Origin of the sequence: Ancylobacter vacuolatus, from assembly GCF_030813595.1 — a bacterium.
In the GTDB taxonomy this organism is placed as follows: domain Bacteria; phylum Pseudomonadota; class Alphaproteobacteria; order Rhizobiales; family Xanthobacteraceae; genus Ancylobacter; species Ancylobacter vacuolatus.
The window spans coordinates 1-57,025 of the sequence record NZ_JAUSUH010000010.1 but is presented as its reverse complement, the minus strand read 5'-3'; the positions used below and the strand labels follow the sequence as shown (position 1 = coordinate 57,025).

Sequence of the window (57,025 nt, the reverse complement as noted above, 5' to 3'; positions counted from 1 at the left end):
ACTGCTCCTTGTCCATCGGGCAGTTGATATAGTCGGCACCGGTGCCGCCGGGTCCCATCTTGTCGTAGCGGGACTGGAACCAGCACACGTCCATGTCTATGGAATCAAAGTGAATTATCGGCGCGATCGCGTCAAAGAAAGCCAGCGCCTGCTCGTCCGCGCGGGCGCGGATGGCTTCGGCCAGCGCCGGGGAGGTGAGGGGGCCGGTGGCGACGATGACGCTGTCCCACTCGTCCGGCGGCAGGCCGGCGACTTCGCCGCGCTCCACCGTAATCAGCGGATGGGCGGTGATGGCGGCGGTGACGGCTTCGGCAAAGCCTTCGCGATCCACCGCCAGCGCCCCGCCGGCGGGGATCTGGTGGCTGTCGGCGCAGGCCATGATGAGCGAGCCGAGGCGGCGCATCTCGGCATGCAGCACGCCGACGGCATTATTGGAAGAATCGTCTGATCTGAAGGAGTTAGAGCACACAAGCTCGGCCAGGCTGTCGGTCTTGTGGGCGTCGGTGGAGCGCGTCGGGCGCATCTCGTGCAGCACCACCGCACTACCGCGCCGGGCGAGCTGCCAGGCGGCTTCGCAGCCGGCGAGGCCGCCGCCGACAATGTGAACCGGGCGCTTTTCGGTGATGCTCATATCCTGCCGCTGCTCAACACATCCGTGCGCGGCTTAGCACGGAACGGGGGCAAAAAAGAACGGCCCCGGAAAATTCCGGGGCCGTACAATGAGTGCAGTGAGGTGGACGATCAGTGCAGTGAGGCGCGTTCGTCCAGCCTCAAGGCCGCATCACGCCGCAGCGGCGGCGCGACGGGCAACGCTGGTGATTTCGCCACGCGACACGTTGATGTCGGCGAGGGTACGGTCGTCGAGCTGGGAGAGCTCGATCAGAGTGCGGCGATACGCCTGGTAGCGGCGGATCTGCTTGGCAACGAGGCCCCAAAGCAGCATGTCAGTCTCCATCGGTTGTCGGTTAACCGGATCGCGGCCTCCGGGCATCCCCGGCAGCTGCACGTCCGTTAATCATTCCGATGCCTATATATTTGACACCCTGCTCATTTGGTAGGAAATATACCGCATCCCAGCCCTGCGGGCCGCGCATGACACGCTCACAATTCGTTCACGATCTGCAAGGCTGGCGAAAGCATGGCGTGAATCAGGCGCCCGCCAACGCCTGATCGAGATCGGCGATGATGTCGGCCACGTCCTCGATTCCCACCGAAAGCCGCACCACATCCGGGCCCGCACCGGCCAGAACCTTCTGCTCGTCGGCGAGCTGGCGATGGGTGGTGGAGGCGGGGTGGATGATGAGCGAGCGGGTGTCGCCGATATTGGCGAGGTGCGAGAACAGCTTCACCCCCGACACCAGCGCGACGCCGGCCTCGAAACCGCCCTTGAGCCCGAAGGTGAACACCGCGCCGGCGCCCTTCGGCGTGTATTGCTGGGCGAGGTTGTAATAGCGGTCGCCCGGCAGGCCGGGATAGCTGACCCAGGACACTTTGGGGTGGTCGGCGAGATGCTTGGCCACCGCCAGCGCGTTGTCGCAATGGCGCTGGATGCGCAGCGGCAGGGTCTCAATACCGGTGAGCAGCAGGAAGGCGTTGAACGGCGACAGCGCCGGGCCGAGATCGCGCAGGCCCAGCACGCGGGCGGCGATGGCGAAGGCGAAATTGCCGAAGGCCTCGCCAATGACGATGCCCTCATATTCCGGCCGCGGCTGCGACAGGAAGGGGTAGCGGCCCTCGCGCATCCAGCCGAACGAGCCGCCATCGACCAGCACACCGCCAATGGAATTGCCATGGCCGCCGAGAAACTTGGTGGCCGAATGGATGATGATGTCGGCGCCGTGCTCGAAGGGGCGGATGAGATAGGGGGTGGCCAGCGTGTTGTCGACGATCAGCGGCACGCCGGCGCGCTTGGCGATCTTTGATATGGCGGCGATATCGGTGACGATGCCGCCGGGATTGGCGATCGATTCGATGAAGATGGCCTTGGTGCGCGGCGAGATGGCGCGCTCGAAGGAGGCGACATCGTCCGAATCCGCCCACACCACGTTCCAGCCGAAGCTCTTGAAGGCGTGGTTGAACTGGTTGATCGACCCGCCATAGAGCTTGCGCGCGGCGATGAACTCGTCGCCGGGGGTCAGCAGGGTCTGGAAGGCGAGCAGCTGCGCGGCATGGCCGGAGGCCACGGCGAGGGCGGCGGTGCCGCCTTCCAGCGCCGCCACGCGCTCTTCCAGCACCGCATTGGTCGGGTTGCCGATGCGGGTATAGATATTGCCGAACGCCTTCAGCCCGAACAGCGAGGCGGCGTGGTCGACATCGTCGAACACGAAGGACGTGGTCTGGTAGATCGGCGTGGCGCGGGCCTTGGTGGTGGGGTCGGGCGCGGCGCCGGCATGGACGGCGAGGGTGGCGAAGCCCGGAGTGGGCGAGGCAGCGTCGGTCATTGGCGTTCTCCTGTCGACGGGCTGGCGATCCGCGCGAGGGCGCAGGACGCTGCGGCCGTCTTGGCCGGCAGTGTCGCGTCTTCGCTAAAAAACGCAACAGGATTGGAGAAAGAATTAAACAGCAGAGGCGACCTGTTGATATCGCCGGCCGCCACGTGTTTGCCGCCTCTCTTGGCCGGCACCGTCGCCGAAAACCGCCACGCCCTCAGGCCGGCCGGGCAAGGCGCAGGCGGGGGATCTCGATCGCCGGGCAGCGGTTCATGATCACCGCGATGCCGCCCGCCTCGGCGCGCGCCGCCGCCGCATCGTCGCGCACGCCGAGCTGGCCCCAGATGAGCTTCGGTCGCGGCGAGAGCGCCAGCGCTTCCCCAACCACGGACTCGAGATGCTCGGGGGCGCGGAACACGTCGACCATGTCGATCGGCTCGGGCACATCGGCGAGATGGGCGTAAGTCGGCAGGCCGGCAATGGCGCGCCCGGCCTGGCCGGGATTGATCGCGAACACCTTATAGCCGCGCTGGGCGAGATAGAGCGCGACGCCATGGCTGGGCCGCTCGGGCTTCGGGCTGGCGCCGACCACGGCGATGGTTCGCACGCCGGCGAGCCAGTCGGCGATGAAGGCGTCGTCATAGGAATCGTGATTCATCGCAGGACCTGAGAGCTGGAGGCGGGGCGCGTCCCGCCATATGGGACTGGGCGGCGAGCGAGGCGAGCTTTTTCGCAGGAGTGGTGCGTGGGTGCGCGCACGGCCCTTCGCGGGTGCCGGGAGCCCGAAATCAAGGGGTTAGCGCGGGGTATTAAAATACCTAAATTGCAACCCTTTGATTAGTAACGTGAATTCGGCGTATGACGACATTGACGTTGCGCGTGGGCTCGTCTAGAAACCCGCCACGAGAGAGGTGCGGGCATTCCGCGCCCTTGCATATGGATTTTCCCATGAAGACGTTTTCGGCAAAACCCGCCGATATTCAGAAGAAATGGGTCGTGATCGACGCGTCCGGCCTTGTGGTCGGCCGTCTCGCGACCATCATCGCCACCCGCCTCAAGGGCAAGCACAAGCCGATCTACACCCCGCATGTCGATTGCGGCGACAACATCGTCGTCATCAATGCCGACAAGGTGGTGCTGACCGGCCGCAAGCGCGACGACAAGGTCTATTACCACCACACCGGTTTCCCCGGCGGCATCAAGGAGCGGACGGCCAAGTTCATCCTCGAAGGTCGTTTCCCCGAGCGCATTGTCGAGAAGGCCGTTGAGCGCATGCTGGCCCGCGGCCCGCTCGGCCGCAAGCTGATGGGCAATCTGCGCGTCTACAAGGGTGCCACCCATCCGCATGAAGCCCAGCAGCCGGAGACGCTCGACGTCGCCGCGCTCAACCGCAAGAATGTGGGGAACTGATCATGGCTGAGCTCATCCAGTCGCTCGACGGGCTCGAAGCCCTCAAGTCCCAGGCACCCGAGGCCCCCAAGCATGTCCAGAAGCTGGACCGCCAGGGCCGCTCCTACGCCACCGGCAAGCGCAAGAACGCGGTCGCCCGCGTGTGGATCCGCCCCGGCACCGGCAAGATCCTGGTCAATGAGCGCGAGATCGAGGTGTATTTCGCCCGTCCCGTGCTGCGCCTCATCATCCAGCAGCCCTTCACCACGGCGGCCCGTACCGGCCAGTATGACGTGGTGTGCACCGTCTCCGGCGGCGGCCTTTCCGGCCAGGCCGGCGCGCTGCGTCACGGCATTTCGCGCGCGCTCACCTATTACGAGCCCGAGCTGCGCGGCCCGCTGAAGAAGGGCGGCTTCCTGACCCGCGATTCGCGCGTCGTCGAGCGTAAGAAGTACGGCAAGGCCAAGGCCCGCCGCAGCTTCCAGTTCTCGAAGCGCTGATCGGCGCCTCGCATTCCCTACGAAAGGGCGGGTCCTTGGACCCGCCCTTTTTGTTTGCCGGCATGGCACAGACATGCCGGCCGGCACAAAAAAGGGGCGCCTCGCGGCGCCCCTTTCCGTTGGTCGGCCGGCGTGCCGGTCAGACCGAATAGTACATCTCGAACTCGACCGGGTGCGGGGTCATCTCGTACCGCATCACCTCGACCATCTTCAGCTCGATATAGGCGTTGATGAAGTCGTCCTCGAACACGCCGCCCTTCTTGAGGAAGTCGCGGTCCTTGTCGAGCGAGGACAGCGCCTCACGCAGCGAGCCGCAGACGGTCGGGATCTTCTTCAGCTCCTTCGGCGGCAGATCGTACAGGTCCTTGTCCATGGCCGGACCGGGATCGATCTTGTTCAGAATGCCGTCGAGGCCGGCCATCAGCAGCGCGGCGAAGGCGAGGTAGGGGTTCGCGCCCGGGTCCGGGAAGCGGGTTTCGACGCGCTTGGCCTTGGGCGAGGTGGTGTAGGGGATGCGGCAGGAGGCCGAGCGGTTGCGCGCGGAATAGGCGAGCAGCACGGGCGCCTCATAGCCGGGAACCAGCCGCTTGTAGGAGTTGGTCAGCGGGTTGGTGAAGGCGTTCAGCGCCTTGGCGTGCTTGATGATGCCGCCGATGTACCACAGGCATTCCTGGCTGAGGTCGGCATATTTGTTGCCGGCGAACAGCGGCTTGCCGTCCTTCCAGATCGACTGGTGCACATGCATGCCCGAGCCGTTGTCGCCGAAGATCGGCTTCGGCATGAAGGTGGCCGTCTTGCCATAGACGTTGGCGACCTGGTGGATGCAGTACTTATAGATCTGCAGCTGGTCGGCCATCGTCACCAGCGTGTCGAACTTCAGCCCCAGCTCATGCTGGGCGGAGGCGACTTCGTGGTGGTGCTTCTCGACCTTGGCGCCCATGCGCGCCATGGCGGCAAGCATCTCGCCGCGCAGGTCCTGGCAGCTGTCGACCGGCGGGACCGGGAAATAGCCGCCCTTGGTGCGAACGCGGTGGCCGAGATTGCCGCCTTCATATTCGGTGCCGCCATTGGTGGGCAGTTCGACCGAATCAAGCTTGAAGCCGGTGTTGTAGGGATCGGCGGTGAAGCGCACATCGTCGAAGATGAAGAACTCGGCTTCCGGCCCGATATAGATGGTGTCGCCGATGCCGGTGGACTTCAGATAGGCCTCGGCCTTCTTGGAAATGCCGCGCGGGTCGCGGCCATAGGGCTCGCCCGTGGTCGGCTCCAGCACGTCGCAGACCACGACCATGGTGGTCTCGGCGAAGAACGGGTCGATGCTGACGGAATCGAGATCGGGCTGCAGGTGCATGTCCGATTCGTTGATGGCCTTCCAGCCCGCAATGGAGGAACCATCGAAAGCCTGACCTTCGGCGAAGAAATCTTCGTCGACCATCGAGATGTCGAAGGTCACATGCTGCCACTTGCCGCGGGGATCGGTGAAGCGCAGGTCGACGTATTTAACGTCGTTGTCCTTTATTAGCTTCAGTACATCCTTGGCCGTCGTCATATTGTTCGTACCTCTTCTGATACTGCCGATTTTTGAGGGGCAGCTGGTCCCAAGCGGATGGTCAACGACGATACGCGCCGCACCCTATCAGGATGCGGCGCGCTCATATGCGCGACCATACTACGCTGGCTCTCAGATGGCGTCGACGCCCGACTCACCGGTACGAATGCGAATGGCCTCTTCGATGTTGGAAACGAAGATCTTGCCATCGCCGATGCGGCCGGTCTGGGCGGCGCGGCGAATGGCGTCGATCGCGGTTTCCACCGTTTCGTCGGCTACCACGATCTCGATCTTCACCTTGGGCAGGAAATCGACGACGTATTCCGCGCCGCGATACAGTTCCGTATGCCCCTTCTGCCGGCCGAAGCCCTTGGCTTCCGTGACGGTGATGCCCTGCAGGCCGATTTCCTGCAGCGCCTCCTTCACCTCGTCGAGCTTGAAGGGCTTAATGATGGCCTCAATCTTCTTCATCTGACCTCGTCTCCCTGACTCGTCGATCCGCGACGCCCGGCCGAGTCGGGTCGCGAAGAAGCAGAACCCATGCCAAGCACCCCAGTGTCGCCGGAAACCGTTAATAGCGCATCATCGCACGGCGCCACGCGGCGGGCCAAACAGCTTCGTTTTCGGCGAACGATGAAGTTTTGGGCGTAATGATTAAGAACTGGGCGACTCCGGCCGATCCCGACGCCCGAGGGCTGCGCGAAACATGGGCATTTGCCGCCGTTTGCTGCGACGCTGGCGTGGCTCGCCTGACAAGGCCGGTTTCGGCTAAGCTCGGTGCTGCCCCGCCGCCCCTGCCGGACCGTTCAGGAACAAGGTTTCATGGAGCTTCTCACCCCCACCGAGATGGCGCGCGCCGACGCCTTCACCATCGCCGCCGGCGTGCCCGGTGCCCTGCTCATGGAAAGGGCGGGAGAGGCGGTCGCCCGCCTCGCGGCGCGGGTGACGCTGGCCGGCGGGTGGGTGCTGGTGCTGTGCGGGCCGGGCAATAATGGCGGCGACGGATTCGTCGCGGCGCGTCTTTTGGCCGCTTCCGGCTATCGGGTGCGCCTCGCGCTGCTCGGGGAGCGCGCCGCGCTGCGCGGCGATGCGGCGCTGATGGCGGCGCGATGGACCGGGCCGGTCGAACCGGCGGAGGGCGCGGCGCTAGAGCGGGTCGATCTCGTCATCGACGCGCTGTTCGGCGCCGGGCTGGCGCGCGATCTCGACGGCGCGGCGCGGGCGCTGGTGGAGCGGGTGAACGCGGCGGTGATGGCCTCCGGCTTGCCGGTGCTGGCGGTCGACCTGCCCTCCGGCATCGACGGCGCTACCGGGGCGGTGCGCGGGGCGGCGATAAAGGCGCGCTGGAGCGTCACCTTCTTCCGGCCCAAGCCCGGCCATGTGCTGTTGCCGGGCCGGCTGCACGCGGGCGAACGGACCGTGGCCGATATCGGCATCCTGCCCGAAGCGCTTGATGTGATCGCTCCCCGCGCTTTCGAGAATGTGCCTGACCTGTGGGCGGGGCAATTCCCGGTGCCGGCGGTGGAGGGGCATAAATATGCCCGTGGCCATCTCGTCGCCGTCTCCGGCCCGGCGCAGGCGACCGGGGCGACGCGGCTCGCCGCCCGCGCCGCGCTGCGGGCCGGGGCGGGGCTGGTGACGGTGGCCTGCCCGGTTGAGGCGCTGGCGATCCACGCGGCCAATCTCTCCGCCGTCATGGTGCGGCCGGTGGAGGATGCCGCCGGGCTGGCGCATCTGCTGGCCGATGCCCGGCTGACGACCGTGGTGCTCGGCCCCGGCCTCGGCGTCGGGCCGGGGGCACGCGAGCGGCTGGCGGCCTGTCGCGACCGGCGGCTGGTGATCGACGCCGATCTCCTCACCTCCTTCACCGGCGAGGCGGATGCGCTCGCCCGCGCTCTCGACGCCGCGCCGGCCGCGGTCGCCACCCCGCATGATGGCGAGTTCGCCCGGCTGTTCGAGGGCTGCCCGGACGTGCTGGAGGCGCCCTCGCGGCTGGAGCGGGCGCGCGCCGGGGCGGCCCGGCTCGGGGCGACGCTGCTGCTCAAGGGGCCGGATACGGTGGTGGCGAGCCCGGACGGGCGCGCCTCGATCGCCGCCAACGCGCCGCCTTATCTCGCAACCGCGGGGGCGGGCGATGTGCTGGCGGGAATCGTCGGCGGCCTGCTGGCGCAGGGCATGCCGCCCTTCGAGGCGGCCAGCGCTGGCGTGTGGCTGCATGGCGAGGCGGCGCGCGAGGCCGGGCCGGGCCTTGTCGCCGATGATCTGATCGAGGCGCTGCGCCCGGTCTATCGCCGGCTGTTCGGCTTTCTCGGGGCTGTGTAGCGGCGAGCGGGGGCGCGCATTTTGCGCTGGCGCAGCGTCATGACCGTGTTATAAGCCCGCACCCGGCTGGCGGTACCTTCTCGGGTGCGCGCACATGCGCCCATGCGCGTCCCTCGCGGACGATGTGGCGGGCGACAGGCGCAACCGCGGGCGTGGCGGAACTGGTAGACGCGCTGGATTTAGGTTCCAGTGGCGAGAGTCGTGGGGGTTCGAGTCCCTCCGCCCGCACCAGTGCCTGCCCTTGTCCGGTGCCGCCTTCCGACCCATTTGCACCGAGCGGGGCCAACGGCGTTCACGCGGCCACGCACACAGACATTCGAGAGCTCGCGCAAGCGGCAAACAAGACGAAGGCCGATTGAAAATGCAGGTCACCGAACTCCTCGCCGAAGGTCTCAAGCGCGAATATCGCGTGGTGCTGCCGGCCGCCGAACTTGACGCTAAGGCCAATGCGCGCCTCAGCGAGCTCAAGGACAAGGTCCGCCTCAACGGCTTCCGCCCCGGCAAGGTGCCGGTCGCCCATCTCAAGCGCATGTACGGCAAGTCAGTGCTGGCCGAGGTGATCGACCAGGCGGTGAACGAGGCCAACACCAAGATCATCGAGGATAACGGCTTCAAGCTCGCGATGCAGCCCAAGGTCGAGCTGCCGCAGGACGAGGCGGCGGTCAACGAGGTGATCGAGGGCAAGGCCGACCTGTCCTTCACCGTGAACCTCGAAGTGCTGCCGGCGATCACGCTCGGCGACTTCAAGAGCATCAGCCTCGACAAGCCGGTGCTGGCCGTGTCCGACGAGGAGGTCGAGGAGACCGTCAAGCGGATCGCCGACGCCAACCGCCCCTATGCCGCCAAGCCCGACGGCACCGCCGAGAATGGCGACCGCGTCACCCTGTCCTTCGTCGGCTCGATCGACGGCGAAGTGTTCGAGGGCGGTTCGGGCGAGGACGTGCCGCTGGTGCTCGGCTCCAACAGCTTCATCCCCGGCTTCGAGGAGCAGCTCGTCGGCATCAAGGAAGACGAGACCCGCACCGTCAACGTGACCTTCCCCGAGGCCTATCAGGCGGCGCATCTGGCCGGCAAGGCGGCCGCGTTCGAGGTGACGGCGAAGATGATCGAATCGCCGACCGAGATGGAAATGGGCGACGAGTTCGCCAAGACGCTCGGCATGGACAGCCTTGAGGCGCTCAAGGAGCAGGTGAAGACCCGCATCGCCCAGGAGCACAACGCGCAGAGCCGCAACAAGGCCAAGCGCCGCCTGCTCGATGCGCTGGACGGGCTGCACCAGTTCGACGTGCCCCCGACGCTGGCCCAGCAGGAATTCGACGGCATCTGGGGCTCGGTGACGTCCGAGATGGCCACCCAGAACAAGACCTTCGCCGACGAGGACACCACCGAGGAAGCCGCCCGCGCCGACTACCAGAAGATCGCCGAGCGCCGCGTGCGCCTTGGCCTGGTCCTTGCGGAAATCGGCGAGAAGAACAACATTCAGGTGACGGACGACGAAGTGACCCGCGCCGTCGTCGAGCGTGCCCGCCAGTTCCCCGGGCAGGAGCAGCAGGTGTGGGAGTTCTACCGCAAGAACGCCCAGGCGCTGGCCAGCCTGCGCGCGCCGATTTTCGAGGAGAAGGTCGTCGACTATCTGCTCGAACTCGCCACGGTCAATGAAGTCCCCGTCTCGCGCGAGGAACTCTACGCCGAGGACGAGGACACCAAGGCGGCCTGAGGCCGACGGAACTCGCGGAGTCGTGCACCACGTGCGGCTCCGCTGTCCGCCACTTCATCGCCGGCGGGCTGGTAGGGACGCGCTTTCCCTTTAGTGTAGGGTGGTTGGATTCGCGGGCGGCGCAGGCGCGCCGTACCGCCGAGGATCGAAATATGCGTGACCCGATTGATACCTTGAACAACTACCTGGTCCCGATGGTGGTCGAACAGACCAACCGGGGCGAGCGTTCCTACGACATTTATTCCCGGCTCCTGAAGGAGCGCATCATTTTCCTGACCGGCCCGGTCGAGGACGGCATGGCGACCCTCATGGTCGCCCAGCTGCTGTTCCTCGAGGCGGAGAATCCGAAGAAGGAAATCTCGATGTACATCAACTCCCCGGGCGGGGTGGTGACATCGGGGCTGGCGATCTACGACACCATGCAGTTCATCAAGCCGGCGGTGTCGACGCTGTGCATCGGCCAGGCGGCCTCGATGGGCTCGCTGCTGCTGACCGCCGGCGAGAAGGATATGCGCTTCGCCCTGCCCAATGCGCGAATCATGGTGCACCAGCCCTCGGGCGGCTTCCAGGGGCAGGTGACGGACATCATGCTGCACGCCAAGGAGATCATGAGCCTCAAGCAGCGGCTCAATGAGATCTACGTGAAGCACACGGGCCAGGACATCAAGGCGGTGGAGGACGCGCTGGAGCGCGACAACTTCATGACCGCCGAGGTCGCCAAGTCCTTTGGGCTTATCGACAAAGTGATCGACAAACGCCCGGAAGAGGCTCCGGCGAAGCCCTGACGGGCGTTTGCGCCGTGTTTCGGAGGCCGGTTTGGCTTCCTATATTGACAAGGAAGCCCGCGCCGAAATGAAGCGCGGGCTTGCATGCTTCGCGGTATCGCGCTTGCATGACTTCAGAATGAAGTGTCGCCCGGAGGTGTGACGGGGGTACGACGAGGCCAGCGCCCATCCGCGAAGTCGGGGATGGTTCGATTGCCCGCTTGATCGTGTCGCTGCTAGCGTGCTTGGCTGTGGCACTGAACAAGGACCCTTAAGTCGCTTCCTTTTGACGGCGTTTTCGAGCCGTCGCGTTTCTCCCCCCTTGGAGGCCCGCGGCGGCCGCGGGACTGGGGCGGTTCCGGGCGATGCCTGGACTGCCGAGCGGACGGAGAGACGCATGAGCAAGGTTGGCGGCGGCGACAGCAAGAATACTCTTTACTGCTCGTTCTGCGGCAAGAGCCAGCACGAGGTCCGCAAACTCATTGCGGGACCCACCGTGTTCATCTGCGATGAATGCGTCGAGCTGTGCATGGACATCATCCGCGAGGAGAACAAATCCTCGCTGGTGAAGTCGCGCGACGGCATCCCGACCCCGAAGGAAATCTGCAAGGTCCTGGACGATTATGTGATCGGCCAGTTCCATGCCAAGCGCGTCCTCTCGGTGGCGGTGCATAACCACTACAAGCGCCTGAACCACGCGACCAAGCACGCCGGCGACGTCGAGCTGGCCAAGTCCAACATCATGCTGATCGGGCCGACCGGCTCGGGCAAGACGCTGCTCGCGCAGACGCTCGCCCGCATCCTCGACGTGCCCTTCACCATGGCGGACGCGACCACGCTGACCGAGGCGGGCTATGTCGGCGAGGATGTCGAGAACATCATCCTCAAGCTGCTGCAGTCGGCCGACTACAATGTCGAGCGGGCGCAGCGCGGCATCGTCTATATCGACGAGATCGACAAGATCAGCCGCAAGTCCGACAACCCCTCGATCACCCGCGACGTCTCGGGCGAGGGCGTGCAGCAGGCGCTGCTGAAGATCATGGAAGGCACCGTCGCCTCCGTGCCGCCGCAGGGCGGGCGCAAGCATCCCCAGCAGGAATTCCTGCAGGTGGACACGACCAACATCCTGTTCATCTGCGGCGGCGCCTTCGCCGGCCTCGACAAGATCATCTCCTCGCGCGGCAAGGGCACCTCGATCGGCTTCGGCGCCGTCGTCTCCGCCCCCGAGGACCGCAAGCCGGGCGAGGTGTTCCGCGAGGTCGAGCCGGAAGACCTGCTGAAATACGGGCTGATCCCGGAATTCATCGGCCGTCTTCCCGTCATCGCCACGCTGGGCGATCTCGACGAGGCGGCGCTGAAGAAGATCCTCTCCGAGCCGAAGAACGCGCTGGTGAAGCAGTATCAGCGCCTGTTCGAGATGGAGAATGTCGAGCTGACCATCCATGAGGAAGCGCTGGGCGCCATCGCCCGCAAGGCGATCGAGCGCAAGACCGGCGCGCGCGGCCTGCGCTCGATCATGGAAGGCATCCTGCTCGACACGATGTTCGACCTGCCCGGCCTGGAAGGGGTGGAGGAGGTCGTCATCAGCAAAGAGGTCGTCGATCAGAATGCGCGTCCGCTCTACATCTATGCGGACCGCGCAGCCGGCGATGCGGGCGCGAGTGCCTGAGGAACCGGCGGTGGGCAGGGCCGGGCAGCCACGCCCGGCCAGCGACGCGGCCCGCTCCCTTGACGGGGGGCGGGGGCATCGCCATCTGAGCCTCAACCCCCGGTCCTCGACCGCATCGACGTGCCCAGCGCGCCTAACGCAGCCCCCGCACAGAGATCAACGTTCGCGTTCCGGCCGCATTGCGGCACGGTGCCGCCCGACGACGCCTGTCGTCGGGACACGTCGCCTGCCGCCAACAGAAAGGAAAGAGCCATGACGAGCCCCAAGCCTCGCACCGCGCTCACCCCGGGAGTCCCTCAGACCTTCCCGGTCCTGCCGCTGCGCGACATCGTCGTTTTCCCGCACATGATCGTGCCCCTGTTCGTCGGCCGTGAGAAATCCATCCGCGCCCTCGAAGAGGTGATGCGCAACGACACCTTCATCCTGCTGGCGACGCAGGAGAACGCCTCCGACGACGACCCGGAGACCTCCTCCATCTACAAGATCGGCACGCTCGCCTCGGTGCTGCAGCTGCTCAAGCTGCCGGACGGCACGGTGAAGGTGCTGGTCGAGGGCATTTCGCGCGCCAAGGTCCGGCACTACACCGACCGCACCGACCTCTATGAGGCCGAGGCGGAGGCGCTGGAGGAGGAGCTTGGCTCCAAGGTCGAGGCCGAAGCGCTTGGCCGCTCGGTGCTGGCCGAGTTCGACAGCTATGTGAAGCTGAACAAGAAGGTCTCGCCCGAAGTCGTCGGCGTCGTCACCCAGATCGAGGAGCACTCGAAGCTGGCCGACACGGTGGCCTCGCATCTCGCGGTGAAGATCCCCGAGAAGCAGGCGGTGCTGGAAATCCTCAAGGTCACCACCCGCCTTGAGAAGGTGCTCTCGCTGATGGAGAGCGAAATCTCGGTCCTTCAGGTCGAGAAGCGCATCCGCACGCGCGTCAAGCGCCAGATGGAGAAGACCCAGCGCGAGTACTATCTCAACGAGCAGATGAAGGCGATCCAGAAGGAGCTGGGCGACGGCGAGGACGGCCGCGACGAGCTGGCCGAGCTGGAAGAGCGCATCAAGACCGTCAAGCTCTCCAAGGAAGCGCGCGAGAAGGCCACGCACGAGCTGAAGAAGCTGCGGCAGATGTCGCCCATGTCGGCGGAAGCCACCGTGGTGCGCAACTATCTCGACTGGATGCTGTCGATCCCGTGGAGCAACCGCAGCAAGGTCAAGAAGGACCTGCCCTTCGCCCAGAACGTGCTCGATACCGACCATTTCGGCCTCGACAAGGTCAAGGACCGCATCGTCGAATATCTCGCCGTGCAGAGCCGGCAGAACAAGCTGACCGGCCCGATCCTGTGCCTGGTCGGCCCGCCCGGCGTCGGCAAGACCTCGCTCGCCAAGTCCATCGCCAAGGCGACGGGCCGCGAATATGTGCGCGTGGCCCTTGGCGGCGTGCGCGACGAGGCGGAGATCCGCGGGCATCGCCGGACCTATATCGGCTCCATGCCCGGCAAGATCATCCAGTCGATGCGCAAGGCCAAGAAGTCGAACCCGCTGTTCCTGCTGGACGAGATCGACAAGATGGGCGCCGATTTCCGCGGCGACCCGTCCTCGGCCCTGCTGGAGGTGCTGGACCCCGAGCAGAACCACACCTTTGCCGATCACTATCTGGAGGTCGACTATGACCTCTCCAGCGTGATGTTCGTCACCACGGCCAACACGCTGAACATCCCGCCGGCCCTCCTGGACCGGATGGAGGTGATCCGCATCGCCGGCTACACCGAGGACGAGAAGGTCGAGATCGCCCGCCGCCATCTCATTCCGCAGACGCTGACCAAGCATGGTCTGCAGCTGAAGGAATGGTCGATCGACGACGAGGCGCTGCTGATGCTGGTGCGCCGCTACACGCGGGAAGCCGGCGTGCGCAACCTTGAGCGCGAGATTTCCAATCTCGCCCGCAAGGCGGTGAAGGACCTGATGCTGACTAAGAAGAAGTCGGTCAAGATCACGGTCCAGCAGCTGGAGGACTATCTCGGCGCGCCGAAATACCGCTATGGCGAGGCCGAGGACGAGGACCAGGTCGGCGTGGTCACGGGCCTGGCCTGGACCGAGGTCGGCGGTGAGATCCTCACCATCGAAGGCGTGATGATGCCCGGCAAGGGCAAGATGACCGTCACCGGCAATCTGCGCGACGTGATGAAGGAATCGATTTCGGCGGCGGCCTCCTATGTCCGCTCGCGCGCCCTCGATTTCGGCATCGAGCCGCCGCTGTTCGACCGGCGCGACATCCATGTCCACGTTCCCGAAGGGGCGACCCCGAAGGACGGGCCGTCGGCCGGCGTCGCCATGGCGACCGTGCTGACCTCGGTGCTGACCGGCATCCCGATCCGCCGCGACATCGCCATGACCGGCGAGATCACGCTGCGCGGCCGGGTGCTGCCGATCGGTGGCCTCAAGGAGAAGCTGCTGGCGGCCCTGCGGGCCGGCATCAAGAAGGTTCTGATCCCCGAGGAGAATGCCAAGGACCTGGCGGAAATCCCCGACAATGTGAAGAACGCGCTGGAGATCGTGCCGGTGTCGCGGATGGACGAGGTGCTGCAGCACGCGCTCATCCGCCAGCCGGAGGCGATCGTCTGGGAAGAGAAGGTGCTGGCGCCGACCACCGAGGTCGAGCCGGTGATCGCCCGCGACGAAATCGGCGGCCTTGCCGCCCACTAGAGCACGTTCCGGTCTGATTGCATCGCAATCAGACCGGTAAAACGTTCTCTATCAATAATTGAGAGACTGATTCACCGATCAGGTTGGTTCAACCTGATCGGATCAGGCTCCAGCGGGCGTTTCAGGACACGAACAGGAACGGCGGTGCCCGCGCGGGCGCCGCCGTTTTTGCATGTCGGGGGCGTGGCCGCGCACCGCCCGCGGGCAGCTTTCCGGGCTGACAGGACGGGGCTTTTCGCGCGAAGAGAGGGCTCCGGCGCGGGGCGGGCGGGGCGGTTTCTCTCCGATCGGGCGCTTCCGCCCCTCCGGGCGGCGCTCCCGTCCGGAGGGGCGCCCGGCGCGGAGGAAGAAAGGGTCGCATCCGCCTAAATTGCGGGCGGGCCGCATTGTCACAAAATGCGGTATCAAAATACACCCAAACCCTCTGAAGTCGTGTATTTGTGCGGGTTTCTAGCCGGGGGCGCTTGCAATCGCCGCATTTTGGGGAAAGTGTGCCCGCCCGTCGTCGGTGCATGCGATCGACGATTCTTGTGCAATCAAGGGAAGGACCGGTCAAATGACCACGAAGAACGAACTCGTCGCCGCCGTGGCCGAGCAGGCCAAGCTGACGAAGGCCGCTGCTGCGGCCGCGGTCGACGCGACCTTCGACGCTATTGCCGCCTCGCTGAAGGCCGGCGAAGAAGTCAAGCTGATCGGCTTCGGCAGCTTCTCCGTCGTGACCCGCGCCGCGCGCGAGGGCCGCAACCCGCGCACCGGCAACCCGGTCAAGATCGAGGCCTCCAAGGCCCCGAAGTTCACGCCCGGCAAGGGCCTGAAGGAAACCGTCAACGGTTGATCCTGACGCTGGGGCCGCGCCCCCCGTGCCGGAAGGCGCGGGGTGCGGCGCGGTGCCATCAGGGCAGGTTCGCCGGTAGCGTTACCGGCGGACCGGCGCCCTGGCCAAGAGAAGCCATGCACGCCGGCGGGGGCGTCGCGTGGTTTCGCGGCGGCAGATGCGCCGCTGCTTCATATCCCCTCGCGCCCGCCGCCTCGGTGCTGTCGCCGCCGAAAACAGGCCGGCGCCCGCCCTGCGGCGCTGCGGCCCGCGCGGCATGAAGCCCTCCCCACACAGAACATCCTGCCTGCCGCCCGCGCTTGCCGCTGTCTGTCGGGACGCAAAACCCGGCGATGAACGCCATCCGCGCGGTGAGCGCGGCTGGTTCGGCCTCTCCTTTGCGCCGGATCGACCCAGAACACGCCCGGGAGCGCCAGGGGCCTTCCCGAGGAAGCTCCGCTGCCGACCGGCGCCGCACGGCGCCACGGGGCCGCTGAGGGCGCCTCGGCGGCCCTCTTGCGCGCACTGATGCTTGCCCGATCCTTCGTGCCGGCCCCGGTCGCCGGCCGTGGCGCCGCTCTCGTGCGGGCGGCCTATGTCAGCCCCGAGCCAGTGCCAGCGCGCAGCTCCGCCATGTCGATGAGCGCCCCGCGACGGCCGATCACCCGCGCGGCCACGCGATGGGCGAAGCGGGCGGCGTCGGCGGGCGCCGCGCCGTCGAGGCGCGCGGCGATGTAGCCGGCATTGAAGCTGTCGCCCGCGCCGGTGGTATCCAGCGGGTCCACGACGGCGACGGGCGCGATGGTCTCGATCCGCTCGCCCACCAGCAGGGTGCAGGGATCGGCGCCGTTCTTGACCACGATCTCCTCGGCACCACAGCCGGTCAGCCGGCGCGCGGTCGCTTCCGGCGAGGTGTCGCCGAACAGGTCAGCCTCGTCGGGGAAGGTCGGCAGGGCGAGGGTCGCGACGCGATAGCCCGCATCGAGCGCGGCGCGGGCGGCGGCGCGATCCGGCCACAGATTGAGCCGGATATTGGCGTCGAACGCGATCATCGCTCCCCGGGCGCGCGCTTCGGCCAGCTGGTCCAGCAGCGTCTGGCGATGCGGCGGGGAGAGAATCGCCAAAGTGATGCCGGAAAAATAGATGCTGTCCGCATCCGCGAGCGCCTGCTGCAGCACGTCCGCGTCGGCGGCGAGCCGCCGCGCCGCCGACGTGTCGCGCCAATAGGAGAAGGAGCGCTCGCCGTTCTGCAGGGCGATCATGTAGAGGCCGACCGGACGGTCGGGCTCGCGCCCGATATGGCCGGTGTCGATGCCCGCATCGGCGATGAAGCGCACCATTTCCCCCGACGAGGCGTCCGCGCCGACCCGCGTCACATAACGCACGCCGACCCGCGCCGGATCGGTGAGCCCGCGCACACCCCAGGCGGTGTTGAGCGTGTCGCCGGCGAAGCCGCGTCGATAGAGCCCCTCGGCAGTGAGGGACATCTCGATCATGCATTCGCCGATGCTGGCAAATATCCTGGTCACACTACGGCTCCGGCACATGAGGGGGTGGTCGCGCGGGCTTCCAGCGAGCGGATGAGCGTGGCGCACGCGGTGCGCAGATGCTTCCGGCAGCTGGCGTCGATGGCGCGCGGGTCGCGGCTGCGCAGCGCGGCGATATAGTCGAGATGCTCCACCAGCGCGGTGGCGCTGCGCGGCTTGGCGTCGTCACGGTTCCAGCGATAGGTGTGGTGAAACAAGGTCGCGACGACGGTGTAGAAGTCCAGCACGAAGCGGTTGCGCGTGGTCTCATGAATGATGCGGTGCAGGCGCTCGTCGAGCTGGGGAAACAGCGCATGGTCCCGGTCGAGATGGGCGAGGATGTCGCGGTGCTCCTGCTCGATCGCCGCCAATTCGCGCCAGGCGGGCGCGCTGTCGGGCAGTTCCAGCAAGCTGCGCGTGGCCCGCAGCTCGAACATTTCCCGCACCTCGTACATTTCCCGCACGAAGTCGCCGGTGACGCCGCCGAACAGCCAGGAGCTGTTCGGCCGGCGTTCCAGCAGGCCGAAATGCTGGAAGCGGGCGAGACATTCGCGGATGGTGGTGGTCGAGGTGCCGAACTGGCGCGCCAGCTCGGCCGCGTTCAGCAACTGGCCGGGACTGAGATCGCCCGTGAGGATCCATTCCATGAAGCGGCGCTCGAACGTCGCGCCCGCCGACAGGGTCTGCGCGTCGGGAAAGTGATCGGCCGGTGTCGGGGCGCGGGCGAGCCGGCGCTGCCCGTCCCGGCGCTCGGTGATGCCGCGCTCCTGCAGCGCCGCCAGTATCGCGCGGACCGTGGTGCGGCTGACCTCCAGCGCGTGGGCGAGGTCGCTCTCCGAGGGCAGGGCGGCGCCGGGTGACAGGGCACCGAGGCGCTGGAGGCAGCGATTATAGCCGCTCTTGAAGACGGCATTGCCTTTCATGATGCCCCGCCCCGCCTCTGCACCCCCGGGTGAGCGGGCGGCCTGTTCTTTCTGTATTAAAAACACATTGACAGCCTGTGTCCAGCGTGGACAGCTGTGGCCGCAATTCTTCCAGTAAGTTGTTCGCACAAGGGATTCAGACGGCGTGAGCGTTCGTATCATCCAGTTCGGCACCAGCCGGTTCCTGCAGGCCCATGCCGATCTCTTCGTGCATGAGGCGCGCGAGGCGGGGCAGGATATCGGGCCGATCGCCATCGTGCAGGCCTCCGGCTCGGGCGACCGTGCCGGCCGGGTCGCGGCGTTCGGCCGGCCGGAAGGCTTTCCCGTGCGCCTTCGCGGCATCGTCGACGGCACGCCGTGCGAGCGCGAGGTGCAGGTGCGCTCGGTCGACCGGGGCCTGTCGGCGGTGGCCGACTGGGCGGCGATCAAGGCGCTGTTCGCGGGCGAGGCCCGGCTGGTGATCTCCAATATGGGCGATTCCGGCTATCGGGTGGCGCCGGAGGAGGCAACGCCCGCGCTGCTCGCCGGCGGGGTGCCGGCCTCCTTTCCGGCCAAGCTCACCGCGCTGCTGCACCATCGCTGGAGCGCCGGCGGCGGCCCGCTGACCGTGCTGCCCTGCGAGCTGATCAACCGCAATGGCGAGGTGCTGGCGGCCGAGGTGGGCCGGCTCGCGACTGCAAGCGGGGCGCCGCCGGCCTTCGCCGGCTGGATCGACCGCTCGGTGATCTTCGCCAATACGCTGGTCGATCGCATCGTCTCCGAGCCGATCGAGCCGGTCGGGGCCGTTGCCGAGCCCTATGCGCTGTGGGCGATCGAGCGCCGGCCGGGGCTGGAACTGCCCTTCACCCACCCCAGCGTGGTGCTGACCGACAACCTCGAACCGTTCGAGCGGCTGAAGCTGCATATTCTCAATCTCGGCCACACCGTGCTGGCCGAGATCTGGGCGGAGGAGGGGCGCCCGGCCGGCGAGACCGTGCGGGAAATCCTCGCCGATGCCGCCGTCTCCGCCCGGCTCGCGACGCTCTATGCCGGGGAGGTGGTGCCGGGTTTTTGCGCGCGCGGCATGGCGGATGAAGCCCGCGCCTATGTCGGCGTCACGCTCGACCGCTTCCGCAACCCGTTCCTCGACCACCGCATCGCCGACATCGCGCAGAACCATGGCGTGAAGATCGAGCGCCGCATCGGCGCGTTTGTTCAGTGGATCGCCGGCCAGCCCGGCGCGCCGGCGACGCCTGTGCTCGCGGACATCCTCGCCCGCCACGCGGCCGGCTGAGGCACACACGGGCGCCGCCTGCGCGCCGCCCGTGTCCTATCGGCCCGCGCTCAGGCGGCCGGCCGGGTTTCCGCCGACACATAAGCGAAGGCGGAAAGCGTTTCCGGCTTCATTTCGATGGAGAATCCCGGCTGGCGGGGCGGCATGTAGGCGGCATTCTCGATCACGCACGGGTCGAGGAAATGCTCGTGCAGATGGTCGACATATTCGATCACCCGGCCGTCCTTGGTGCCGGAGACGGCGACATAGTCGATCATCGACAGATGCTGCACATATTCGCACAGGCCGACGCCGCCGGCATGCGGCCAGACCGGCAGGCCGTATTTCGCCGCCACCAGCAGCACCGCCAGCACCTCGTTCAGCCCGCCCATGCGGCAGGAATCGATCTGCACCACATCGATCGCGCCCTCGGCGATGAACTGCTTGAACATGATGCGGTTCTGGCACATCTCGCCGGTCGCCACCTTCACCGGCGCGATGGCCGCGCGGATCTTGCGGTGCCCGGCGATGTCGTCGGGGCTGGTCGGTTCCTCGATGAAGAAGGGCTTGGCGAAGGCGAGCGCGCGCACCCAGTCGATCGCCTGGCCGACCTCCCACACCTGGTTGGCGTCGATCATCAGATAGCGGTCCGGCCCGATCACCTCGCGGGCGATGGTGAGGCGGCGGATGTCGTCGTCGAGATCGCGCCCGACCTTCATCTTCACATGGTTGAAGCCGGCCTCGATCGCCTCCTGGCAGAGGCGCCGCAGCTTGGCGTCGTCATAGCCGAGCCAGCCGGCCGAGGTGGTGTAGCAGGCATAGCCCTCGCGCTCGAGGAGGGCGATGCGCTCGGCCTTGCCGGCCTCGGCCCGGCGCAGGATGGCGAGCGCGTCGTCGCGGTCGAGCACGTCGGTGAGGTAGCGGTAGTCGACGATGTCGGCGATCGCCTCGGGGGGGAGATCGGCGACGAGGCGCCAGACCGGCTTGCCGGCCTGCTTGGCGAGAAGGTCCCAGAAGGCGTTGACCACCGCGCCGGTGGCGAGGTGCATCGCGCCCTTTTCCGGGCCGATCCAGCGCAGCTGGCTGTCGCTGGTGAGGTGCCGCCAGAAGGCGCCGGGGGCGGCGCGCACCACGTCGAGATCCGTGCCGACCACGAGGTGGCGCATGGCGAGGATCGCCATGCAGCAGATGTCGTTGCCGCGCCCGATGGTGAAGGTGAGCCCGTGCCCCTTCAGCGCCGGCTCGTCGGTGTCGAGGATGACATAGGCGGCCGAATAGTCGGGATCGGGGTTCATCGCGTCCGATCCGTCGAGCGCGTGCGAGGTGGGAAAGCGCAGGTCGATGACCCGCATATCGGTGATCTTCACCATGGTAGGCCTCCCGGCGCGGAGCCGCGATCAGATGTCGGAAACGAAAATCTGCCTCTGCGTGCCCAGCCCCTCAATGCCGAGTTCGACGACGTCGCCGGCCTTGAGGTAGCGTGGCGGCTTGAAGCCGAGGCCGACGCCGGGCGGGGTTCCCGTTGAGATGATGTCGCCGGGGTGGAGGCTCATGAACTGGCTGAGATAGGAGACGAGATAGGCGGCGCCGAACACCATGGTCCGGGTCGAGCCGTTCTGCAGCGTCTCGCCATTCACCGTCAGCCACATGGCGAGGTTCTGCGGATCGGGAATCTCGTCCCGCGTCACCAGCCACGGGCCGATCGGGCCGAAGCCGTCGCAGGATTTGCCCTTGGTCCACTGGCCGGCGCGCTCCAGCTGAAATTCACGTTCCGACACGTCGTTGCAGATGCAGTAGCCGGCGACATAATCGAGCGCGTCGGCTTCGCTGACATATTTCGCCGTCCGGCCGATGATGATGGCCAGCTCCACCTCCCAGTCGGTCTTGCTGGCGCCGCGCGGGATCGGCACATCGTCATGCGGGCCTGAGATCGCCGAGGTCGCCTTCATGAACACCACCGGCTCGGGCGGCACCGCCATGCCGGATTCGGCGGCATGGTCGGAGAAATTGAGGCCGATGCAGACGAACTTGCCGGTTCCGCTCACGCAGGGGCCGAGGCGGGTTCCCTCCGCGACCAGAGGCAGCGTCGCCGGGTCGAGCGCGGCGAGATCGGCCAGCACGGCGGGCGCCAGCGCGGCGCCGGCAATGTCCGCGAGATGGGCGGAGAGATCGCGGATGCGGCCCTGCGCGTCGATCAGGCCGGGCTTTTCCCGGCCGGCAAGGCCGTGGCGTACCAGTTTCATTCTGTCGTCCTCACATGCGGATCAGAGCGACCAGCCGCCATCAATGGCGAAGGCCTGGCCGGTGGTGTAGGTGGCGCCGGCCAGATGCACGGCGAGATCGGCGATTTCCTCCGGCGTGCCGATGCGCCCGATCGGCTGGCGGGCGATGAAGGCCGCGCGCGCCGCCTCATAGTCCCCCTGCGCCCGCAGCCGGTCCTGCAGCGAGGGGCTTTCCACCGTGCCGGGGCAGATGGCGTTGCAGCGTATGTTGTGGCCGACATAATCGGCCGCCACCGACTTGGTGAGCCCGATCACCGCCGCCTTGGTGACGCTGTAGGCGAAGCGGTTCGGCACGCCCTTCAGCGAGGACGCCACCGACGACATGTTGATGATGGCGCCGTCGCGCCGGGCGATCATGCCGGGCAGGACGGCACGGATGGTGCGCACCATCGACTTCACGTTGAGATCGAACGCGAAATCGAGATCGCCCTCCTTCATGTCGAGAATGCTGCCGGGATGCACCACACCGGCGCAGTTGAACAGCACGTCCACCGGGCCGATGCCGGCGATGAAATCGGCGACGGCGGCCTCATCAAGCACGTCCAGCCGGGCGGTGGTGAGAAGCGGTGAGGGCGGCAGTTCCGCCAGCAGCGCCGCGTTGATGTCGGTGGCAATGACCCGCGCGCCGGCGGCGAGAAAGCCGAGCGCGCTGGCGCGGCCGATGCCCTGCGCGCTCGCGGTGACGAGGACGGTCCTGCCCTCAAGAGTGGCCATGGCCAGTTTTCCTTTGCTGATGGTTCAGTCGAGGTGGAACACTTCTTCCATCGACGCCCACCATTCGCCCTCCTTGCGGGTGGCGAGCGGGCGCTGGCAGGGGATGGTCAGGCTCCACCATTCCTGATTCGTCGGATCCGCGGCGATCTTCGCCATGTCGGCGGCGAAATCGCTGCCGTGATATTCCCAGGTGCCGAACAGGATGTTCTCAGGCTCACGCAGGAAGATGGTGTAGTTGCGGATGTTGCTGGCGGTGAGCAGCGCCAGCACCTGCGGCCACACCGCCGCGTGCAGTTCCCTGTAGCGTTCCACACTATGCGGCTCGAGGCCGATCATCATTCCCATGCGTTGCATGCTGTCCTCCCGCTCACGCGCCCTCCCGCTCACGCCACTTCGATCAGTGCCTTGACCACGCCCGCGCTGGGTTCGGCGAGGGTGGCGAATTTTTCCGGCACCTCGGACAGGCGCAGGCGATGGGTGATGAGCGCGTCCGGCACCTCGCCGGCGCGGATCGCCGCCATCACCCGCTCGAAGTCGGCCACCGTCGCGTTGCGGCTGCCGAGCAGCGAGGTCTCGCGCTTGTGGAATTCCGGATCGGAGAAGGTGATGTCGCTGGCGACGATCGACACCAGCACATAGGTGCCGCCATGGCCGACGAAGCCGAAGCCGCGCTCGATCGCCTTGGGGCTGCCGGTGGCGTCGAACACCGCGTCGAAGAAGTCGCCATCGGTGAGCCGTGCGAGTTCCTCCGCATCGCCCGGCCCGAGCAGGACGGTCGCCGCGACGCCGAGATGGGCCCGGGCGAAGGCCAGCCGGTCCTCGCGCCCGTCGATGAGCGTGACCTTTGCCCCGGCGCTGCGGGCGAAGAGGGCGACGGCGGCGCCGATCGGCCCGGCGCCGGCGATCAGCACGCTGTCGCCCGGGCCGGTGCCCGCCCGCGCCACCGCATGGGCGCCGATGGCGAGGAATTCCACCATCGCCGCCTGGTCGAGGCTGAGACCTTCGGCCTTCAGCACGAAGGGTTCCGGCAGGCAGATGAACTCGGCCATGCCGCCGTCGCGGTGCACGCCGAGCACGCCGAGGTTGCGGCAGCAATTGGTCTTTCCCTTGCGGCAGGCGCTGCACTGGCCGCAGGAGATGTAGGGAATGACCGAGACGACATCGCCGGGCGCCAGCCGGCTGCCAATGGGCGCTTCCTCCACCGTCGCGGCCAGTTCATGCCCCATCACGCGGGGATAGGAGAGATAGGGCTGCTTGCCGGCGAAGATGTGCAGGTCGGTACCGCAGACGCCGATGCGGCGCAGCCGGAGAAGGACCTCGCCCTCGCCGCGCACCGGTTTCTCGCGTTCGATGGCCGACAGCTTGCCGGGCGCGTCGCAGATGATCGTCAGCATGGTCGTCTCTCAGTTCGCGGCGGCGAGAGTGTCGCCGTCCAGGCGGTAGAAGCGGGCCGCATTGGCGCCGAACACGGCGTCGTGGTGGTCGGCCGGCACGATGTCGCGGCACAGCGCGAGCCAGCCGGCATAGTCGCCGGCGAGGCGCAGCACCGGCCAGTCGCTGCCGAAGATCAGCCGCGCGGGGCCGAACAGGTCGAGCAGCGTCTCGCCATAGGGGCGCACCGCGGCCGGGCCGCGCCCGTCGGCCTCGGTGAGCAGGCCGGACAGCTTGCACCAGACATTGGGCAGAGCCGCGAGGGCGGCGAGATCGGCCCGCCAGCGCGAGATCCGCCCCTCGCCGATCAGCGGCTTGGCGCCATGGTCGATGACGATTCTGAGCTCGGGATGGCGCGCGGCGAAGGCGAAGAGCGGGCGCAGATGGCGCGGCAGCACCAGCGCGTCGAAGGCGAGATCATGCGCGACCATCGCGCCGACCGCCGGCGCCAGCGCCGGATCCGTGATCCAGTCGTCGGCGGCGATGTCCTGCAGCATGGCGCGCAGGCCCTTCAGCCGGGGATGGGCGGCGAGCCGGGCAATGGCGCCTTCCGCATCGGGCGCCTTCATGTCGGTCCAGCCCACCACCGCCCTGATGAAGGGATGGCGCGCCGCGAGGTCGAGCATATAGGCGGTGTCGGCCGTGCGCTCCATGGTCTGGACGAGGACCGTGCCCTCGATGCCGGCGGCGGCGAGCAGCGGCGCGAGATCCTCCGGGCCGAAGTCACGATAGATCGGCGCGAGATCGGGCGGGGGCCACTGGCCGCCCCGGTCGGCGATGCGCCAGAAATGCTGATGGGCGTCGATACGCATGACCGCTCCCCCCTCAGCCTGGCACCGGAGCGCTGTCGGCGATGAGGCCGCGCTCCTTCAGCCGGGTCCAGAAGGCGGAGGGCACCGCCGCCTCGAACCGCTCGACATTGTCGCGCACCTGCGCCGCGTTGCGGGCGCCGGAGACGACGGTGAGCGCGGCGGGGTGGGCGAGGGGAAAGTGCAGCGCGGCGGTCTGGAGATTCACTCCCTCCGCCGCGCAGGCCGCGCGCAGCGCCTCGACGCGGGCGACGATGTCGGCCGGGGCGTCGCCATAGTTGAACTTGGCGCTGCCGGCGAGAATGCCGGAATTGAACGGGCCGGCGACGACGATGCCGATGCCGCGCGCCGCGCAGGAATCCATGAAGGCGAGGCTCTGCTGCTCCAGCAGCGTGTAGCGGCCGGCCAGCATGCAGATGTCGAGATCGGCGACCTCGATCGCCGCCGCGATGACCTCGAACTCGTTGACGCCGAGGCCGAAGGCCTTGATCGCGCCCTGCTCGCGCAGCCGGGTCAGCGCGCGGAAGCCGCCGCCCTCGGTGAGCTGGCCCCAGTACTGCGCGTGGCGCGCGCCATGGGTGAAGCGGCCGATGTCGTGCACATAGAGAATGTCGGGCGAGAGAATCCCGAGGCGGGACTGGCTGGCCTCGAAGGAGCGCATTATGCCGTCATGGGTGTAGTCATAGACCGGGCGGAAGGGCAGGGGCTCGGCGAAGCCGTCCTCCTCCACGCCGACGCTCGGGTCCGGGGTCATCACCCGGCCGACCTTGGTGGAGACGGTGTAGTCCGCGCGCGGCCGTTCGGTCAGCATCGTGCCGAGGCGCAGTTCGGAGCGGGTGTAGCCATAGAAGGGGGCGGTGTCGAAGGTGCGGATGCCCGCGTCCCAGGCGGCCTCAAACGCGCCGGCGGCCTCGGCATAGGGGGTGACGCGGTAGAGGTTGCCCATCTGCGCGCAGCCAAGGCCCATCCCTGTCAGGGACACGCCGCTGCGGGCATGAATGCGCCGATCGCCGACCTTCATGATGATGCGGATCCGTTCTGGGGAAAGGCGGGACGCGGCACGGATCCGCGTCCCGTGAGGCGGGGAGGAAGGGCTCAGTAGAGGACGTTCTTGGCTTCCGGCTGGTCGATATTGGCCTTGGTCACCACCACAGCGCCGGTGTCGACGAACTTCTCGACCTTCTCCTTCTTGATCAGCTTGGAGACGGTCTGCACGCCGAGTTCGCCCATCTGGAACGAGCCCTGCACGATGATCGCGGCCAGCGTGCCATCCTTGACGAATTCCTGCAGGTCCTGATTGCCGTCGAAGCCGACGGCGACGATCTTGCCGGACTTGCCGGCCTGCTTGATGGCGCGGGCCATGCCGATCGCGGTCGGCTCATTGGCGCCGAAAATGCCCTTGAGGTCGGGATTGGCGGCGAGCACGTCGGTGGTCTGGTTCAGCGCCGTCGCCATCTGCGACTGCGAATAGAACGGGCCGACGATTTCCAGCTTGGAATGCGCCTTGATGTAGTCGGTGAAGCCACCCACGCGGCCGATCTCGGAACCGGCGCCGGCGACATAGGACATGACGGCGATCTTGCCCTCGGTGCCGACCTTGTCGATCAGCGCCTGCGCCGCCAGCTCGCCCGCCTTGCGGTTATCGGTGGCGAGGTAGGACTGGTAATATTGCTCGGCACCCTTCGCGAGCAGGGAGTCGATGATGACCACCGGAATGCGGGCTTCCCACGCCTTCTTGACGGCGGGGACCAGCGCGTCCGGATCGGACGGGGCGAGCACAATGCCGGCGACGCCGCGATTGACGGCGTTCTCCACCATGTTCACCTCGTCGGCGATGGCGGATTCCGAGGCCGGGCCCTGGAAGGTCAGCGTGTTGCCGCCGCCCGCCTGCTTGAGCGCGGCGTCGGCGCCCTTCTGCACATTCTGCCAGAAGGTGGAGTTGACGGTCTTGACGATGACGGCGATTTCGCCGGCCTGCGCGGTGGACTGGGCGGCGACGCCGCCGAACAGAACCGCAGAGGCGAGCAGGGCTGTGACGATTTTCTTCATGGTTTCCTCCTGGTAGATGGCGCCGCCTCGCGGTCGCCGGCTTATTTTCGATTGCGCAGCTGGTCGATCCACACCGTGAGCAGGATCACCAGGCCGATGATGATCTGCTGGGTGAAGGCGGAGACGCCGTTCATGTTCAGCCCGTTGCGCAGGATGCCGATCACGAACGAGCCGATGAAGGTGCCGGAAATGGTGCCCACGCCGCCGATCAGCGACGTGCCGCCGATGACGGCGCTGGCGATGGCGTCGAGCTCGTACATCACGCCCTCATTGGGCTGGGCGGTGACGAGGCGGGACATCAGCACGCAGCCGGTGAGGCCGGCGAGCGCGCCGGAGAGCACATAGGTGAAGCGGGTGACGCCGGCGACATCGACGCCCGACAGGCGCGCGGCCTCGCTGTTGGAGCCCACCGCATAGATGTGCCGGCCGAGCACCGAGCGGTTGAGCATCAGCGAGACGGCGACGGCGATCACCGCCATCAGGATCACCGGGTAGGGGATGCCGGGGAAGACCACGGTGGGAAAGCCGTCATCGGCAATGGTGACGACGCGGAACAACGCGCCATTGCCGAGCACGCCGAAGGATTCGCCCAGCCCCGAGATCGCCCGGGCCCCGGTGATCTGCAGCGCCACGCCGCGCGCGATCAGCATCATGCCGAGCGTGGCGATGAAGGGCGGCAGCCGCAGGCGGGTGACGAGTATGCCGTTGACGAGGCCACAGAAGGCGCCGGTGAGGATGCCGAACATCATCGCGAAGGGCACCGGCATGCCGAGTTCCTTCACCGCCAGTGCGGCGATGACGCCCGAGAGCGCCAGCACCGAGCCGACCGAGAGATCGATGCCGCCGGTGATGATGACGCAGGTCGCGCCGATGCCGAGCAGGGCGATGGAGGTCACCTGCAGGGCGATGGTCATGCCGTTATTGACGGTGAAGAAGGCGCCGCTGCTCAGCGAAAACACCACGATCAGCACGAGAAGGCTGCCCAGCGCGGCGAATTTCTGGACGATGTCCTTCTGCCGGTCGGTCAGGCCGCCACGGGCGGGCGCGGGTGGGGTGGTCACGGTCATCGTCATTCCCTGCTCCGTCAGCCGCGGCCGGCCGGTCGTCCGTAACCGGACGCGAAGTGCATGATTTCCTCCTGGGAGGTGGCGGCGGTTTCCAGCACGCCGGCGATGCGGCCGTGGTGGAACACGGCGACCCGGTCGGTCATTCCCAGTATTTCCGGCAACTCGGAGCTGATGAGGATGACCCCGATCCCCTTCGCCGCCAGTTCGTCCATGATCTGGTAGATCGCGAACTTGGCGCCGACATCGATGCCGCGCGTCGGCTCGTCGAAGATCAGCACTCGCGACTGGCGGAACAGCCATTTGCCGATGATGATCTTCTGCTGGTTGCCGCCCGACAGCAGGCGCACCGGCTGGTCGGGGGAGGGGGTCTTGATGCTGAGCAGGTCGATATATTCCTTCGCGACCTCTGCATGCCGGGTGAAGTCGATCACGCCGAAGCGGTTCGACACCGCCTCCATGTTCGCCAGCGTCATGTTGGCGTCGACCGGCATCTTGACGGCGAGGCCCTGCGCCTTGCGGTCCTCGGAGAGATAGGCGAGGCCGGCTTTGATGGCGTCGCGCGGCGAGCGGATGTCGAGCACCCGCCCTTCCAGCGAGACCGTGCCGGCGTCGAGCGTGTCGGCGCCGAAGATGGCGCGCGCCACCTCGGTGCGTCCCGCCCCCATCAGCCCGGCAAAGCCGAGGATTTCACCGCGATAGAGATCGAAGTCGATGTCCTGGAACACGCGGTGGCGGGTCAGGCCACGCGCCGAGAGGATGACGTCGGTGGTCGGGCGGGCGCGGCGCTCGGGGAATTTCTCCTCCAGCGAGCGGCCGACCATGCGGGCGACGATGGCGTCGACGCTGGTGGCGGCGAAATCGTCGGTGGCGATGTAGCGCCCGTCGCGCAGCACGGTGACGCGGTCGACGATCTCCGCCATCTCGTCGAGACGGTGCGAGATGTAGACGATGCCGACGCCCGAGGCCCGCAGATCGTGGATGACCTTGAACAGCAGGCGCGTCTCCTGCTCGGTGAGCGAGGAGGTGGGCTCGTCCATGATGAGCACCTGCGCGTCGAGCGACAGCGCCTTGGCGATTTCCACCATCTGGCATTGCGCGACCGAGAGTTCGCGCACCAGCCGGTCGGGATCGATGGCCACGCCGAGCCGGTCGAGGCAGGCCTTGGCGTTCGCCCGTAGCGCCTTGCGGTCGACGAAGAAGCCGCGCCGGGGCTCGCGGGCAAGATAGATGTTCTCTGCCACCGAGAGGTGGGGGATGAGGTTGAGTTCCTGGTGGATGATGGCGATGCCGACCGCTTCCGCTTCCAGCGGCGAGGCGAAGCTGCAGGGCTGGCCCTTGTAGACGAGGCGTCCCGAGGTCGGGGCGTAGACGCCGCTGATGATCTTCATCAGGGTCGACTTGCCGGCGCCGTTCTCGCCGCAGACCGCATGCACCTCGCCGCGCCGCAGATTGAAGTGGACCCCCTGCAGCGCCTTAACGCCCGGGAATTCCTTGCAGATATTCTCCAGCGACAGCAGCGTCTCGCCCGCCGCCCGTATGGGCGGCGCGTCGATCCGACCGTCGGCGATCACGCCGCTCGGCATGGCATTCCTCCCGGCCGCCTGAGGCGACATGCGTCCGCTGTGCGGATCTCATTGTCCGTTGGTTGCTACCTGTCTTTATGGTGCCATTCCGTTCAAAGTGGTCAAGCCAATTTTTCAGATTGAAGCGTCAAATCGTACAACCTGAAGAAATATCGCTATTTTCCAATAAGATGAATGCCCTTGGCCGAAAGGCGTATCCGGGATATGGTAAGGCCAAATCAAGAGTGTGACGGATGAACATCAATCGGACCTCGGAGCGGCGGCTTTACCAGCAGGTCGCCGATCAGATTCGCGGCTTGATCCAGAAAGGCCATTTCGAGGTGGGCAGCCGCCTGCCGGCGGAGCGTGACCTGGCGCAGCAGCTGGGCGTGTCGCGCCCCTCCCTGCGCGAGGCGCTGATCGCGCTCGAAATCGACGGCACGGTCGAGATCCGCATGGGGTCCGGCATCTATGTCGCCGCCGCCGTCGAGCGGCGCACGCTCTCGCAGGCGGCGACGGGCGAGAGCGCGGTGGAGCTGATGGAAGCGCGGGCGACGGTGGAGGCGGCGGTGATTGGCCTGGCCGGCGCGCGCTTCACGCCGGCGACGCTGCGGGGGCTGCGGATGACGCTGGAGGCGATGCGGGCCGATATCGAGGAGGGGCGCAAGCCGCTGGGGCATGACCGGCAGTTCCACCTCGCCATCGCCGCGCAGTCCGGCAACAGCGTGATCGTCCGGCTGGTGGGCGAGCTGTTTGACGAACGCCACAGCCCGATCTCGTCGCAGTTCCGCGCGCGCTTCGACACGCCGGCCACCTGGCGCCATGCGCTGGCCGAGCATGAGGCCATTCTCGCGGCGCTGGAGGCGCGCGACGTGCCGCTCGCCCAGATGCGGATGCATGCCCATCTCGAAGAATCGAAGCGCCGCTGGATCGAGAGCGAGCCGCGCTGAGGCGCGCGGGCCTCCGGTCGGCAAGAAGCAGATTGACAGCGCCCGCCTTGCGCTGTCGTTTATACATAAAAGACATTCGCCGTCGGCCCGCCTTCGCCCAGGCGTGGCGTGCGCCGGGCGGCGGGCTTGAGGTTCGGACCCGATGACCACACCGCGCACGCTGCGTCTCAACGCCACCGACAACATCCTTGTCGCCCTCGACAGCCTGCCCACCGGCACGGCCCTCGCCGAGGGGGTCGTGGCGACGCGCCATGTGCCGAAGGGGCACAAGATCGCCACCCGCCCGATTGCCGCCGGCGAGGCGATCCGCAAATTCGGCCAGGTGATCGGCTTCGCCGCCAGCGACATCGCCCCCGGCGACTGGGTGCATGAACACAATGTGCGGCTGCAGGATTTCGAGCGCGACTATGCCTTCGCCTCCGAGGCGACGCCGCAGGAAGGGCTGCGGCCCGGCGAGGCGCCCGCCAGCTTCGAGGGCTTCCGCCGCGCCGACGGGCGGGTCGGCACCCGCAACTATATCGGCATCCTCTCCTCGGTGAACTGCTCGGCGACGGTGGCCGATTTCATCGCCGAGGCGGTGACGCGCTCCGGCATGCTCGACGACTACCCCAATGTCGACGGCGTGGTCGCCTTCACCCATGGCACGGGCTGCGGCATGGGCGCCAAGGGCGAGGAGTTCGACATTCTCGCCCGCACCCAATGGGGCTATGCGAGCCATCCCAATTTCGCCGCCGTGCTGCTGATCGGCCTCGGCTGCGAGGTGTTCCAGATCCCGCGCCTCAAGCGGGAATACGGCCTGGTCGAAGGCCCGCATTTCCAGAGCCTGACGATCCAGGACATCGGCGGCACCCGCAAGTCGATCGAGGCCGGGGTAGAGAAGATCCGCGCCATGCTGCCCGCCGCCAACGCCGTCTCCCGCGAGAGCGTGCCGGCGAGCGAACTCGTGCTGGCGCTGCAGTGCGGAGGCTCGGACGGCTATTCCGGCCTCACCGCCAACCCGGCGCTGGGGGCGGCGGTGGACCTGCTCGTCCGCCAGGGCGGCACGGCCATCCTGTCGGAAACGCCGGAGATTTTCGGCGCCGAGCACCTGCTCACCCGCCGCGCCGAGAGCGAGGCGGTGGGGCGCCGGATCGTCGATCTCATCGAGTGGTGGACCGACTATGCCGCCCGTTCGGGGGGCGAGCTCAACAATAATCCCTCGCCGGGCAACAAGGCGGGCGGACTGACCACCATATTGGAGAAGTCGCTCGGCGCGGTCGCCAAGGGCGGCACCTCGACGCTGCGCGGGGTCTATCGCTACGCCGAGCGCATCGACCGCCGCGGCTTCGTCTACATGGACACGCCCGGTTATGATCCCGTCGCCGCCACCGGGCAGGTGGCGGGCGGGGCGAACATGCTGTGCTTCACCACCGGGCGCGGCTCGGCCTATGGCTGCAAGCCGACGCCCTCGATCAAGCTCGCCACCAATTCCGAGCTGTTCGCCCGGATGGAAGAGGACATGGACCTGAATTGCGGCGATGTGCTCGACGGCGTGAGCATCGAGGAGAAGGGCCGGGAGATTTTCCAGCTGGTGCTCGACATCGCCTCCGGCCGGCGCTCCAAGTCGGAGTTGCTGGGCTATGGCCGCAACGAGTTCGTGCCCTGGCAGATCGGCGCGGTGATGTGACCGCCGCGAACCGGATGCGGCCGCGCGCGGTGTCGCCGGGGCGGGTGGCGGCGTTCCCCGATCCTTACCGGCCGGGATATTCGATCACAGAGGTTTACGCTGCCGCCGAGCCGCTTTATATGGCGGCACGTCGCGAGGCTCTGGAAAAGCGGGCCGGCGTCCTTTGCCGGACACCGCCTGATGACACAGACGCGGCACGGTTGTCGGCCTGAACAGGTCGGGCGGTTAGCTCAGTTGGTAGAGCATCTCGTTTACACCGAGAGGGTCGGCGGTTCGAGCCCGTCACCGCCCACCATCATCCGAAGGCCGGCCCTGCGCGGCGCCGGCGGTACGCCTGATCTTCGTGCGAAAGATCCGAACAGCTTCGCGCAAGGCCGCCATTCCATGGTGCGCCGTCATGTCTCCGAAGCGACCACGCATGGGCGGGTTCTCACCGGGGCATGTTGGCCAGTCCGTGGAGCACCCATGTCATTCAAGAATATGCCGCTAATCGGCAAAATCTCTGCCCTGCTGCTGCTGCTTGCCGTGTTCTCGGCCGGCGGTATCCTTCTCGCTGGCATGAAAATGCAGGAGATCAGCTCGGAATACCGCGCCGCCCTGCTGGGACCGGCCAAGGCGACCGTCCTGATGGCGCGGGCGAACCGCTTCGTCGTCAATTTCAACCAGGGTGTCTACGAGTCGCTGTCGTCGCTGGACGATGAGTCGAACCAGGCCGCCATCAAGGTGCAGAAGGACGCCGTGGCGGGCTTTCACGACCGCATGGCGGAGGTCGTCACGGCCGACCCCGAAATCGCTGACCAGGTGAAGCAGCTGGTGGGGAATTTCGATAACTTCGTCGGCGCGCAGTGCGGCGATATCGTCGCCCGTGCCAATGCCTCGACCTCGGCCGCGGAAAACACCAAGACGGTGGCGGAGTGGAATGCGCGCTGCATGCCGCTCTCCAATGCGGTGGTTACTGAAATTTCGAAAGAGGTGAACACCCGCACCGCCGACATCGCCGCGCTTGCCGACACGCTGCGTGACGCCGCCGATTCCACCGTGACGATGGTCTATGGCCTGATGGCTGGCGGCCTTGTGCTGGTGTTCCTCCTCGCCTTCCTGGCGACCCGCTACGGCATCGTGGCGCCGCTGGAGCGTCTGCGGGCGGTCTTCGACAACCTCGCCCAGGGCGTGCTCGCCGTCACGGTGGACGGCACCGAGCGCAAGGACGAGATCGGCGGCATGGCCCGTTCGGCCGACGTGCTGCGCGCCGCGCTTGTCGAAGCCGAGAAGGCTCGCGAGGAGGCCCGGCTGTCGGAGATTCGCGGTGCCGAGCGGGTGACCGCCCAGCGCCATGCCATCGCCGATGAGTTCGAATCGAAGATGGGCGCTCTCTCCAATGCGCTGGCCAACTCTTCCGGCGAAGTCTCCGAGGCGGCGCGCAATCTTGCCGCCAGCGCCGAGGAAACCTCCCGGCAGGCGGCGGCGGTGGGCAGTGCCGCCTCCAATGCCTCGGGCAGCGTGCAGACCGTGGCGGCCGCGACGGAGGAGATGACGTCCTCGATCCGCGAGATCGGCATTCAGGTCAGCGGCGCCGCCGCGCGGGCGGTGACCGGGGCGGATGCGGTGAACCGCACCGCCGACGAGATCCGCGAACTCTCCGACGCGGCCAGCAAGATCGGCGAAGTCGTCAACCTGATCACCGACATTGCCGCCCAGACCAACCTGCTCGCGCTCAACGCCACCATCGAGGCGGCGCGCGCGGGCGACGCGGGCCGGGGCTTCGCGGTGGTCGCGCAGGAGGTCAAGCAGCTCGCCGAGCAGACCGCCGGCGCCACCAAGGAGATCGGTCTCAAGGTCGCCGATATCCAGCAGGCGACCGGGCGCACCGTGGGCTCGATCGAGCACATCGTCGCCACCATCGCGCAGATCCGCGACGCGACGACGATGATCGCCGGTTCGGTGGAGGAGCAGAGCGCCGCCACCCAGGAGATCGCGGTCAACACCAACCAGGCCGCGACCGGCACGGGGCTGGTGAGCGAGAACATCGTCGGGGTCGGCCGTGCGGCCGAAATGACCGGCGCGGCCTCCGCCCAGCTGACCTCGCTCTCCGGTTCGCTGGCGCATCAGGCCGGCGATCTCAAGCAGCAGGTGGCGGAACTCGTGCGCAGCCTGCGCGCGGCCTGATCCGCCGCACCCGACCGACCGTGCCGCGCGCCGCACCCCTGCGGCGCGCGGTTCGCGTTGTCGGGGGCGCCTGCGGCCGCCGGGGTTGACATCGCCGGCCGCATCCTCGACTTCGACGGCTCTCCCGCGCCGCCGTGCCCTCCCGCGCGCCGCGCGCCTTCCGCCGCGCCAGGGTGTGCCGATGAAACTGGTTCTGTTCGATTGCGACGGCACGCTGGTGGACAGCCAGCACGTCATCGTCGCCGCCATGGGCCGCGCCTTCGCCCGCGCCGAACTTCCCCTGCCGCCGCGCGAGGCGGTGCTGGGCATTGTCGGCCTCTCGCTGGTCGAGGCGATGCAGAAGCTCGGCGAGGACGACCCGCGCTTTCCCGCCGCGCGGCTGGCCGATCTCTACCGCGAGGCCTTCCGCGAATTGCGCACCGAGCCGGATTTCAGCGAGCCGATGTTTCCCGGCATGCGCGGGCTGATCGACACGCTGTCGGCTCGCGACGACCTGCTGCTCGGCATCGCCACCGGCAAGTCGCAGCGCGGGGTTGCGGCGGTGCTCGGCCATCATGGGCTGGAAGGGCGCTTCGTCACCATCCAGACGGCCGATGATGCCCCCTCCAAGCCGCACCCGGCCATGGTGCACCAGGCGATGGCGGCGACGGGCGTGGCGGCGCTGGACACGGTGCTGATCGGCGACACCAGCTTCGACATGGTGATGGCCCGCGCCGCCGGCGCCCGCGCCATCGGCGTCAGCTGGGGCTATCACGCGCCGGAGCTGTTGCGGCAATCCGGCGCGCAAGGGCTGGTCGGCGATGCCGACGAGCTGCTGCGGGCGATCGACACTCTCTGGGAGACGGTGGCGTGAACGAGAAGACCCCCGACGCCCCTCAGCCCCCCGCGCGGCCCGGCTTCACCGAGCGCACGCCGCTGCCCAAGCGCTTCTACAAAGAGGCGCGCGCGGCGGCGACGGAGGGCGGGCTGTTCCGCATCGAGCTGGACGGGCGTCCGGTGCGCACCCCGGGGCGCAACCTCGTCGCGGTGGCGAGCGCGCCTTTGGCGGAGGCGCTGGCGCAGGAATGGCAGGCGCAGGGCGAATCCATCGACCCCGTGACCATGCCGATGACCCGGCTGGCCAATTCCGCCATCGATGGCGTCGCTTCGGCGATGGAGGAGGTGGGCGCCGAGATCGTGCGCTATGCCGGCAGCGACCTGCTCTGCTACCGGGTCGACACGCCGGCGGCGCTGGTGGCGCTGCACACGGAGCTGTGGGACCCGCTGCTTGCCTGGGCGCGCGAGCGCTTCGGCGCCACCTTCATACTGAGCGAGGGCGTGGTGCATGTCGCCCAGCCGCCGCGCACGCTGGAGCTTCTGGCCGCCGCGCTGCCGGACGATCCGCTGCGGCTGGCGGCGCTGAACCTGATGACGACCCTGAGCGGCTCGGCGCTTCTCGCGCTCGCCGTGGCGCATGGCCGCCTCTCCCCGGAAGAGGCGTGGCGCGCCGCCCATGCCGATGAAGAGGTGCAGGAACAGCTCTGGGGCACCGATGCCGAGGCGCTGGTGCGCCGCGCCACGCGCTTTCGCGACTTCGAGGCGGCGGCGCGGGCCTACGCCCTGCTGGAGGGCTGAGGCGCCGCTTTGAGCACATCCGGTGAAAGCCGGTTCACCGGATGTGCTCTAGGTTTTTGTTTTTACGCATTTTCTTCACGCGAACCGGAACCACTTCGCTCGAAAATTCTCTAAGCCGCCGGGCGCAGCAGGCGCAGCGTGTGCAAAGCGATCATCCGTTCCTCGTCGGTGGGGATAACAAGCACGTGCGGGCCGGGTCCGTCAGCGTCGATCCAGGTCTCGCCCGCCTCATTGGCCGCCGCGTCGAGGGCGACGCCGAGCAGGCCGAGCCGGGCGCAGATGCGGGCGCGGATCTCGGGCGCGTGCTCGCCAATGCCGGCGGTGAACACCAGCGCCTCCAGCCCGCCCAGCGTGACGGCCAGCTGCGCCACCGCCTGCGCGACGTGCAGGGTGAAATAATCCACCGCCAGCGCGGCGGCGGGCGCCTCGCTCGCCAGCAATTCGCGCATGTCGCTGGAGAGGCCGGACAGCCCCTTCAGCCCGCTGTCGTGATAGAGCATGTGGCCGACCTCGGCCGCGCTCATGCCCTTCTGCTCGATGAGGTGCAGCACCACGCCGGGATCAAGCGACCCGCAGCGTGTGCCCATCGGCAGGCCGTCCAGCGCGGTGAAGCCCATGGTGGATTCCTGGCTCCGCCCGTCGAGAATGCCGCAGGCCGAGGCGCCGGAGCCGAGATGGCAGATGACGACGCGCCCGCGCGCCAGTTCCGGCGCCAGTTCGCGCAGGGCGCCGGAGACATACTCATAAGACAGGCCGTGGAAGCCATAGCGGCGCACCCCGGCCTCATAGAGCTCTTCCGGCAGGGCGAAGCGGTCGGCGATGTCAGGGTGGCCGCGGTGGAAGGCGGTGTCGAAGCAGGCGACCTGCGGCAGGTCCGGCCGGCGCTCGGCGATGACGCGGATCGGGTCCAGATTGGTCAGCTGGTGCAGCGGCGCCAGCGGGATGAAGCTCTCCAGCGTGCGCAGCACCTCATCCGTCACCCGCTCCGGGTGGGAGTAATGCGGCCCGCCATGCACCACGCGATGGCCGACGCCGATCAGCTCGACATCGTCCAGATGCGGCAATACCCATTCGCTGATGGCGTGCTGAGCCTGCGGGGCGCTGGCGATCTCCTCCGGCGCGAAGCGGCGATCGACCAGCACGGTGCCGGCCTCGTCCTTCGCCTGCAGGCGCGGGCGCGTGCCGATGCCATCCAGCGCGCCGCCGAGGATGAGGGCGACGTCGCGGCCGACCACGCGGTAGAGCTTGAACTTGATGCTGGACGAGCCGGCATTGACGACGAAGATGGCCTCGTTCACCCGATCAACCTCCCAGTCCCGGCTGGCGCAGCCGCGCCTGCGCATAGAGCACCGCCACCGCGCAGGAGGCGAGGCGGGTCTTCAGCGTGTCGGCGCGGCTGGTCAATATGATCGGCACCCGCGCGCCGAGTACGAGACCGGCGGCGTCGGCGCCAGCCATGAAGGTGAGGTTCTTCGCCAGCATGTTACCTGCTTCAAGGTCCGGCACGACGAGGATCTGCGCCCGGCCGGCGACGGGGGAGACGATGCCCTTGATCCGCGCCGCTTCTGGCGAGATGGCGTTGTCGAGCGCCAGCGGCCCGTCGAGATCGCCGCCGGTGATCTGGCCGCGATCGGCCATCTTGCACAAAGCGGCGGCCTCGATGGTGCTGGGGATCGCGGTGGTGACGGTTTCCACCGCCGAGAGGATGGCGACGCGCGGGCGCCCGAGGCCGAGCCCGACATGCAGGTCGATGGCGTTCTGCACGATGTCGCGCTTGGCATCGAGGTCGGGAAAGATGTTCACCGCCGCATCGGTGATGAACAGCGGCTCGGCATAGAGCGGCACGTCCATGACGAAGACATGGCTGATGCGCCGGCCCGTGCGCAGGCCGGTGTCGCGGGCGGTGACGGCGGCGAGCAGTTCGTCGCTGTGCAGGCTGCCCTTCATCAACAGGCTCGCGCGCCCCTCGCGCACCAGTTCCACCGCCCGTGCCGCCGAGGCGGCGCTGTGCGGGGTGTCGATCATCTCGATGCCGGCAAGGTCCAGCCCCTCGGCTTGCGCCACCGCCCGGATGCGGGCGGTGGGGCCGACGAGGATGGGGAGGATGAAGCCGGCCGTGGCGGCATCAAGCGCGCCACGCAGCGAGGAGGCATCGCAGGGATGGGCGATGGCGGTCACCTGTGTTTCCACCTCGCCGGCACGGGCGACCAGACGCTCGTAATTGCCATGGTCGATGGGGGGGACGGTGCCGGGCCGTGTGGCCGTGTCCATGTCTTCGCCTCCATTGCGCCGGCGCCGTGCCGATCGCGTCGCTTGTCCGTGTCGTCGCTTGCCACTGTCGTCGCGACCGCTGACGACAGGACGACACAGACCGGCCCCCGGCGCCAGCGTCCATGATCTGACGCAAACGCTTGGGGGTGAGGGGGCGCTCAGCCGGGGCGGCGGGCCACCAGGTCGATTTCCACCAGCGCGTCGCGGGCGAGGCCGGTAACGCCGACGCAGGTGCGGGCCGGGCGGCGATCGCCGGGGAAATAGGAGGCGTAGGCCGCGTTCATCGCGGGATAGTCGCCCTTGAAATCGGTGAGGTACACCCGCGCCTGCAGCACATGCGACAGATCCAGCCCGATGCCGCCGAGCACCAGGATGAGATTGTCCATCACGCGGCGCGTCTGCGCCTCGACCCCCTCCGGCAGCGGGCGGGAATCATCGTCCGGCCAGGTCGGCATCTGGCCGGTGATGAACACCCAGCCATCGGCCTCCACCGCATGGCTGAACGGGGCGACCGGCGTCGGGGCGCCGGCGATCATGTGGAACTGCGCCAAGGTGTCGTCTCCTGATGGGCGTAGCGGTTACGGACCTTCCCCCGGCGGCGCCCGGCCCGTCAATGCGGGGGCGGATGGCGCGCGCCGGGGGCTGGCAATCGCGGCGGGACCGGAGGACAATGGGCGCGTCGAAGGCCGAGCCGGGCACGCCCGGAATTTCCTGAGTAGCGAGCATGAACCAGCCTGTGGGCGCCCGCATCCGGCGCGAGCCTTTCGGCACCCTGCCGGATGGAACCGAAATCCAGCGTTTCCGCCTTCTCGGCGAGGCCGGATTCGAGGTCGCGGTGCTCGATCTCGGCGCCATCGTGCAGGCGCTGCACGTGCCCGACCGGAACGGCCGGCTGGCCGACATCGTGCTCGGCCATGACGCGCCGGGGGCCTATCTCGACGAGCCGCGCTTCTTCGGGGCGGCGGTGGGGCGCTATGCCAACCGCATCGCCGGCGGGCGTTTCGCGCTGGACGGGGTGGGGTATCGCGTGCCCGCCAATGATGGCGACCACGCCTTGCATGGCGGGCCGCAGGGCTTCGACAAGCGGGTGTGGAAGCTGGCCGAACTGTTCGAGGGGGAGGCGCCCTCGCTGCGGCTCAGCCTCATCAGCCCGGAGGGCGACCAGGGCTTTCCCGGCACGCTGGACGCGAGCGTGACCTACACGCTGAGCGGGGCGTGCGAGCTGACCATCGCCTTCGAGGCGACGACGGACGCGCCGACGCTCGTCAACCTCACCCATCACGGCTATTTCAACCTTGGCGGGGTGCAGGCGGGCGGCGACGTGCTCGACCATCTCCTGACCATCCATGCCGATGACTATCTGCCCGTTGATGCAGCTGCGATTCCGCTGGGGCGGCCCGAACATGTGCAGGGCACGCCGTTCGATTTCTGCACACCGCGCCCGATCGGCGCCCGCATCCGCGAGGGCCACACGCAGCTGCAGCGCGGGCGCGGCTATGACCATAATTACTGCCTCGACGCGCGGGCCGCGCCGGCGCCGCGCCTCGCCGCCCGGGTCGAGCACCCCGGCTCCGGCCGGGTGATGGAGCTTCTGACCGACCAGCCGGGGCTGCAATTCTATTCCGGCAATTTCCTCGACGGCACGGCGCTGGGCAAACAGGGCCGGCTCTACCGCCAGTCCGATGGCTTCTGCCTGGAGCCGCAGACCTGGCCCGACGCGCCGAACCGGGCGGATTATCCCTCCGCCCGGCTCGACCCCGGCGAAACCTACCGGCATGTCTCGGTGTATCGCTTCTCCGCCGCCTGAGGCGCCGGTACGACCTTAGCTGGCGAGATAGCGCCGGGCGAGATGGGCCTTGAACACGCTGGCATCGAGCGGGCGGCCGGTGGCGCGGGTGAGCAGCTCGTCGGTGTCGAGCAGCGCGCCCTGCCCATGCACATGGGTGCGCAGCCAGGAGACCAGCGGGGCGAAATCGCCGCGCGCGATGCCGGGCAGTGCGTCCGGCTCAGCCCGGCAGGCGGCGTCGAACAGCTGGGCGGCGGCGATGGCGCCGAGCGTATAAGTGGGGAAATAGCCCCAGCCACCGCTCGGCCAGTGAATGTCCTGCAGGCAGCCGAGCCGGTCATTCGGCGGCACGGTGCCGAGCAGTTCCTGCATGCCGGCATTCCAGGCGGCCGGCAGTTCGGCCAGCGGCATCGCGTCGGCGATCAGCGCCTTTTCCAGCCGATAGCGCAGGATGACATGGGCGGGATAGGTGACCTCGTCGGCATCGACGCGGATGAAGCCGCGCTCGACACGGGTATAGCGCCGCCAGAGCGCTTCCGCCTCCCAGTCCGGGCCGGAAGCGCCGAACGCTTCCCGCATCAGCGGCGCGGCGAAGCCGAGGAATTCAGGCGAGCGGCAGGCCTGCATCTCCATCAGCAGCGACTGGCTCTCATGCAGCACCATGCCGCGCGCCTGCCCCACGGGCTGGCTCATGAAGGCGGCAGGGCGGCCCTGCTCATAGAGCGCGTGGCCGGTCTCATGGATCACGCCCATCAACGCCTTGGAAAAATCGGCCTCGTCATAGCGGGTGGTGATGCGCACATCATGGTCGGCGCCGCCGCAGAAGGGGTGGGTGGAAACATCGAGCCGCCCGCGGTCGAAATCATAGCCGAGCGCGGTCATCATCCGCTGGCCGAGCCCGCGCTGGGCCTCGATGGCGAAGGGGCCGGCAAGCGGGGCGGGCGTGGGCCGGCGGGCCTGCACCGCCAGCGCCTCTTGCGTGAAGCCTGGCAGGAAGGCGGCGAGGTCGTCAAACAGCGCGTCGATCTTTTCCGAGCGGCCGCCCGGCTCATAATCGTTCAGCAGCGCGTCATAGGGGGAGAGGCCGAGCTTCTCGCCCTTGGCGGCGCCGGCCTCGCGCTGCAGGCGCAGCACCTCGGCAAGGTAAGGCAGCAGCGCGGGAAAGTCCGAATCGGCGCGCGCCTGCCGCCACGCCATCTCGCAGGTGGATATCGCCTTGCTGGAGGCCTCGACGAGATCGGCGGGCAGGGCGGTCTGCGCGGTGAAGACGCGGCGCATCTCGCGCAGATTGGCCTGCTCCCACGTCCCGAGCGTGCCGTCGCCGCCCGCCGCCTCCAGCCAGTCGCTGAGGCGCGGGTCGACCGCCATCTCGTGCTGCATCACCCGCAGCAGAGCGAGGCTTTCCGCCCGGCTGGCGGCGGCGCCCTTCGGCATCATGGTGTCACTGTCCCATTGCAGGATGCCGATGGCGTTCGACATCGCGCTGATGCGGCCGAATTGGACGGTGAGGGAGGCATAGGCGGACATGGAGGCTCTCCGGCAGGTGGCGGCGCGGGCCGCCATGCGTTCTCTTCTAGCTGAGGTGCCAATCGGGCGGAACAGCGCTGGCGCCGGCCACGGCGCCCGCAAGCCCCACCGTGCCCACGATGATCGCCATCTGCTCGAAGGAGCCGGCGAGCGGGTTGGTCCGGCGCCAGACCATGCCGATGGTGCGCGAGGGGCGCGGCGCCGCCAACCGCGCCACCGAGACGGCGGCGGAGCGGGTTTCGATGGCCACCGCCATTTGCGGGATGAGCGTGACGCCGATGCCGGCGCCGACCATCTGCACCAGCGTGGTCAGCGAGCTGCCCTCCATCAGGTCGCGCGACAGGGGCAGCGAGAGGTTGCAGAAGGACAGCGCCTGTTCGCGGAAGCAGTGGCCTTCCTGCAGCAGCAGCAGCCGCATCGTGCGCAGCGTCTCGGGATTGGGCACCGGCAGCGCCGCCTCGTGCAACGGACGCACCAGGACGAACTCCTCCTCGAACAGGGCATGCTCGGTCAGCGAGGGCTCGGAAACCGGCAGGGCGACGATGGCGGCATCGAGCCGACCCTCGACCAGGTCGTCGACCAGCCGCTGCGTCACCGCTTCGCGGGGCCGCAGGTCGAGTTCGGGGAAGCGTTCGCCCAGGCGCTGCATCACGGCGGGCAGCAGATAGGGGGCGACGGTGGGAATGACGCCGATGCGCAGCCGGCCCGCGAGCGGGCTGTGCGACGCGCGGGCGAGGTCCTCCAGCTCATCGACCGCCTGCAAAATGCCGCGCGCCCGCGTGGCGAATTCCTCGCCGAGCCGGGTGAGCCGGATCTGCCGCATGCCGCGCTCGACCAGCGGCGCGCCGAGGATCTCCTCCAGCTCCTTGATCTGGAGCGACAAAGCGGGCTGGGAAATCGAACAGGCTTCGGCGGCCCGGCCGAAATGCCGGTGATGAGCGAGCGCCTCGAAATAGCGCAGATGCCGCATGGAGATGCTTATCATAAGAATTTCATATCGGACCAATTAGAAAATGCAAATTTTCATTATGCTTAGCCTACGATAAGACCTCTTCCAATTCCAAACGCCTCTCGTGCCGGCCAGTGCCCGGGGGGAGCGCCGGCGAATTTTCGCTGCCGTCATGCCATCACGATTGGAGACTGCAATGGACGACATCACCAGCAAGCCGGCCGGCAAATGCCCGGTCATGCACGGCGCCATCACCGAAGTCGGGACGTCGAACATGGATTGGTGGCCCAAGGCCCTCAATCTCGACATTCTCCACCAGCACGACAGCAAGACCAACCCGCTCGGCAAGGACTTCAATTACCGCGAGCAGGTGAAGACGCTCGATTTCGACGCGCTCAAGGCCGACATGCGCGCGCTGATGACCGAGAGCCAGGAGTGGTGGCCGGCGGACTGGGGCCATTATGGCGGGCTGATGATCCGCCTGTCCTGGCACGCGGCCGGCTCCTACCGCCTGGCCGACGGGCGCGGCGGCGGCGGCACCGGCGACCAGCGCTTCGCCCCGCTCAATTCCTGGCCGGACAATGTGAGCCTCGACAAGGCCCGCCGCCTGCTGTGGCCGATCAAGAAGAAGTACGGCAACAAGGTGAGCTGGGCCGATCTGATCGTGCTCGCCGGCACCATCGCCTATGAGACGATGGGGCTGAAGACCTTCGGCTTCGGCTTCGGCCGCGAGGATGTGTGGCACCCCTCCAAGGACACTTATTGGGGTTCCGAGCGCGAGTGGCTGGCGCCGAGCGACAACCGCTATGGCGACGTCAACGTGCCCTCGACCATGGAAAACCCGCTCGCCGCCGTGCAGATGGGCCTTATCTACGTCAATCCGGAAGGCGTGAACGGCCAGCCGGACCCGATGAAGACCGCCGCGCAGGTGCGCGAGACCTTCGCCCGCATGGCGATGAATGACGAGGAAACCGCGGCGCTGACCGCCGGCGGCCACACGGTCGGCAAGACCCACGGCAATGGCGACGCCAAGGCGCTCGGCCCCAACCCGGAAGCCGCCGCGCTCGAAGAGCAGGGCATGGGCTGGTCCAACCCGAACCAGAACGGCCTCGCCAGCCGTGCCGTGACCTCGGGGCTCGAAGGCGCCTGGACCACCCATCCGACGCAGTTCGACATGGGCTTCTTCGACATGCTGTTCGGCCATGAATGGGAGCTGCGCAAGAGCCCGGCCGGCGCCTGGCAGTGGGAGCCGATCAACATTCGGGAAGAGGACAAGCCGGTCGACGCCAGCGACCCCTCGATCCGCCACAACCCGATGATGACCGACGCCGACATGGCGATGAAGGTCGATCCGATCTACAACGCGATCTGCCAGAAGTTCATGGCCGATCCCGCGTACTTCAAGGACACCTTCGCCCGCGCCTGGTTCAAGCTGACCCACCGCGACATGGGCCCGAAGGTCCGCTATATCGGCCCGGACGTGCCGGCCGAAGACCTGATCTGGCAGGACCCGGTTCCCGTCGGCCCCACCGGCTATGACGTGACGGCGGTCAAGGCGAAGATCATCAATGCCGGCCTCACCATCGGCGAGCTGGTCAGCACCGCCTGGGACAGCGCCCGCACCTATCGCGGCTCCGACATGCGCGGCGGCGCCAATGGCGCCCGCATCCGCCTCGCCCCGCAGAAGGACTGGGAAGGCAACGAGCCGGCCCGTCTCGCCAAGGTGCTCGGCGTGCTGGAGACGATCGCGGCCGAGACCGGGGCGAGCCTCGCCGACGTGATCGTGCTCGGCGGCAATGTCGGCATCGAGCTGGCGGCCAAGGCGGCCGGCCATGATGTCACCGTGCCCTTCGCGCCCGGCCGTGGCGATGCCACCGACGCCCAGACCGACGCCGCCTCGTTCAGCGTGCTGGAGCCGCTGCATGACGGCTACCGCAACTGGGTGAAGAAGGACTATGTCGTCACCCCCGAGGAGATGCTGCTCGACCGCACCCAGCTGATGGGGCTGACCGCGCCTGAAATGACCGTTCTGGTCGGCGGCCTGCGCATGCTCGGCACCAATTACGGTGGCAGCAAGCACGGCGTGTTCACCGCCCGCGAGGGTGCGCTGACCAATGACTTCTTCGTCAACCTCACCGATATGGGCAATAGCTGGAAGGCGGTGGGCGAGGGGGTCTATGAGCTGCGCGACCGCAAGACCGGCGCGCCGAAATGGACCGCCACCCGCGTCGACCTCGTCTTCGGCTCCAACGCCATCCTGCGCGCCTATGCCGAGGTCTATGCCCAGGACGACGCGCAGGAGAAGTTCCTCCGCGACTTCGTCGCCGCCTGGACCAAGGTGATGAACGCCGACCGTTTCGATCTGGTGGACTGATCCCCGCCCGATCCGTCCCTTTCCGCCGCTCGCCGGCGGGCAGGCGCGTCCTTCAAAGGCCCGTTGCGCCACGCGCAGCGGGCCTTTACGTTTGACCGGGTGGGCGCGCGCAGCGCCGTCCGGCCTGGGGGCAAGCGCATGATCGAGCCCGTTCTCATCGTCGGGGCCGGCCCGGTCGGGCTGGCGATGGCGCTCGAACTGGCGCGCTACCAGGTGCCGGTACGCATTGTCGACGCCATGACCGAGCGGGCGACCACCTCGCGCGCCGTGGCGATCTGGCCGCGCACGCTGGAGTTGCTGGAGCGCGCCGGCGACGGGCTTTCCGCCGAGCTGGTCGGGCTCGGCAACAAGGTGACGGCCGCCAACATTCTGGCCGATGGCCAGCCCTTGGCCCGCGTTCCGCTCGGCGAGATCGAAACCCCTTATCCCTTCGTGCTGATGCTGCCGCAAAGCGAGACCGAGCGGGTCCTGCTGGCGCATCTGGAGAGGCGCGGGATCCAGCCGGAGCTCGGCATCTCGCTCGCCGATTTCACCCAGGAGGGCGAGACCGTCACCGCCACGCTGCGCCATGCGGACGGGAGCGAGGAGACCGCGCGCTATGCCGCGCTGGTGGCCTGCGACGGCGCCCACAGCCCGGTGCGCCATCATCTGAGTCTTTCCTTCGACGGCGATACGCTCGGCAGCGACTGGGCGCAGGGCGATTTTCACCTTTCCGGCATGCCCTTCCCGGTGAACGAGTTCGCCACCTGCCTGCACGCGGAAGGCCCGGCGGTGCTGTTTCCGCTGGCGCCCGACCGCACGCGCCTCATTGTCGGCCTCGGGCCGTCCACCACTGATGCACCGCCGCCGCCGCCCGACATGGCCGGCTTCCAAGCGCTGCTGGACCGGCGCGGGCCGGGCGGCATCACCCTGCACGACACGCTGTGGTCGACCTCGTTCCGCATCAATGAGCGGCAGGTGGAGAATTACCGGGTCGGTCGCGTCTTCCTCGCCGGCGATGCCGCCCATGTCCACAGCCCGGCCGGCGGACAGGGCATGAACACCGGCATGCAGGATGCGGTGAACCTCGCCTGGAAGCTGGCGCTGGTGCTGCGCGGCCTCGCCACCGCGCCGGCGCTGCTGGGCAGCTACGACCCCGAGCGCCGGGCGGTGGGAGCTGAGGTGATCGCCACTTCCGGCCGGCTGACCCGGATGGCGACGCTGCAGAACCCGGTGGCCCGCCACATTCGTAACGCGGTGATGCACGTCATGCTCGGGCTGGCGCCGGTGCAGCACGCGCTGGAAGGTGAACTGACCGAGACCGCGATCCATTACCGCGACAGCCCGCTCAACGGCATCTCCTGGGGAGCCGGCCCGCGCGCCGGCGACCGCGTGCTGCCGGCCGAGGGCGAGCCGCCCTATGGTGCCGGCGACACGCCCCGCTTCACCCTGCGCACCGGGCCCGAGGTGGGGCCGCCGCCCGGCGATCTGCCCGCCGCGCTGGTCGACCCGGCGGTGCGGCCGCACGAGGTGGCCGGCGGCATCCAGCTGATCCGGCCGGACGGCTATCTCGCCCTGGCGGTGGCGGAAGGGGAATGGGAGCCGATCGTCGCTTATCTCCACCGGCTTGGCCCGGCCTGATCCTGAGGGGGAGATCGAATGAGCGTGTCCTTCCTGTATTCGCGCGGCGACGAGCCGCCGATCAAGATCCCGGCCATCGGGCTCGACCTGTTCGTCCGCCTGCCGCCGGCGATGAGCGGCGGCGAGTTCTGCTTCATCGAGACCATCAACGCCCCCGGCGCCGGCCCCCCGCGCCACCGCCACCGCGAGGCGGAGATTTTTCGCGTGCTTGAAGGGCGTTATCTCTACGAGGTCGACGGCCGGCGCTTCTTCGCCGATGCGGGCGACGTGGTGAGCATTCCCGGCGGCGCGGCGCATGGCTTCGTCAACGTGACCGACGCGCCGGCCCGCCAATACATCCTCATGGCCCCGGCGCTCGACGCAGTAGCCTTCTTCACCGAACTCGCCGGGGTGATGCATGACGGCCTGCCCGACACCGCCGCGCTGAACGCTTTCGGGGCGAAATGGCAGGTGGAATTTCTCGGGCCGCCGGTGCGGGCGGCGGAAGGGGAGACGGCGTGAGCGCCATTGCTCGCTTTCGGCGGCAAACGTCGAGAGAACATATTGCGAACAGCGAACAAAACGAGTACGTTCGCCGCAGTCCTTGAGCCATCACCCTTTTCCCTTGCGTACAGCCCGGAGCCCGGCAATGACTCAGTCTTCACTGCGACTCGTTGAAGGATCTTCCATGGACAAGTCCAAGGCGCTCGACGCCGCCCTGACCCAGATTGAGCGCCATTTCGGCAAGGGCTCGATCATGCGCCTGGGCAAGAACGACAAGATCATGGAGATCGAGACGGTCTCCACCGGTTCGCTCGGCCTCGACATTGCGCTCGGCATTGGCGGCCTGCCGCGCGGGCGGGTGGTGGAAATCTTCGGGCCGGAATCCTCGGGCAAGACCACGCTGGCGCTGCACACCATCGCCGAAGCGCAGAAGAAGGGCGGCGTGTGCGCCTTCATCGACGCCGAGCATGCGCTCGATCCGATCTATGCCCGCAAGCTGGGCGTCGACCTCGACAATCTGCTGATCTCCCAGCCCGATGCCGGCGAACAGGCGCTGGAGATCGCCGACACGCTGGTGCGTTCGGGCGCGGTGGATGTGCTGGTGGTGGATTCGGTGGCGGCGCTGACCCCGCGGGCCGAGCTGGACGGCGAGATGGGCGACAGCCAGCCGGGCATGCAGGCGCGGCTGATGAGCCAGGCGCTGCGCAAGCTGACCGCCTCGATCAACCGGTCGCACACCATGGTCATCTTCATCAACCAGATCCGCATGAAGATCGGCGTCATGTATGGCAGCCCGGAGACCACCACGGGTGGCAACGCGCTGAAGTTTTATGCTTCGGTGCGCCTCGACATCCGTCGCATCGGCGCCATCAAGGAGCGCGAGGAGGTCGTGGGCAACCAGACCCGCGTCAAGGTGGTGAAGAACAAGCTGGCCCCGCCCTTCAAGCAGGTCGAGTTCGACATCATGTATGGCGAGGGCGTTTCCAAGATGGGTGAGCTCATCGACCTCGGCGTCAAGGCCGGCGTGGTCGAGAAATCCGGCGCCTGGTTCTCCTATGACAGCCAGCGGCTCGGCCAGGGGCGCGAGAACGCCAAGTCCTTCCTGCGCCAGCACCCGGAAGTCGCTGGCCGCATCGAGGCGACGATCCGCCAGAATGCCGGCCTCATCGCCGAGCAGATTCTCGCCGGCGCCAGCGAGAGCGAGGACGGCGACGACGCCGAGTGATCCCGGCGGCGGGGCCGGCGGCTCCGCGCTAGGGGACATGCCACCCGGGGTGCGCGTGCCGCGTTTGGCCCAATCGCGCTTGATGACGCCGCTACTCCTCGTAGCGGTGTCGGGCGCGCCGGCGGGCTTTGCCGTCAAGCATTGCCACTTGCCTTGCCGCGCCGCAGTGCCGTCAGCCCTAGGCGACAGTGTTTGCCGGCCGGCAGGCCGCGGGGCGGGGGACGGCGCCCTTCTGCTTTCTGGACAAGGTGTTGATGCGTCGTTAGAACCGTTGCGCCCGCGCCCGATGGTGCGGGACGGCGCTTCTGCGGCGCCGGTATCTGGCATCGGCGGACCCGGGTTCATGAGCGGCGTTAACGAGATTCGCGCGACCTTCCTCGACTATTTTGCCCGCAACGGGCATCAGGTGGTCGATTCCTCCCCGCTCGTGCCGCGCAACGACCCGACATTGATGTTCACCAATGCCGGCATGGTGCAGTTCAAGAACGTCTTCACCGGCATCGAGAAGCGGCCCTATGCGCGGGCCGTCACCTCCCAGAAATGTGTGCGGGCCGGCGGCAAGCACAACGACCTCGACAATGTCGGCTACACCGCCCGTCACCACACTTTCTTCGAGATGCTCGGCAATTTCTCCTTTGGCGACTATTTCAAGGAGAATGCCATCGAGTTCGCGTGGAACCTGATCACCCGCGAATTCGAGCTTCCGGTCGAGAAGCTGCTCGTCACCGTCTACCATGAGGATGACGAGGCGTTCGGGTTGTGGAAGCGCATTGCCGGCCTGCCCGATTCCCGCATCATCCGCATCGCCACCTCTGACAATTTCTGGCAGATGGGCGACACCGGTCCGTGCGGCCCGTGCTCGGAGATCTTCTTCGACCATGGTCCGCACATCGCCGGCGGCCCGCCCGGCTCGCCCGATGCCGATGGCGACCGCTTCATCGAGATCTGGAATCTCGTCTTCATGCAGTTCGAGCAGCTGCCCGGTGGCGAACGGGTGCGCCTGCCGCGCCCCTCCATCGACACCGGCATGGGGCTGGAGCGCATTTCCGCCGTGCTGCAGGGCACGCACGACAATTACGAGATCGACCTCATGCGGGCGCTGACCGGCGCCGTGGAGGAACTCACCGACGTGCCCGCCAATGGCCCGCAGAAGGCGAGCCACCGGGTGATCGCCGATCATCTGCGCGCCGCCACCTTCCTGGTGTCCGACGGCGTGCTGCCCTCGAATGAAGGGCGCGGCTATGTGCTGCGCCGGATCATGCGCCGGGCGATGCGCCATGCCCAGCTGCTCGGTGCCCGCGACCCGCTGATGCACCGGCTTGTGCCGGTGCTGGTGCGCGAAATGGGCCGGGCCTTCCCGGAAATCGTGCGCGCCGAGACGCTGGTGGCGGAGACGCTGCGGCTGGAGGAAACCCGCTTCCGCAAGACGCTGGAGCGCGGCCTGTCCATTCTCGAGACCGAGAGCGAGGGCCTTGGTGCCGGAGCCAAGTTCTCCGGCGAGACCGCCTTCAAGCTCTATGACACGTTCGGCTTCCCGCTCGACCTGACCGAGGATGCGCTGCGGTCGCGCGGCGTCGGCGTCGATGTCGCGGCCTTCAACACCGCGATGGAGCGGCAGCGGGCCGAGGCGCGCGCCTCCTGGTCCGGTTCGGGTGAGGCCGCGACGGATGCGGTCTGGTTTTCGGTACGCGAGGATGCGGGGGCGACCGAGTTCCTCGGCTACGACACGTTGAGCGCCGAGGGCACGGTCACGGCGCTGGTGTCGGATGGCCGGCGGATGGCGGAACTTCCCGCCGGCGCCACCGGGCTGGTGGTGCTGAACCAGACGCCGTTCTACGGCGAATCCGGTGGCCAGGCCGGCGATGCCGGGGTGCTGACCGGCGAGGACGGCCTGCGGGCCCGCGTCATCGGCACCCAGAAGAAGCTCGGCGACATCTTTGCCCATGAGGTCGAGGTCGAGAGCGGCACCCTCAAGGTCGGCAGCGCGCTGGCGCTGGCCGTCGATGCCGAGCGCCGCGAGGCGATCCGCGCCAATCACTCGGCAACCCATCTGCTGCACGAGGCGCTCCGCCGCGTGCTGGGCGATCATGTCGCGCAGAAGGGTTCGCTGGTGGCCGCCGACCGCCTGCGCTTCGACTTCTCCCACCCCAAGCCGGTGGAGGAGGCCGAGCTGCGGCAGGTCGAGGACATGGCCAATCGCATCGTGCTGCGCAACGAGCCGGTGGTTACCCGGCTAATGGCGGTGGATGACGCCATCGCTTCGGGTGCGCGGGCGCTGTTCGGCGAGAAATATGGCGATGAGGTGCGCGTCGTCAGCATGGGCACCGATCCCGGCAATGGCGCGCCCTATTCGATCGAACTGTGCGGCGGCACCCATGTCGGGCGCACCGGCGATATCGGCCTGATCAGCCTGGTCGGCGAAAGCGCCGTCGGCGCCGGCGTGCGCCGGCTTGAAGCGATGACGGGCGATGCCGCCCGCCACGCGCTGACGGCGGACCGGCGGGCGCTTCAGGGCGCGGCTGGCCTGCTCAAGGCGCCGGTCGGCGAGGTGGAGGCACGCATCGCCCTTCTGGTCGAGGAGCGGCGCAAGCTTGAGCGCGAGCTCGGCGAGGCGCGGCGCAAGCTCGCCATGGGCGGCGGTGCCGGCGCTGAGGAGCCGGTGCGCAGCGTGGGCGACGTGAAGCTGCTGGCGCGCGAGGTCACCGGCATCGAGCCCAAGGACCTCAAAAGCCTGGTCGACGAGGGCAAGAAGCGCATCGGCTCGGGCGTGGTGGCGATCGTCGGCATTACCGAAGAAGGCCGGGCCGGCCTTGTGGTCGGCGTCACCGAGGATCTGACGGGGCGCTTCGACGCGGTGGCGCTGGTGCGGCGCGGCGCCGAGGTGCTCGGCGGCAAGGGCGGCGGCGGCCGGCCCGATCTCGCCCAGGCCGGCGGGCCCGACGGCGCGCGCGCCGGCGAGGCGCTGGCAGCCATCGAGAGCGCGCTGGCAGGCTGATCGCCCCAAGCGGGCGGGGGAGTGGCCGTTGATGACGGCGCACAGGCGCGAGGGCAGTTGGTTCACCGCGTCCGGCTGGCGGGCGCGGCGCCGGCGTTGCTACGAGATCTTGGAGCGGGACGCGGCGCATGATCGCACGGCGCATCGGGTCGAGGTCGGCCTGATCGTCCTGATCGTGCTCAACGTCATCGTTGCGGTGCTGGAGACGGTGCCGAGCCTGTTTCTGCGCGACTATGTCGCCTTCCTCGCCTTTGAGCGGCTGTCGCTGCTCGTTTTTGCGGGCGAATACGCCCTGCGCATCTGGGTGGCGCCGGAAAATCCGCGCTATCGCGGCTACTCGCCGCTGCAGGCGCGGCTGCGCTATGCGCGCACCGCTGTGGCGATCGTCGATCTGATCGCCTGGCTTCCCTTCGTGGTTTCGGCGCTGTTCGGGGTCAACCTCGTGACCCTGGCGATTTTCCGCCTGCTGCGCTTCATCAAGCTGGTGCGTTATTCGCCGGGCATGCAGTCGCTGCTCGAAGTGCTGCACCGCGAGAGCCAGTCGCTGATGGCGTGCTTCTGGTTGCTTTCCGCCGCGGTGCTGATCGCCGCCTCGGCCATGTATGTCGCGGAAGGGCATGTCCAGCCTGAGCAGCTCGGCTCGATACCGGCGGCGATGTGGTGGGCGATGGCGACGGTGACGACCGTCGGCTATGGCGATGTCTACCCCCTCACTGTGCCGGGCCGGATCATCGCCAGCCTCACCATGGTGACCGGCATCGTGATGATCGCGCTGCCGGTGGGCATCATCGCCACCTCCTTCGTCGATGTGATCAAGCGGCGCGACTTCGTCATCACCTGGGGAATGGTGGCGCGGGTGCCGCTTTTCGCCGATCTCGATGCGGCCGGCATCGGCGAGATCCACAAGATGCTCTCCGCCCATACCGCGCAGCCCGGCGAGGTGATCGCCCGCCGCGGCGAGGTGGCGCGCTCGATGTATTTCATCGCCTCGGGCGAGGTGGAACTGGACTTCGATGACGGGGTGCATCTGCTGGGCGAGGGGCAGTTCTTCGGCGAGATGGCGCTGCTCCATTCCGCCCGGCGCGCCGCGAATGCGCGGGCGCGCACGCGCTGCATGCTGCTGATGCTCGAGGCGGACGCGCTGGCGGATGTGATCCGGCGTCATCCGGAAATCGGCAGGCGCATCCGCGCTCAGGCCAAGGACGAGGAAGGCCCGCATGCGGTGAAGCGCAGCGCCGATATCGCCGATGACGAATTGGCCACGCCGCCGGCGCAAGGGACCTAGAGCATCTTCGCTCGAAGCGGGCACGGGCCCGCGTGAAGAAAATAGATGAAAGCAAGAGCATAGAGCCCGCGCCGACCAGCTTTCGATGCAGGCGGAACGGATAAGCTCAGTCGCGGATTTCGAGCGGGAGCCGATCGGTTCAATCGGACCGGGCAACGCTCGCGTGCCGGCGCGAGGACTCCTGGGTCCGCTGCCTCGCAGAAGTCCCGAGGCGCCGCGTGCACGGGCATGGGTGGGACAGGAATGGCGCCCGCATTCAGGCCTTCGGCGTGTGAGGCGTTGGCGGGAGCGAGGGGCGCCATCTCTGCCGCCCCTCGTTCGGCAGCGGCTTTGGCGGACGGCGCGGCGCCAGGGCGGGGCGCCAAGACGCGGCGCCAGAGCGGGGCGCCAAGGTGGGGCGCGAAGACGGCGCGCGGACTGCGCCGCCCATGTGCCGAAGACGCGCTAGGCCGCCGGGAAGGCGCGGCCGACGAGGGCGCGCCAGGCATGCTGCGAGGCGAGGTGGAGGACGATGAGGTCGCTCCAGCCATGGCTGTGGAACGTCTCCAGCGTCGTGCCGGAAAGGGCGCGGAAGGCGGCCTCGTCGACCAAGCGGAAACCCTGGATCAGTTTCTCGCTGCCATCCGGCAGGGTGACCCGCGCCTCGCGGGCGACCAGCAGATTCTCGGCTTCGAGCGCCGCGCCGAATTCGCGCGAGCGCTCATGCTCGAGCGCATAGGCCTCGCAGAAGGCGATGGCGGCCTTGGCGGTGTCGGTGGCGCTGCCGTCTTCCTCGAACAGCGCGCGGGCACTGTCGCGGGCCACGTCGGTGCTCACCTGGGCGGCGGAGAGGTCGAGCCCGAGCAGGAGCGCCTCGCCCTCGCCGGGCGTCATGCCGATGAAGGGGTAGCGGCGGACATAGCTCGGCACATAGTCGCCGGCGGTCCAGCCGCCGTCCTGCCGCACGAACAGGTTCTCTCCGGCGGTGAGCCCGGTGACAGCCAGCGGCGCGGCGCCCTCATCGATCGAGAAGACGAGGGGGTAGCTGCGCTGGGCGTGGACGAACTCGCTGGTCACCAGCGGAATCGCCGCTGCCGCCCGGGCGAAGCCATAGTCGACGCCGTCGCGCAGGCCGATCAGGCGGTGATCGGGAAAGCGCAGCAGCGTGGGCGCGCTGAAGAAAAGGGGAAGCCCCGGGGCGGGAGCGGAAGTGCCGGCCGACATGGAGGATGCTTTCGTCGAGAGGGAGCCGCGCGCCACCTGGAGGGCGGTGGCGCGTGCGTGGATCAGGGCTTGAGGCTGGCGTCGAGCGCGGGAGCGAAGCCCTTGAACGACACCGGCAGCGCCACATCCCGCTGCGCACCGTCCTGGAAGATGAAGCTGCCGGCCTCGGCGGCGGTCTTCATGCTCTGCACGGTGGCGGCGTCGAGGGTCGCCTCGGCGACGCAGACCTGGGCGCAGCGCTTATATTCGAGCGGCAGCGGCTTGCCGTTCGCACCGACCTTCAGCGTGATGCCGCTCGGCAGCCACACGCCCTGCGGCACCTGGATGACGATGAGCATCGGCGATTTCGGGTCGGCGCGGCCGACGGCGATGGTGGCCACAAGCCCCTGACCCTGGACCTGGAGTTTCTGGATGACTTCACAGGCGCGGGGCTGGTCGGCCGGGGTGACGCACCGCATCTGCCAGTCCTGATAGGTGGCGGTGGTTTCTGCCGGCTGCGAGGGATCCGCGGCGGCCGCCGCCGGTGCCGGGCGTACGGCGGCCGGAGCCGCCGGGCGGGGCTGCACGGGCTGCGTGACCGGGGCCGTGGCGGTCGGGGTCTGAGCCTGCGCGGGGCCGCCGACAAGGACGCCGGCCAGAAGGGCGGCGCCGACAAAGTTCAAGCTCGCATGCATATGTCTGTTCTTTCGTGAAGGCGAGGGAGGGAGAGCGTGGGCACCGGCCCCCGCCGCGCTCGCTGGGGCGCGGGCGGCAGGATGGCGCCGAACGCGTGTGACGGAAAGGGGGCGGCGCCAGGGCTCTGCACGCGGCTTGTCCGGCGCATGCTGTCAGAACCTCAGCGAGAATTGGGCGGAGAAGGCGTTCTGGCTCGCCTCCGCCGCAATCTGGCCGGCATAGTTCACCTGAAGGGTGACGGTGTCCGACAGGCCATAGGCGAGACCGGCGCCGACGATCAGCGTGTCTTCCGCGATCGGCACGCCCTGGATCTCGAAGGGCGTGGTGCCGGTCAGGAACCGCATGGTCGCGGTCGAGTCGGTGTCGCCGAAGGCGTGCTGCCAGCCGAGCGTCGCGCTCGGCGTCAGCGTCCGGCCGCCCAGCTCGAAGGAGGTCGCCACCCGCGCGCCCAGCGTGGAGTAGAACGTGTCCTGCCCGGCCACATCGACCGCGAGGCCTGCCGCCCCGAGCCAGCTCTCGCTGGCCGAGCCGCCGGCGACGCTCACATAGGCGAGACCCGCGAACGGCTCCAGCTCATAGCCGGCAAACGCCATGCGGTAGCCGGCTTCGCCGAAGATCTGCGTGGTGCCGACCCTGTAGCTCGCGCTTTCCTGCTCGGCGAAGCCGGGGAAGGCGACGGTGCGCTCCACATCGATGTCGTGCCAGCTATAGGAGGCGCCGCCGCGCAGGCCGAGCGCGCCGAACTGGGCGCCGAGATAGACGCCGAGATCGACATTGTCCATCGAGCCGGAGGAGGAGCGGCCATCGACATCGAAGGTCGAGCGGCTGTAGCCCGCCACCAGGCCGGCGCGCACATTGTCGGCGATGGCCGCGTCGACACCGCCGAGAAAGCCGCCGATCGAGGAGGAGATGGTTGCGGCATTGCCATTGCCGAAGGCATCGCCCCAGGCACCATAGCCCTGCGCCCACAGGGTGGGAGCGAGTTCGCGGCTGAGCGCCGCCGTCGCCGGGCCGGCCGCCTTCGCGGCATAGGAGAGGGCGCTGGTGCCCGCGCCCAGATCCGCCTGCCGCAGCCGGGCGCCGACCGCGTCGCGCAGATAGACGCTCTCCTGCTGGATGACGGTGTTTATCGAGGGGTAGATCTCGCCGGTGAGCTGGTTGTACGCCGGCGCCACGGCCCCTTCCGGCAGCATGGTGATCGCCTCGAACACGGCATTGCCTTCGCCCAGCGCCTGCGCCGCCACGGCGACTTCCGCCTGGTTCGGCGTATGGGCATAGGCGACGAACTCGGCGCCGGTATAGATGAGGTCGAGGTAGACATTGTGCAGGTCGTAGGTCAGCGTCGGCCGCAGGAAGGCGAAGTTCGAGCTGACCGTGCCGAATGTGCCGGTCACGGTGCCTGACGTGGTCAGGATGGTGAGCGTGCTCTGGCGGTCATAGGTGCCCGCCGTCGCCACCACCTTGACGCTCGCCCCCGAGGAGAGCGTGACATTGCCGGAGGCGACGATCAGGTCGTGCCCGCCCTGCGGCGTCACGTCGACCGAATAGATCGCGCCGGTGTTGAACGCGACCGGACCGTTGACGGTGAGCGTGCCCGGGGAATAGCCCGGCGCCACGGTGCCGCCCGCGTTCATCGTCAGGGAGCCGACCGTCCCGGTTCCGCCGAGCACGCCGCCGCTGCCGACCACGAAATCCGCCTCGGTGGTGGAGTCGAGGGCCAGCACGGTCGTGGCGTTCGTGAGCTCCACCGTGCCGGAATAGGAGGAGGCGAACACGGCCGTGCCGCCGCCGCTCAGGGTCAGCGTGCCGTCGCCGGTGATCGCCCCGCTGATGGTGTAGCTATCCGAGCGGTTGAACACCAGATTGGCGTTGTTGACGATGTCGCCGCTGATCATGCCGGTGGTGCCGCCATTGCCGATCTGCAGCGTGCCCGCCGTAATGGTGGTGGTGCCGGTGAAGCTGTTGTTGCCGGCCAGGATCAGCGTGCCGGCGCCGGTCTTCTCCAGGTCGCCGCCGCCAGATATCACGCCGGAGAGCGTCAGCGTCTTGCTGGCATCCACCTCGATCGCCGCGTCCGTGGGCGAGGTGACCGCCGTCGACAGCACCACGCCGCCCGCGAAGGTGAAGCTGTCGCTGGCGCGCAGCGTCGCGCCGCGCTCGATGGTGAGCCCGCCTGTGCCCATCGCCTGGGCCGCCAGCACCCGCAGCGTGCCCGAGCCGATGGCCGTGCCGCCGGAATAGCTGTTGGCGCCGGTGAGGGTCAGCGTGCCCGTGCCCCTCTGCGCCACCGTGCCGGTGCCGGAGATCGCCCCGGCGAAGCTGGTGTCGGCGGAGAGATCGAAGACCAGCGCGGCATTGTTGGTCACCGTGCCGAGGATCGAGCCGGTAGTGCCGCCATCGCCGACCTGCAGCGTGCCGGCGGAGATCGTGGTGCCGCCCTGATAGGTGTTGCTGCCGGAGAGGATCAGCGTGCCGGCGCCTGACTTGGTGAGGCTGCCCGTGCCGGAGACGACGCCGCTCAGCGCCAGGCTGGTGTCGGTCGCGGTGCTGAAGGTGCCGGCGCCGGTGAGGGTGACGTCGCGGTCGGAGGTGAAGCTCGCGCTGGTGGCCAGCGTGCCGCCGGCCAGCGTCAGCCCGCCCGAGGCGTCGCCGAGCGCGGCGTCGGCGCCGACCTGCAAGGTACCGGCGGAGACGGTGGTGCCGCCCTCATAGGTGTTGCTGCCGGAGAGGATCAGCGTGCCGTAATCGGTCTTCTCCAGGCCCGCCGTGCCGGTGAG

The 57,025-nt window shown here is 68.0% G+C and carries 47 protein-coding genes and 2 tRNA genes (1 of these 49 cut by a window edge); 23 read left to right on the top strand and 26 right to left on the bottom strand.

Translation table 11 applies throughout. The features are described from left to right. The 4 genes from trmFO to J2S76_RS18410 all read right to left on the bottom strand — a co-directional run. On the bottom strand, positions 1-631 hold the 5' portion of the coding sequence (gene trmFO / locus J2S76_RS18425) for a methylenetetrahydrofolate--tRNA-(uracil(54)-C(5))-methyltransferase (FADH(2)-oxidizing) TrmFO (RefSeq protein WP_307062793.1). It extends 803 nt beyond the left edge of the window; the window shows 631 of its 1,434 coding nt (coding positions 1-631); the start codon lies at positions 629-631; the stop codon falls past the left edge of the window. A gap of 150 nt (positions 632-781) precedes the next feature. Further along, entirely contained in the window at positions 782-943 is a 162-nt protein-coding gene (locus tag J2S76_RS18420) for a DUF1127 domain-containing protein (protein ID WP_018386942.1), read from the bottom strand. 205 nt (positions 944-1,148) lie between these two features. Beyond that, the gene (locus J2S76_RS18415; protein ID WP_307062790.1) at positions 1,149-2,441 is read right to left on the bottom strand and encodes an O-acetylhomoserine aminocarboxypropyltransferase; all 1,293 of its coding nucleotides are present in this window, start codon (positions 2,439-2,441) and stop codon (positions 1,149-1,151) included. A gap of 205 nt (positions 2,442-2,646) precedes the next feature. After that, entirely contained in the window at positions 2,647-3,087 is a 441-nt protein-coding gene (locus tag J2S76_RS18410) for a CoA-binding protein (RefSeq protein ID WP_307062788.1), read from the bottom strand. Between the two features lie 290 nt (positions 3,088-3,377). Between J2S76_RS18410 and rplM the strand changes: the two genes are divergently transcribed. Then, positions 3,378-3,839, top strand: a complete 462-nt coding sequence (gene rplM, locus J2S76_RS18405) for a 50S ribosomal protein L13 (RefSeq protein WP_307062786.1) — start codon at positions 3,378-3,380, stop codon at positions 3,837-3,839. 2 nt (positions 3,840-3,841) lie between these two features. Then, positions 3,842-4,318 (top strand): 30S ribosomal protein S9, encoded by a 477-nt coding sequence (gene rpsI, locus J2S76_RS18400; RefSeq protein WP_018386936.1) that lies wholly within the window; start codon positions 3,842-3,844, stop codon positions 4,316-4,318. A gap of 139 nt (positions 4,319-4,457) precedes the next feature. On the opposite strand, the gene glnA is transcribed toward rpsI, so the two are convergent. Together glnA and J2S76_RS18390 are read right to left on the bottom strand one after the other, a co-directional pair. After that, on the bottom strand, positions 4,458-5,867 hold the full coding sequence (gene glnA, locus J2S76_RS18395; RefSeq protein WP_307062784.1) for a type I glutamate--ammonia ligase: 1,410 nt from the start codon (positions 5,865-5,867) through the stop codon (positions 4,458-4,460). Positions 5,868-5,999: 132 nt separating this feature from the next. Beyond that, positions 6,000-6,338 carry a P-II family nitrogen regulator gene (locus tag J2S76_RS18390; protein WP_018386933.1) on the bottom strand — a complete coding sequence of 113 codons (339 nt, stop codon included), beginning with the start codon at positions 6,336-6,338 and terminating at the stop codon, positions 6,000-6,002. Positions 6,339-6,689: 351 nt separating this feature from the next. On the opposite strand from J2S76_RS18390, the gene J2S76_RS18385 reads away from it, so the two are divergent. The 7 genes from J2S76_RS18385 (at position 6,690) to J2S76_RS18355 (ending at position 15,865) form a co-directional block, all read left to right on the top strand. Beyond that, positions 6,690-8,189 (top strand): NAD(P)H-hydrate dehydratase, encoded by a 1,500-nt coding sequence (locus J2S76_RS18385; protein WP_307062782.1) that lies wholly within the window; start codon positions 6,690-6,692, stop codon positions 8,187-8,189. A gap of 146 nt (positions 8,190-8,335) precedes the next feature. Continuing rightward, positions 8,336-8,420: transfer RNA gene (locus J2S76_RS18380), tRNA-Leu, on the top strand. A 130-nt stretch (positions 8,421-8,550) separates the two neighbouring features. Beyond that, on the top strand, positions 8,551-9,906 hold the full coding sequence (gene tig / locus J2S76_RS18375; RefSeq protein WP_307063073.1) for a trigger factor: 1,356 nt from the start codon (positions 8,551-8,553) through the stop codon (positions 9,904-9,906). 152 nt (positions 9,907-10,058) lie between these two features. Further along, positions 10,059-10,691 (top strand): ATP-dependent Clp protease proteolytic subunit, encoded by a 633-nt coding sequence (locus J2S76_RS18370; RefSeq protein WP_018386930.1) that lies wholly within the window; start codon positions 10,059-10,061, stop codon positions 10,689-10,691. A gap of 376 nt (positions 10,692-11,067) precedes the next feature. Beyond that, positions 11,068-12,339, top strand: a complete 1,272-nt coding sequence (gene clpX / locus J2S76_RS18365) for an ATP-dependent Clp protease ATP-binding subunit ClpX (protein WP_018386929.1) — start codon at positions 11,068-11,070, stop codon at positions 12,337-12,339. A 252-nt stretch (positions 12,340-12,591) separates the two neighbouring features. Next, the gene (gene lon / locus J2S76_RS18360) at positions 12,592-15,030 is read left to right on the top strand and encodes an endopeptidase La (protein WP_307062779.1); all 2,439 of its coding nucleotides are present in this window, start codon (positions 12,592-12,594) and stop codon (positions 15,028-15,030) included. A 556-nt stretch (positions 15,031-15,586) separates the two neighbouring features. Beyond that, positions 15,587-15,865, top strand: a complete 279-nt coding sequence (locus J2S76_RS18355; protein ID WP_018386927.1) for an HU family DNA-binding protein — start codon at positions 15,587-15,589, stop codon at positions 15,863-15,865. 572 nt (positions 15,866-16,437) lie between these two features. Here J2S76_RS18355 and J2S76_RS18350 read toward each other — a convergent pair. Then, positions 16,438-17,391: a sugar kinase gene (locus tag J2S76_RS18350; RefSeq protein ID WP_370874789.1), complete on the bottom strand. Its 954-nt coding sequence runs from the start codon at positions 17,389-17,391 to the stop codon at positions 16,438-16,440. After that, complete coding sequence (locus J2S76_RS18345) at positions 17,370-18,293, bottom strand: GntR family transcriptional regulator (protein ID WP_307062775.1); 924 nt, start codon at positions 18,291-18,293, stop codon at positions 17,370-17,372. Before J2S76_RS18345 ends, J2S76_RS18350 begins: the two co-directional genes overlap by 22 nt. Before the next feature lie 145 nt (positions 18,294-18,438). Between J2S76_RS18345 and J2S76_RS18340 the strand changes: the two genes are divergently transcribed. Further along, positions 18,439-19,566: a mannitol dehydrogenase family protein gene (locus J2S76_RS18340; RefSeq protein ID WP_307062773.1), complete on the top strand. Its 1,128-nt coding sequence runs from the start codon at positions 18,439-18,441 to the stop codon at positions 19,564-19,566. 50 nt (positions 19,567-19,616) lie between these two features. Here the strand turns inward: J2S76_RS18340 and J2S76_RS18335 are convergent, their stop codons facing one another. The 10 genes from J2S76_RS18335 to J2S76_RS18290 all read right to left on the bottom strand — a co-directional run bounded on the left by J2S76_RS18335 (position 19,617) and on the right by J2S76_RS18290 (position 29,480). Beyond that, on the bottom strand, positions 19,617-20,915 hold the full coding sequence (locus J2S76_RS18335; protein ID WP_307062771.1) for an L-fuconate dehydratase: 1,299 nt from the start codon (positions 20,913-20,915) through the stop codon (positions 19,617-19,619). Positions 20,916-20,942: 27 nt separating this feature from the next. Next, on the bottom strand, positions 20,943-21,788 hold the full coding sequence (locus tag J2S76_RS18330; RefSeq protein ID WP_307062769.1) for a fumarylacetoacetate hydrolase family protein: 846 nt from the start codon (positions 21,786-21,788) through the stop codon (positions 20,943-20,945). A gap of 21 nt (positions 21,789-21,809) precedes the next feature. Then, a complete protein-coding gene (locus tag J2S76_RS18325; protein ID WP_307062767.1) occupies positions 21,810-22,541 on the bottom strand; it encodes an SDR family oxidoreductase in 732 nt (243 codons plus the stop codon). A gap of 24 nt (positions 22,542-22,565) precedes the next feature. Further along, the gene (locus tag J2S76_RS18320; protein WP_307062765.1) at positions 22,566-22,895 is read right to left on the bottom strand and encodes an L-rhamnose mutarotase; all 330 of its coding nucleotides are present in this window, start codon (positions 22,893-22,895) and stop codon (positions 22,566-22,568) included. A 29-nt stretch (positions 22,896-22,924) separates the two neighbouring features. Next, positions 22,925-23,935, bottom strand: coding sequence for a zinc-binding alcohol dehydrogenase family protein (locus tag J2S76_RS18315; protein ID WP_307062763.1), 1,011 nt, complete (start codon positions 23,933-23,935; stop codon positions 22,925-22,927). Between the two features lie 9 nt (positions 23,936-23,944). Beyond that, positions 23,945-24,784 carry an amidohydrolase family protein gene (locus tag J2S76_RS18310; protein ID WP_307062761.1) on the bottom strand — a complete coding sequence of 280 codons (840 nt, stop codon included), beginning with the start codon at positions 24,782-24,784 and terminating at the stop codon, positions 23,945-23,947. Positions 24,785-24,797: 13 nt separating this feature from the next. Continuing rightward, positions 24,798-25,802, bottom strand: coding sequence for an aldo/keto reductase (locus J2S76_RS18305; protein ID WP_307062759.1), 1,005 nt, complete (start codon positions 25,800-25,802; stop codon positions 24,798-24,800). Positions 25,803-25,876: 74 nt separating this feature from the next. Continuing rightward, positions 25,877-26,830 carry an ABC transporter substrate-binding protein gene (locus J2S76_RS18300; RefSeq protein WP_307062757.1) on the bottom strand — a complete coding sequence of 318 codons (954 nt, stop codon included), beginning with the start codon at positions 26,828-26,830 and terminating at the stop codon, positions 25,877-25,879. 41 nt (positions 26,831-26,871) lie between these two features. Next, positions 26,872-27,903, bottom strand: coding sequence for an ABC transporter permease (locus J2S76_RS18295; RefSeq protein WP_018386915.1), 1,032 nt, complete (start codon positions 27,901-27,903; stop codon positions 26,872-26,874). Positions 27,904-27,914: 11 nt separating this feature from the next. Further along, positions 27,915-29,480, bottom strand: coding sequence for a sugar ABC transporter ATP-binding protein (locus J2S76_RS18290; RefSeq protein ID WP_307062754.1), 1,566 nt, complete (start codon positions 29,478-29,480; stop codon positions 27,915-27,917). A 233-nt stretch (positions 29,481-29,713) separates the two neighbouring features. Between J2S76_RS18290 and J2S76_RS18285 the strand changes: the two genes are divergently transcribed. The 6 genes from J2S76_RS18285 to J2S76_RS18260 all read left to right on the top strand — a co-directional run bounded on the left by J2S76_RS18285 (position 29,714) and on the right by J2S76_RS18260 (position 35,855). Next, on the top strand, positions 29,714-30,409 hold the full coding sequence (locus tag J2S76_RS18285; RefSeq protein ID WP_018386913.1) for a FadR/GntR family transcriptional regulator: 696 nt from the start codon (positions 29,714-29,716) through the stop codon (positions 30,407-30,409). A 142-nt stretch (positions 30,410-30,551) separates the two neighbouring features. After that, on the top strand, positions 30,552-32,075 hold the full coding sequence (locus J2S76_RS18280) for a UxaA family hydrolase (RefSeq protein ID WP_307062752.1): 1,524 nt from the start codon (positions 30,552-30,554) through the stop codon (positions 32,073-32,075). 219 nt (positions 32,076-32,294) lie between these two features. Further along, positions 32,295-32,370 (top strand) — tRNA-Val (locus J2S76_RS18275). A gap of 170 nt (positions 32,371-32,540) precedes the next feature. Beyond that, the gene (locus J2S76_RS18270; RefSeq protein ID WP_307062750.1) at positions 32,541-34,241 is read left to right on the top strand and encodes a methyl-accepting chemotaxis protein; all 1,701 of its coding nucleotides are present in this window, start codon (positions 32,541-32,543) and stop codon (positions 34,239-34,241) included. 181 nt (positions 34,242-34,422) lie between these two features. Beyond that, positions 34,423-35,094 carry an HAD-IA family hydrolase gene (locus J2S76_RS18265; protein ID WP_307062748.1) on the top strand — a complete coding sequence of 224 codons (672 nt, stop codon included), beginning with the start codon at positions 34,423-34,425 and terminating at the stop codon, positions 35,092-35,094. Then, the gene (locus J2S76_RS18260) at positions 35,091-35,855 is read left to right on the top strand and encodes an ATP12 family chaperone protein (RefSeq protein ID WP_307062746.1); all 765 of its coding nucleotides are present in this window, start codon (positions 35,091-35,093) and stop codon (positions 35,853-35,855) included. Before J2S76_RS18265 ends, J2S76_RS18260 begins: the two co-directional genes overlap by 4 nt. Before the next feature lie 110 nt (positions 35,856-35,965). On the opposite strand, the gene J2S76_RS18255 is transcribed toward J2S76_RS18260, so the two are convergent. The 3 genes from J2S76_RS18255 to J2S76_RS18245 all read right to left on the bottom strand — a co-directional run bounded on the left by J2S76_RS18255 (position 35,966) and on the right by J2S76_RS18245 (position 38,662). Next, positions 35,966-37,153: an acetate/propionate family kinase gene (locus J2S76_RS18255; RefSeq protein ID WP_307062744.1), complete on the bottom strand. Its 1,188-nt coding sequence runs from the start codon at positions 37,151-37,153 to the stop codon at positions 35,966-35,968. 4 nt (positions 37,154-37,157) lie between these two features. Further along, positions 37,158-38,126 (bottom strand): phosphate acetyltransferase, encoded by a 969-nt coding sequence (locus J2S76_RS18250; protein WP_307062742.1) that lies wholly within the window; start codon positions 38,124-38,126, stop codon positions 37,158-37,160. Between the two features lie 158 nt (positions 38,127-38,284). Next, on the bottom strand, positions 38,285-38,662 hold the full coding sequence (locus J2S76_RS18245) for a RidA family protein (RefSeq protein ID WP_018386906.1): 378 nt from the start codon (positions 38,660-38,662) through the stop codon (positions 38,285-38,287). Positions 38,663-38,850: 188 nt separating this feature from the next. Between J2S76_RS18245 and J2S76_RS18240 the strand changes: the two genes are divergently transcribed. Then, complete coding sequence (locus J2S76_RS18240; RefSeq protein ID WP_307062741.1) at positions 38,851-39,933, top strand: aldose epimerase family protein; 1,083 nt, start codon at positions 38,851-38,853, stop codon at positions 39,931-39,933. Between the two features lie 15 nt (positions 39,934-39,948). Here the strand turns inward: J2S76_RS18240 and J2S76_RS18235 are convergent, their stop codons facing one another. After that, complete coding sequence (locus J2S76_RS18235) at positions 39,949-41,439, bottom strand: carboxypeptidase M32 (RefSeq protein ID WP_307062739.1); 1,491 nt, start codon at positions 41,437-41,439, stop codon at positions 39,949-39,951. 46 nt (positions 41,440-41,485) lie between these two features. Further along, complete coding sequence (locus J2S76_RS18230; protein ID WP_307062737.1) at positions 41,486-42,424, bottom strand: hydrogen peroxide-inducible genes activator; 939 nt, start codon at positions 42,422-42,424, stop codon at positions 41,486-41,488. A gap of 160 nt (positions 42,425-42,584) precedes the next feature. On the opposite strand from J2S76_RS18230, the gene katG reads away from it, so the two are divergent. The 6 genes from katG to J2S76_RS18200 all read left to right on the top strand — a co-directional run bounded on the left by katG (position 42,585) and on the right by J2S76_RS18200 (position 52,370). Further along, positions 42,585-44,762 (top strand): catalase/peroxidase HPI, encoded by a 2,178-nt coding sequence (katG, locus tag J2S76_RS18225; protein ID WP_307062736.1) that lies wholly within the window; start codon positions 42,585-42,587, stop codon positions 44,760-44,762. A 138-nt stretch (positions 44,763-44,900) separates the two neighbouring features. Further along, positions 44,901-46,382, top strand: coding sequence for an FAD-dependent oxidoreductase (locus tag J2S76_RS18220; RefSeq protein WP_307062734.1), 1,482 nt, complete (start codon positions 44,901-44,903; stop codon positions 46,380-46,382). An 18-nt stretch (positions 46,383-46,400) separates the two neighbouring features. Further along, positions 46,401-46,883, top strand: a complete 483-nt coding sequence (locus J2S76_RS18215; RefSeq protein WP_307062732.1) for a cupin domain-containing protein — start codon at positions 46,401-46,403, stop codon at positions 46,881-46,883. A 127-nt stretch (positions 46,884-47,010) separates the two neighbouring features. Next, a complete protein-coding gene (gene recA, locus J2S76_RS18210) occupies positions 47,011-48,090 on the top strand; it encodes a recombinase RecA (protein ID WP_307062731.1) in 1,080 nt (359 codons plus the stop codon). Positions 48,091-48,433: 343 nt separating this feature from the next. Next, positions 48,434-51,085 (top strand): alanine--tRNA ligase, encoded by a 2,652-nt coding sequence (alaS, locus tag J2S76_RS18205; RefSeq protein ID WP_307062729.1) that lies wholly within the window; start codon positions 48,434-48,436, stop codon positions 51,083-51,085. Positions 51,086-51,116: 31 nt separating this feature from the next. Next, entirely contained in the window at positions 51,117-52,370 is a 1,254-nt protein-coding gene (locus J2S76_RS18200; protein WP_307062727.1) for a cyclic nucleotide-gated ion channel, read from the top strand. A 444-nt stretch (positions 52,371-52,814) separates the two neighbouring features. On the opposite strand, the gene J2S76_RS18195 is transcribed toward J2S76_RS18200, so the two are convergent. From J2S76_RS18195 to J2S76_RS18185, 3 genes are all read right to left on the bottom strand, one after another. Beyond that, positions 52,815-53,573, bottom strand: coding sequence for a SapC family protein (locus tag J2S76_RS18195; protein WP_307062725.1), 759 nt, complete (start codon positions 53,571-53,573; stop codon positions 52,815-52,817). A 62-nt stretch (positions 53,574-53,635) separates the two neighbouring features. After that, complete coding sequence (locus J2S76_RS18190; protein ID WP_307062723.1) at positions 53,636-54,247, bottom strand: invasion associated locus B family protein; 612 nt, start codon at positions 54,245-54,247, stop codon at positions 53,636-53,638. A 153-nt stretch (positions 54,248-54,400) separates the two neighbouring features. Further along, a partial coding sequence (locus tag J2S76_RS18185; RefSeq protein ID WP_307062720.1) for an autotransporter outer membrane beta-barrel domain-containing protein occupies positions 54,401-57,025 on the bottom strand: 2,625 nt, incomplete at its 5' end.

What these genes read in the sequence shown, in the direction of transcription:
- J2S76_RS18420 (WP_018386942.1), bottom strand. Translation starts at nt 943, where the DNA reads ATGCTGCTTTGGGGCCTCGTTGCCAAGCAGATCCGCCGCTACCAGGCG.
- J2S76_RS18415 (WP_307062790.1), bottom strand. Translation starts at nt 2,441, where the DNA reads ATGACCGACGCTGCCTCGCCCACTCCGGGCTTCGCCACCCTCGCCGTC.
- J2S76_RS18410 (WP_307062788.1), bottom strand. Translation starts at nt 3,087, where the DNA reads ATGAATCACGATTCCTATGACGACGCCTTCATCGCCGACTGGCTCGCC.
- rplM (WP_307062786.1), top strand. Translation starts at nt 3,378, where the DNA reads ATGAAGACGTTTTCGGCAAAACCCGCCGATATTCAGAAGAAATGGGTC.
- rpsI (WP_018386936.1), top strand. Translation starts at nt 3,842, where the DNA reads ATGGCTGAGCTCATCCAGTCGCTCGACGGGCTCGAAGCCCTCAAGTCC.
- glnA (WP_307062784.1), bottom strand. Translation starts at nt 5,867, where the DNA reads ATGACGACGGCCAAGGATGTACTGAAGCTAATAAAGGACAACGACGTT.
- J2S76_RS18390 (WP_018386933.1), bottom strand. Translation starts at nt 6,338, where the DNA reads ATGAAGAAGATTGAGGCCATCATTAAGCCCTTCAAGCTCGACGAGGTG.
- J2S76_RS18385 (WP_307062782.1), top strand. Translation starts at nt 6,690, where the DNA reads ATGGAGCTTCTCACCCCCACCGAGATGGCGCGCGCCGACGCCTTCACC.
- tig (WP_307063073.1), top strand. Translation starts at nt 8,551, where the DNA reads ATGCAGGTCACCGAACTCCTCGCCGAAGGTCTCAAGCGCGAATATCGC.
- J2S76_RS18370 (WP_018386930.1), top strand. Translation starts at nt 10,059, where the DNA reads ATGCGTGACCCGATTGATACCTTGAACAACTACCTGGTCCCGATGGTG.
- clpX (WP_018386929.1), top strand. Translation starts at nt 11,068, where the DNA reads ATGAGCAAGGTTGGCGGCGGCGACAGCAAGAATACTCTTTACTGCTCG.
- lon (WP_307062779.1), top strand. Translation starts at nt 12,592, where the DNA reads ATGACGAGCCCCAAGCCTCGCACCGCGCTCACCCCGGGAGTCCCTCAG.
- J2S76_RS18355 (WP_018386927.1), top strand. Translation starts at nt 15,587, where the DNA reads ATGACCACGAAGAACGAACTCGTCGCCGCCGTGGCCGAGCAGGCCAAG.
- J2S76_RS18350 (WP_370874789.1), bottom strand. Translation starts at nt 17,391, where the DNA reads ATGTGCCGGAGCCGTAGTGTGACCAGGATATTTGCCAGCATCGGCGAA.
- J2S76_RS18345 (WP_307062775.1), bottom strand. Translation starts at nt 18,293, where the DNA reads ATGAAAGGCAATGCCGTCTTCAAGAGCGGCTATAATCGCTGCCTCCAG.
- J2S76_RS18335 (WP_307062771.1), bottom strand. Translation starts at nt 20,915, where the DNA reads ATGGTGAAGATCACCGATATGCGGGTCATCGACCTGCGCTTTCCCACC.
- J2S76_RS18330 (WP_307062769.1), bottom strand. Translation starts at nt 21,788, where the DNA reads ATGAAACTGGTACGCCACGGCCTTGCCGGCCGGGAAAAGCCCGGCCTG.
- J2S76_RS18325 (WP_307062767.1), bottom strand. Translation starts at nt 22,541, where the DNA reads ATGGCCACTCTTGAGGGCAGGACCGTCCTCGTCACCGCGAGCGCGCAG.
- J2S76_RS18320 (WP_307062765.1), bottom strand. Translation starts at nt 22,895, where the DNA reads ATGCAACGCATGGGAATGATGATCGGCCTCGAGCCGCATAGTGTGGAA.
- J2S76_RS18315 (WP_307062763.1), bottom strand. Translation starts at nt 23,935, where the DNA reads ATGCTGACGATCATCTGCGACGCGCCCGGCAAGCTGTCGGCCATCGAA.
- J2S76_RS18310 (WP_307062761.1), bottom strand. Translation starts at nt 24,784, where the DNA reads ATGCGTATCGACGCCCATCAGCATTTCTGGCGCATCGCCGACCGGGGC.
- J2S76_RS18305 (WP_307062759.1), bottom strand. Translation starts at nt 25,802, where the DNA reads ATGAAGGTCGGCGATCGGCGCATTCATGCCCGCAGCGGCGTGTCCCTG.
- J2S76_RS18300 (WP_307062757.1), bottom strand. Translation starts at nt 26,830, where the DNA reads ATGAAGAAAATCGTCACAGCCCTGCTCGCCTCTGCGGTTCTGTTCGGC.
- J2S76_RS18295 (WP_018386915.1), bottom strand. Translation starts at nt 27,903, where the DNA reads ATGACGATGACCGTGACCACCCCACCCGCGCCCGCCCGTGGCGGCCTG.
- J2S76_RS18290 (WP_307062754.1), bottom strand. Translation starts at nt 29,480, where the DNA reads ATGCCGAGCGGCGTGATCGCCGACGGTCGGATCGACGCGCCGCCCATA.
- J2S76_RS18285 (WP_018386913.1), top strand. Translation starts at nt 29,714, where the DNA reads ATGAACATCAATCGGACCTCGGAGCGGCGGCTTTACCAGCAGGTCGCC.
- J2S76_RS18280 (WP_307062752.1), top strand. Translation starts at nt 30,552, where the DNA reads ATGACCACACCGCGCACGCTGCGTCTCAACGCCACCGACAACATCCTT.
- J2S76_RS18270 (WP_307062750.1), top strand. Translation starts at nt 32,541, where the DNA reads ATGTCATTCAAGAATATGCCGCTAATCGGCAAAATCTCTGCCCTGCTG.
- J2S76_RS18265 (WP_307062748.1), top strand. Translation starts at nt 34,423, where the DNA reads ATGAAACTGGTTCTGTTCGATTGCGACGGCACGCTGGTGGACAGCCAG.
- J2S76_RS18250 (WP_307062742.1), bottom strand. Translation starts at nt 38,126, where the DNA reads ATGGACACGGCCACACGGCCCGGCACCGTCCCCCCCATCGACCATGGC.
- J2S76_RS18245 (WP_018386906.1), bottom strand. Translation starts at nt 38,662, where the DNA reads ATGATCGCCGGCGCCCCGACGCCGGTCGCCCCGTTCAGCCATGCGGTG.
- J2S76_RS18240 (WP_307062741.1), top strand. Translation starts at nt 38,851, where the DNA reads ATGAACCAGCCTGTGGGCGCCCGCATCCGGCGCGAGCCTTTCGGCACC.
- J2S76_RS18235 (WP_307062739.1), bottom strand. Translation starts at nt 41,439, where the DNA reads ATGTCCGCCTATGCCTCCCTCACCGTCCAATTCGGCCGCATCAGCGCG.
- J2S76_RS18230 (WP_307062737.1), bottom strand. Translation starts at nt 42,424, where the DNA reads ATGATAAGCATCTCCATGCGGCATCTGCGCTATTTCGAGGCGCTCGCT.
- katG (WP_307062736.1), top strand. Translation starts at nt 42,585, where the DNA reads ATGGACGACATCACCAGCAAGCCGGCCGGCAAATGCCCGGTCATGCAC.
- J2S76_RS18220 (WP_307062734.1), top strand. Translation starts at nt 44,901, where the DNA reads ATGATCGAGCCCGTTCTCATCGTCGGGGCCGGCCCGGTCGGGCTGGCG.
- J2S76_RS18215 (WP_307062732.1), top strand. Translation starts at nt 46,401, where the DNA reads ATGAGCGTGTCCTTCCTGTATTCGCGCGGCGACGAGCCGCCGATCAAG.
- recA (WP_307062731.1), top strand. Translation starts at nt 47,011, where the DNA reads ATGACTCAGTCTTCACTGCGACTCGTTGAAGGATCTTCCATGGACAAG.
- alaS (WP_307062729.1), top strand. Translation starts at nt 48,434, where the DNA reads ATGAGCGGCGTTAACGAGATTCGCGCGACCTTCCTCGACTATTTTGCC.
- J2S76_RS18200 (WP_307062727.1), top strand. Translation starts at nt 51,117, where the DNA reads ATGACGGCGCACAGGCGCGAGGGCAGTTGGTTCACCGCGTCCGGCTGG.
- J2S76_RS18195 (WP_307062725.1), bottom strand. Translation starts at nt 53,573, where the DNA reads ATGTCGGCCGGCACTTCCGCTCCCGCCCCGGGGCTTCCCCTTTTCTTC.
- J2S76_RS18190 (WP_307062723.1), bottom strand. Translation starts at nt 54,247, where the DNA reads ATGCATGCGAGCTTGAACTTTGTCGGCGCCGCCCTTCTGGCCGGCGTC.